Annotated in this window: 53 protein-coding genes and 1 tRNA gene (2 of these 54 only partly in view); 28 read left to right on the forward strand and 26 right to left on the reverse strand. The window is 53.8% G+C overall.

Annotated features, from left to right (window positions below; translation table 11 throughout):
* Together HY913_03330 and HY913_03335 are read right to left on the reverse strand one after the other, a co-directional pair.
* Nucleotides 1–277 carry the 5' portion of an AAA family ATPase gene (locus tag HY913_03330; GenBank protein ID MBI4962285.1) on the reverse strand. It extends 257 nt beyond the left edge of the window, so only the first 277 of its 534 coding nucleotides appear in the window; it begins with the start codon at nucleotides 275–277; its stop codon lies off the left edge, out of view.
* Nucleotides 278–321: 44 nt separating this feature from the next.
* Nucleotides 322–1,317 carry a 4Fe-4S binding protein gene (locus HY913_03335; protein MBI4962286.1) on the reverse strand — a complete coding sequence of 332 codons (996 nt, stop codon included), beginning with the start codon at nucleotides 1,315–1,317 and terminating at the stop codon, nucleotides 322–324.
* 827 nt (nucleotides 1,318–2,144) lie between these two features.
* Between HY913_03335 and HY913_03340 the strand changes: the two genes are divergently transcribed.
* The 5 genes from HY913_03340 to HY913_03360 all read left to right on the forward strand — a co-directional run bounded on the left by HY913_03340 (nucleotide 2,145) and on the right by HY913_03360 (nucleotide 6,690).
* Nucleotides 2,145–3,260, forward strand: coding sequence for a DUF4236 domain-containing protein (locus HY913_03340; protein ID MBI4962287.1), 1,116 nt, complete (start codon nucleotides 2,145–2,147; stop codon nucleotides 3,258–3,260).
* Nucleotides 3,261–3,600: 340 nt separating this feature from the next.
* Complete coding sequence (locus HY913_03345; GenBank protein ID MBI4962288.1) at nucleotides 3,601–3,783, forward strand: hypothetical protein; 183 nt, start codon at nucleotides 3,601–3,603, stop codon at nucleotides 3,781–3,783.
* Between the two features lie 156 nt (nucleotides 3,784–3,939).
* Entirely contained in the window at nucleotides 3,940–4,506 is a 567-nt protein-coding gene (locus tag HY913_03350; protein MBI4962289.1) for a hemerythrin domain-containing protein, read from the forward strand.
* A gap of 655 nt (nucleotides 4,507–5,161) precedes the next feature.
* Entirely contained in the window at nucleotides 5,162–5,995 is an 834-nt protein-coding gene (locus HY913_03355; GenBank protein MBI4962290.1) for a DUF169 domain-containing protein, read from the forward strand.
* Nucleotides 5,980–6,690 (forward strand): HAD hydrolase-like protein, encoded by a 711-nt coding sequence (locus HY913_03360; GenBank protein MBI4962291.1) that lies wholly within the window; start codon nucleotides 5,980–5,982, stop codon nucleotides 6,688–6,690. The genes HY913_03355 and HY913_03360 overlap by 16 nt, the downstream gene beginning before the upstream one ends.
* Nucleotides 6,691–6,749: 59 nt before the next feature.
* Here the strand turns inward: HY913_03360 and HY913_03365 are convergent, their stop codons facing one another.
* Both HY913_03365 and HY913_03370 read right to left on the reverse strand, forming a co-directional pair.
* The gene (locus HY913_03365; protein MBI4962292.1) at nucleotides 6,750–7,616 is read right to left on the reverse strand and encodes a hypothetical protein; all 867 of its coding nucleotides are present in this window, start codon (nucleotides 7,614–7,616) and stop codon (nucleotides 6,750–6,752) included.
* Between the two features lie 474 nt (nucleotides 7,617–8,090).
* Entirely contained in the window at nucleotides 8,091–8,477 is a 387-nt protein-coding gene (locus HY913_03370) for a phosphomannose isomerase type II C-terminal cupin domain (protein ID MBI4962293.1), read from the reverse strand.
* Between the two features lie 478 nt (nucleotides 8,478–8,955).
* Here HY913_03370 and HY913_03375 point away from each other — a divergent pair, with 478 nt between their 5' ends.
* The 6 genes from HY913_03375 (at nucleotide 8,956) to HY913_03400 (ending at nucleotide 13,541) form a co-directional block, all read left to right on the forward strand.
* Nucleotides 8,956–10,029, forward strand: a complete 1,074-nt coding sequence (locus tag HY913_03375; protein MBI4962294.1) for a mannose-1-phosphate guanylyltransferase — start codon at nucleotides 8,956–8,958, stop codon at nucleotides 10,027–10,029.
* Nucleotides 10,030–10,072: 43 nt separating this feature from the next.
* Complete coding sequence (locus tag HY913_03380; protein MBI4962295.1) at nucleotides 10,073–10,672, forward strand: DNA integrity scanning protein DisA nucleotide-binding domain protein; 600 nt, start codon at nucleotides 10,073–10,075, stop codon at nucleotides 10,670–10,672.
* A gap of 43 nt (nucleotides 10,673–10,715) precedes the next feature.
* Nucleotides 10,716–11,015: a nucleotidyltransferase family protein gene (locus HY913_03385; GenBank protein MBI4962296.1), complete on the forward strand. Its 300-nt coding sequence runs from the start codon at nucleotides 10,716–10,718 to the stop codon at nucleotides 11,013–11,015.
* Nucleotides 10,999–11,346, forward strand: coding sequence for a DUF86 domain-containing protein (locus HY913_03390; protein MBI4962297.1), 348 nt, complete (start codon nucleotides 10,999–11,001; stop codon nucleotides 11,344–11,346). Before HY913_03385 ends, HY913_03390 begins: the two co-directional genes overlap by 17 nt.
* Before the next feature lie 98 nt (nucleotides 11,347–11,444).
* On the forward strand, nucleotides 11,445–12,623 hold the full coding sequence (locus HY913_03395) for an MFS transporter (GenBank protein ID MBI4962298.1): 1,179 nt from the start codon (nucleotides 11,445–11,447) through the stop codon (nucleotides 12,621–12,623).
* Between the two features lie 444 nt (nucleotides 12,624–13,067).
* The gene (locus HY913_03400) at nucleotides 13,068–13,541 is read left to right on the forward strand and encodes a hypothetical protein (protein MBI4962299.1); all 474 of its coding nucleotides are present in this window, start codon (nucleotides 13,068–13,070) and stop codon (nucleotides 13,539–13,541) included.
* 133 nt (nucleotides 13,542–13,674) lie between these two features.
* On the opposite strand, the gene HY913_03405 is transcribed toward HY913_03400, so the two are convergent.
* Nucleotides 13,675–13,761, reverse strand: a tRNA-Leu gene (locus tag HY913_03405).
* A gap of 123 nt (nucleotides 13,762–13,884) precedes the next feature.
* On the opposite strand from HY913_03405, the gene HY913_03410 reads away from it, so the two are divergent.
* Together HY913_03410 and HY913_03415 are read left to right on the forward strand one after the other, a co-directional pair.
* Complete coding sequence (locus HY913_03410; GenBank protein ID MBI4962300.1) at nucleotides 13,885–14,130, forward strand: hypothetical protein; 246 nt, start codon at nucleotides 13,885–13,887, stop codon at nucleotides 14,128–14,130.
* A 324-nt stretch (nucleotides 14,131–14,454) separates the two neighbouring features.
* Nucleotides 14,455–15,108 carry a TIGR00730 family Rossman fold protein gene (locus HY913_03415; GenBank protein ID MBI4962301.1) on the forward strand — a complete coding sequence of 218 codons (654 nt, stop codon included), beginning with the start codon at nucleotides 14,455–14,457 and terminating at the stop codon, nucleotides 15,106–15,108.
* Nucleotides 15,109–15,213: 105 nt separating this feature from the next.
* Here the strand turns inward: HY913_03415 and HY913_03420 are convergent, their stop codons facing one another.
* The 5 genes from HY913_03420 to rpsA form a co-directional block, all read right to left on the reverse strand.
* Complete coding sequence (locus tag HY913_03420) at nucleotides 15,214–15,777, reverse strand: hypothetical protein (protein ID MBI4962302.1); 564 nt, start codon at nucleotides 15,775–15,777, stop codon at nucleotides 15,214–15,216.
* A gap of 177 nt (nucleotides 15,778–15,954) precedes the next feature.
* A complete protein-coding gene (locus HY913_03425; protein ID MBI4962303.1) occupies nucleotides 15,955–16,728 on the reverse strand; it encodes a hypothetical protein in 774 nt (257 codons plus the stop codon).
* Between the two features lie 25 nt (nucleotides 16,729–16,753).
* Nucleotides 16,754–17,509, reverse strand: coding sequence for an ABC transporter permease (locus tag HY913_03430; protein ID MBI4962304.1), 756 nt, complete (start codon nucleotides 17,507–17,509; stop codon nucleotides 16,754–16,756).
* Nucleotides 17,506–18,561, reverse strand: coding sequence for an ATP-binding cassette domain-containing protein (locus HY913_03435; protein MBI4962305.1), 1,056 nt, complete (start codon nucleotides 18,559–18,561; stop codon nucleotides 17,506–17,508). Before HY913_03435 ends, HY913_03430 begins: the two co-directional genes overlap by 4 nt.
* 1 nt (nucleotide 18,562) lies before the next feature.
* On the reverse strand, nucleotides 18,563–20,017 hold the full coding sequence (rpsA, locus tag HY913_03440; GenBank protein ID MBI4962306.1) for a 30S ribosomal protein S1: 1,455 nt from the start codon (nucleotides 20,015–20,017) through the stop codon (nucleotides 18,563–18,565).
* Nucleotides 20,018–20,354: 337 nt separating this feature from the next.
* Between rpsA and HY913_03445 the strand changes: the two genes are divergently transcribed.
* On the forward strand, nucleotides 20,355–21,413 hold the full coding sequence (locus HY913_03445) for a hypothetical protein (protein MBI4962307.1): 1,059 nt from the start codon (nucleotides 20,355–20,357) through the stop codon (nucleotides 21,411–21,413).
* Nucleotides 21,414–21,513: 100 nt separating this feature from the next.
* Here HY913_03445 and HY913_03450 read toward each other — a convergent pair whose 3' ends face one another.
* The 5 genes from HY913_03450 to HY913_03470 all read right to left on the reverse strand — a co-directional run bounded on the left by HY913_03450 (nucleotide 21,514) and on the right by HY913_03470 (nucleotide 26,997).
* Nucleotides 21,514–21,822: a DUF2442 domain-containing protein gene (locus tag HY913_03450; protein ID MBI4962308.1), complete on the reverse strand. Its 309-nt coding sequence runs from the start codon at nucleotides 21,820–21,822 to the stop codon at nucleotides 21,514–21,516.
* Nucleotides 21,823–21,863: 41 nt separating this feature from the next.
* Nucleotides 21,864–22,283, reverse strand: coding sequence for a nickel-responsive transcriptional regulator NikR (gene nikR / locus HY913_03455; protein ID MBI4962309.1), 420 nt, complete (start codon nucleotides 22,281–22,283; stop codon nucleotides 21,864–21,866).
* A gap of 200 nt (nucleotides 22,284–22,483) precedes the next feature.
* Nucleotides 22,484–22,846: a helix-turn-helix transcriptional regulator gene (locus HY913_03460; GenBank protein MBI4962310.1), complete on the reverse strand. Its 363-nt coding sequence runs from the start codon at nucleotides 22,844–22,846 to the stop codon at nucleotides 22,484–22,486.
* 247 nt (nucleotides 22,847–23,093) lie between these two features.
* Nucleotides 23,094–23,813: a TlpA family protein disulfide reductase gene (locus HY913_03465; GenBank protein ID MBI4962311.1), complete on the reverse strand. Its 720-nt coding sequence runs from the start codon at nucleotides 23,811–23,813 to the stop codon at nucleotides 23,094–23,096.
* Nucleotides 23,814–24,006: 193 nt separating this feature from the next.
* Complete coding sequence (locus HY913_03470) at nucleotides 24,007–26,997, reverse strand: UvrD-helicase domain-containing protein (GenBank protein MBI4962312.1); 2,991 nt, start codon at nucleotides 26,995–26,997, stop codon at nucleotides 24,007–24,009.
* Between the two features lie 688 nt (nucleotides 26,998–27,685).
* Here HY913_03470 and HY913_03475 point away from each other — a divergent pair.
* The 4 genes from HY913_03475 to HY913_03490 all read left to right on the forward strand — a co-directional run bounded on the left by HY913_03475 (nucleotide 27,686) and on the right by HY913_03490 (nucleotide 31,554).
* Nucleotides 27,686–29,038, forward strand: coding sequence for a hypothetical protein (locus HY913_03475; GenBank protein MBI4962313.1), 1,353 nt, complete (start codon nucleotides 27,686–27,688; stop codon nucleotides 29,036–29,038).
* A complete protein-coding gene (locus HY913_03480; protein ID MBI4962314.1) occupies nucleotides 29,035–29,667 on the forward strand; it encodes a hypothetical protein in 633 nt (210 codons plus the stop codon). The genes HY913_03475 and HY913_03480 overlap by 4 nt, the downstream gene beginning before the upstream one ends.
* A gap of 428 nt (nucleotides 29,668–30,095) precedes the next feature.
* Complete coding sequence (locus HY913_03485) at nucleotides 30,096–30,377, forward strand: integration host factor subunit beta (protein ID MBI4962315.1); 282 nt, start codon at nucleotides 30,096–30,098, stop codon at nucleotides 30,375–30,377.
* A 67-nt stretch (nucleotides 30,378–30,444) separates the two neighbouring features.
* A complete protein-coding gene (locus HY913_03490) occupies nucleotides 30,445–31,554 on the forward strand; it encodes a hypothetical protein (GenBank protein MBI4962316.1) in 1,110 nt (369 codons plus the stop codon).
* Nucleotides 31,555–31,675: 121 nt separating this feature from the next.
* Here HY913_03490 and HY913_03495 read toward each other — a convergent pair whose 3' ends face one another.
* Nucleotides 31,676–31,945: a hypothetical protein gene (locus HY913_03495; protein ID MBI4962317.1), complete on the reverse strand. Its 270-nt coding sequence runs from the start codon at nucleotides 31,943–31,945 to the stop codon at nucleotides 31,676–31,678.
* On the opposite strand from HY913_03495, the gene HY913_03500 reads away from it, so the two are divergent.
* Nucleotides 31,932–32,942, forward strand: coding sequence for an SGNH/GDSL hydrolase family protein (locus tag HY913_03500; protein MBI4962318.1), 1,011 nt, complete (start codon nucleotides 31,932–31,934; stop codon nucleotides 32,940–32,942). The genes HY913_03495 and HY913_03500 overlap by 14 nt on opposite strands.
* Before the next feature lie 2 nt (nucleotides 32,943–32,944).
* On the opposite strand, the gene HY913_03505 is transcribed toward HY913_03500, so the two are convergent.
* From HY913_03505 to ligA, 3 genes are all read right to left on the reverse strand, one after another.
* Nucleotides 32,945–33,856: a ChaN family lipoprotein gene (locus HY913_03505; GenBank protein MBI4962319.1), complete on the reverse strand. Its 912-nt coding sequence runs from the start codon at nucleotides 33,854–33,856 to the stop codon at nucleotides 32,945–32,947.
* Nucleotides 33,857–33,944: 88 nt separating this feature from the next.
* Nucleotides 33,945–34,238 (reverse strand): acylphosphatase, encoded by a 294-nt coding sequence (locus tag HY913_03510; GenBank protein MBI4962320.1) that lies wholly within the window; start codon nucleotides 34,236–34,238, stop codon nucleotides 33,945–33,947.
* A 107-nt stretch (nucleotides 34,239–34,345) separates the two neighbouring features.
* The gene (gene ligA / locus HY913_03515) at nucleotides 34,346–36,382 is read right to left on the reverse strand and encodes an NAD-dependent DNA ligase LigA (GenBank protein ID MBI4962321.1); all 2,037 of its coding nucleotides are present in this window, start codon (nucleotides 36,380–36,382) and stop codon (nucleotides 34,346–34,348) included.
* Nucleotides 36,383–36,821: 439 nt separating this feature from the next.
* Here ligA and HY913_03520 point away from each other — a divergent pair, with 439 nt between their 5' ends.
* From HY913_03520 to HY913_03535, 4 genes are read left to right on the forward strand one after another with little or no spacing between them, the layout of a single operon-like run.
* Nucleotides 36,822–37,859: a glycosyltransferase family 2 protein gene (locus HY913_03520; GenBank protein ID MBI4962322.1), complete on the forward strand. Its 1,038-nt coding sequence runs from the start codon at nucleotides 36,822–36,824 to the stop codon at nucleotides 37,857–37,859.
* Nucleotides 37,837–38,607, forward strand: a complete 771-nt coding sequence (locus HY913_03525; GenBank protein ID MBI4962323.1) for a nucleotidyltransferase family protein — start codon at nucleotides 37,837–37,839, stop codon at nucleotides 38,605–38,607. Before HY913_03520 ends, HY913_03525 begins: the two co-directional genes overlap by 23 nt.
* A complete protein-coding gene (locus HY913_03530) occupies nucleotides 38,604–39,602 on the forward strand; it encodes a GDP-mannose 4,6-dehydratase (GenBank protein ID MBI4962324.1) in 999 nt (332 codons plus the stop codon). The genes HY913_03525 and HY913_03530 overlap by 4 nt, the downstream gene beginning before the upstream one ends.
* Complete coding sequence (locus HY913_03535) at nucleotides 39,592–40,482, forward strand: NAD(P)-dependent oxidoreductase (GenBank protein ID MBI4962325.1); 891 nt, start codon at nucleotides 39,592–39,594, stop codon at nucleotides 40,480–40,482. The genes HY913_03530 and HY913_03535 overlap by 11 nt, the downstream gene beginning before the upstream one ends.
* Before the next feature lie 494 nt (nucleotides 40,483–40,976).
* Here HY913_03535 and HY913_03540 read toward each other — a convergent pair whose 3' ends face one another.
* The 7 genes from HY913_03540 to HY913_03570 form a co-directional block, all read right to left on the reverse strand.
* Nucleotides 40,977–41,597, reverse strand: a complete 621-nt coding sequence (locus HY913_03540; protein ID MBI4962326.1) for a hypothetical protein — start codon at nucleotides 41,595–41,597, stop codon at nucleotides 40,977–40,979.
* A 34-nt stretch (nucleotides 41,598–41,631) separates the two neighbouring features.
* Nucleotides 41,632–42,420: an ABC transporter ATP-binding protein gene (locus HY913_03545; protein ID MBI4962327.1), complete on the reverse strand. Its 789-nt coding sequence runs from the start codon at nucleotides 42,418–42,420 to the stop codon at nucleotides 41,632–41,634.
* A gap of 100 nt (nucleotides 42,421–42,520) precedes the next feature.
* Complete coding sequence (locus HY913_03550; protein ID MBI4962328.1) at nucleotides 42,521–43,774, reverse strand: ABC transporter substrate-binding protein; 1,254 nt, start codon at nucleotides 43,772–43,774, stop codon at nucleotides 42,521–42,523.
* A 110-nt stretch (nucleotides 43,775–43,884) separates the two neighbouring features.
* Nucleotides 43,885–45,006, reverse strand: coding sequence for a branched-chain amino acid ABC transporter permease (locus tag HY913_03555; protein MBI4962329.1), 1,122 nt, complete (start codon nucleotides 45,004–45,006; stop codon nucleotides 43,885–43,887).
* A 3-nt stretch (nucleotides 45,007–45,009) separates the two neighbouring features.
* Nucleotides 45,010–45,915, reverse strand: a complete 906-nt coding sequence (locus HY913_03560; protein ID MBI4962330.1) for a branched-chain amino acid ABC transporter permease — start codon at nucleotides 45,913–45,915, stop codon at nucleotides 45,010–45,012.
* The gene (locus HY913_03565) at nucleotides 45,915–47,867 is read right to left on the reverse strand and encodes an AMP-binding protein (protein ID MBI4962331.1); all 1,953 of its coding nucleotides are present in this window, start codon (nucleotides 47,865–47,867) and stop codon (nucleotides 45,915–45,917) included. The genes HY913_03560 and HY913_03565 overlap by 1 nt, the downstream gene beginning before the upstream one ends.
* Nucleotides 47,851–48,651 carry an ABC transporter ATP-binding protein gene (locus HY913_03570; GenBank protein ID MBI4962332.1) on the reverse strand — a complete coding sequence of 267 codons (801 nt, stop codon included), beginning with the start codon at nucleotides 48,649–48,651 and terminating at the stop codon, nucleotides 47,851–47,853. Before HY913_03570 ends, HY913_03565 begins: the two co-directional genes overlap by 17 nt.
* Nucleotides 48,652–49,371: 720 nt before the next feature.
* Here HY913_03570 and HY913_03575 point away from each other — a divergent pair.
* The 5 genes from HY913_03575 to HY913_03595 all read left to right on the forward strand — a co-directional run.
* Nucleotides 49,372–50,163, forward strand: a complete 792-nt coding sequence (locus tag HY913_03575) for an enoyl-CoA hydratase/isomerase family protein (GenBank protein MBI4962333.1) — start codon at nucleotides 49,372–49,374, stop codon at nucleotides 50,161–50,163.
* Between the two features lie 19 nt (nucleotides 50,164–50,182).
* Complete coding sequence (locus tag HY913_03580; GenBank protein MBI4962334.1) at nucleotides 50,183–51,316, forward strand: pyruvate carboxyltransferase; 1,134 nt, start codon at nucleotides 50,183–50,185, stop codon at nucleotides 51,314–51,316.
* A gap of 39 nt (nucleotides 51,317–51,355) precedes the next feature.
* Nucleotides 51,356–53,308, forward strand: a complete 1,953-nt coding sequence (locus HY913_03585) for an acetoacetate--CoA ligase (protein MBI4962335.1) — start codon at nucleotides 51,356–51,358, stop codon at nucleotides 53,306–53,308.
* A 1,124-nt stretch (nucleotides 53,309–54,432) separates the two neighbouring features.
* Nucleotides 54,433–56,292, forward strand: coding sequence for a tRNA uridine-5-carboxymethylaminomethyl(34) synthesis enzyme MnmG (gene mnmG / locus HY913_03590; protein MBI4962336.1), 1,860 nt, complete (start codon nucleotides 54,433–54,435; stop codon nucleotides 56,290–56,292).
* Nucleotides 56,293–56,462: 170 nt separating this feature from the next.
* Nucleotides 56,463–57,671, forward strand: partial view of a serine hydrolase gene (locus HY913_03595; protein ID MBI4962337.1) — the 5' portion only. The gene runs 330 nt beyond the window's last position; 1,209 of the gene's 1,539 nt are visible here — the first part of the coding sequence; the start codon lies at nucleotides 56,463–56,465; its stop codon lies beyond the right edge, outside the window.

A 57,671-nucleotide genomic window follows, 5' to 3' on the forward strand; every position in this document is an offset into this window, starting at 1 on the left:
TTGATGGAATCATCGACGGGACCGCGACGGCATCCAGGTCGTGGAGGTTCAATCCATACCGCCCAACCCGAAGACGGCCCTTGATCTTGTCGTGGGCCAGAATCCCTTCTCTCCCGTCCAGGGTGACTATCTTGAAACCGGTCCGCCGTCCCTTCTCCAAAATCTCTCGCGTAAAGAACCCCGTCAACGGCCTGCGGATTTTGCTGACAACCGCTTCGATCAGCGTTGACTTTCCACATCGAGGAGGGCCGGTGACAAGGAGGTTGTTGGCGCCCATTGGATACGGCTGATTTTACAAAATCATGAGGACCTTTTGACGGGTCAAAAGACCTTCTCAGGGACAAAGTCAGTCTCACGCACTTCAATCATGCTGATAGCTTCGGTAGGGCAGGTGACCTGGCAGAGGCCACAGCCCATACATTTTTCCCGGTTGATCTTTGCAGGCTCGTCTTCCGAGACGGAGATTGCACTAAAATAGCATCTATCCAGGCATGTCCCGCAAGATGTGCACAGATCCGGATCTACGTCCGCAGCGAACCGGCTCGGCTCTATCACGCTGACATTGTGTTCGATCAGAACCGGCATGGTCTGGCAGCAGCACGGGCAGCAGTTGCAGATGAAATGGTCCACGTTCTGCTTGTTCACAACCACGTGGATCAAGCCGTCCAATTCGGCGTCGCGGACTATTTCAAGAGCTTCTTCCTTTGTCAGCTTCCGCCCGGTGCCGCGAGCGATGTTGTAATCCGCTCCCTTGTTGACCTGGAGGCAGGCTTCGAGTTTCTTGTCGCATTTGTGAGCGGTAAGGCGGCACGTGCACTTGGTCACGGACAGGGTTTTAGCATTGTCTATTATCTCTTTGATATCCTCGAACGCGAGCACATGGGTCTTAGCCTCAATTGATACACCAACCGGAATGACCCGAGTGAACGGCCTGGGCAGGATCTGGCTCATTTTCTTGGCAATGTCCAGCCATTCCACTTCCATGAAATCTTGCCACACATCCAAGAATTCTTGCGGCGCGTCGGGCCAGAGGACAGCCGCGTCGTGGAATTGGACCATTTCTCGGCACATTCGGTACGTGGGCGGCTCTGTTTTGGCGGACGGGAAAACCACGCCTTTGACAAAAAGGGTGCGCAGCATGGACTCCACTTCATCCTGGGAACGGCCAAGCTTTTCCGCGAGGGCAGGGGCGTTTGCAGGCAGAGCGAGGAGCAGTTCGGCTTCATTTTGGTCAGCGATTATCTCGAACAGTCTAGCTATTCTTTGGGATTGGCCGAGGCCGATCCGGTTGGCTAATTCTACATACTTGGCGTCCATGAAAATCCCTTTCTGGTTGCGATGCGCTATTTTGGGCCTTATAAGGGCCTCCATTCATTGGACCATATGGTCACTGATCAGTCAAGTTATGCGAAAAATTCTCGACCGAAGCGGTGTACGGAGGTATATTTCAACATGGTGAAAATTGGGATCTTGTGCGGCCGCAATGGTGTGAGAACTGAGCATCATAAAGGAGAACACGACAGTGAAATCCAAATGCGAAAGTTGTTGGTTCAAGAGCCATGCAGAGCGAAAGCCGAATTCACTAATCGCCCGGATTTGGCGATGGCACACCGGCTGGTGTCCGGGCTGGAAGGCGTACCAAAAAGAATTGGCTGAGAAAGCCAACGCCAAGACACCCTAACTAATCAATGCAGCGGATGCTACCGGCTCAGCCCCTGAGCAAGAACGGAAGACGCTCCTTGACCTGGTCTATGCGGTCTGTAAGAGCCGGAAAGATTGATCGGGAGGAATCTGTCGTTGGACCATATGCTGGCAAATCAGACAAGTTGAGCGAAAAACAGGCAATGACCGCGGCCATTTCTGCGTTCTTCCCCTCTGAGCGCCTTCAATTCTGCTTGACCAGGGGTTCGACAGCGAGGTATATTTCAACCTACTGAAAATCAGGATCTTTTGCGACCCGGGGATTCAGCCCATTTGTGTCTGTAGGGGAGGGGGTTCATGGAGCAACCGGGTCTGATCGTATGCAATCCTGCACGAGAGGAAAACGGTCTGACCGACTTGCTGTAGGCAACGCCAAAAAGCAGCACGACTCATCTATGGGCACCATACCGCGTACATCCACGCCATCTCAAAGGGGGTAGCTCATGGGCTTCTATCTTCGCAAGAGCATTAGCGTCGGCTCTCTCCGCTTCAATCTCTCGAAGTCTGGCATCGGACTTTCCGCAGGTGTTAAGGGTCTGCGTTTTGGCAGTGGACCGCGGGGCAACTATGTTCATATGGGGCGAGGTGGGGTGTATTACAGAGCAACTATCCCGCCATCATCCTCCGCGCCTTCCGTGCAGCAACCGCATCCCGCCCACTCTCATGAGCCTCAGATTCCAACGGGAACCCACGCACCGCTCGAGGAAATCGAATCGGCAGATGTCGCCCAAATCGTTGACTCATCCTCGCGTGCGCTTCTGAACGAACTGAACGAGAAACATAAGACCACTCGCCTTTGGCCTATCGTGGCGTTGGCTTCAACGGCTGTCCTCATCGTCGGGCTGTCCACGGGCTGGCCGATTTGGTTGCTAATCCCGCTTGTTCTGGCAGCTATCGCCGGCACGTACGTCGCCCACAGCCGAGATGTCCTTGCCAAAACCGTTGTACTTTTCTACGACTTCGACGCCGAGATGGAAAGTGCCTACGGACAGCTTCACAGTTGCGCTGAGCGATTGGCCAGCTGCGAAGCGGTTTGGCATATCGAGGCAACGGGAAAGGTTCATGATCGGAAGTATCACGCCGGCGCGAGCGATCTCGTTCAGAGAAAACCAACATTCGTGCGAAAATCAGAGCCACCCTATGTCAAAACTAACATCGAAACCATAGCAATTGGGGTGGGCCGCCAAACGTTACACTTCTTTCCCGATCGCATCCTCGTCTACGACCAAAAAGAAGTTGGTGCGGTCGGCTATCACGAACTCCGTGTGAATGTTGCAACGACGAGGTTCATTGAGAACGAGTCTGTTCCGAGAGATGCAGAGGTCGTCGACAGAACATGGAAGTACGTCAACAAGTCCGGTGGGCCTGACCGGCGATTCAAGGACAACAAACAGCTTCCTGTCTGTCTTTACGAGCAGATTTCGTTGTCGAGTCGGACAGGGTTAAACGAACTGTTGCAGCTCTCGAAGTGCGGCTTTGGTGGGGACTTAGCGGAAGCTATTGCCTTCCTTGGGAAGAAAACTCCGAAGGAAAGACGTGGTGCTATCCCCGCGGTGTAACCTCTCCGTCAAACGTACCCCCTACACGATGCGCCACCCCGGGCACGACTGGGTTCCCCCGCCACTCCATTGTCCAGTGGCTGCGGGTACCTCTACATCTTGTAATAATTCAGGCAGCACGCGGGGCTCGCTGGTCGCGGATCTCCGGTGAGTCTCTATCCTCGAAACCGCAAAGGCGTTGCGGTGCGCATTTCCGCCTGAACTTTCGGAACAAGTCCCTTTCTTCGCTGATGTGAGCGGCACGCAAGCGGATCTCCCCACCTTCGTCCAGCAATACATGCGAATCTCCAGGCCGGGTTTTGCATCTAAATATACGGAATCTAGCAAGGAGGTTCGTCCTATGACTGAAATGGAAGAAAGACACGGCGAGAAAGAGGAATTCAAGGCAAAACCGGGCGAGCCGATGGGCGAAGCCTGCGATGACATCGCCGATCCCATAAGAAGAACATTGTGCAAGGTTTGCCACACTCCCGTAATAGGCGAAGCGCCCTTTTGTAAGGACCACGAGCCGCCTGTTCCGTAAACCTTTGAAAGGGGCTCGGGGGCCGCTCGAGGAGAATCGTCTCCTTGAGGCGGCAAAGGTTGAAGAAGGTCCATTCGATCAAGAAGCAGTCCTACGATATGGATGCCTTGCCCGGCGCAATTCCGCGCAAGGCATACTTCGCCCAGGGAGTGAGCAATGAAGGCTACCGAACAATTACGAGCCGAGCATCATGGCATCCAAGTGATGCTGCAAGTACTGAAAGCCATTTGCCTGAAGCTTCAGGCCGGAGAAAAGGTGAATCCCGACCATGTGGAAAAGATAATAGAATTCTTCAGGCTGTTCGCTGACCGCTGCCATCACGGAAAAGAGGAAGACCTGCTGTTCCCGGCCATGGAAGCGGCAGGCGTTCCGAAGCATGGCGGCCCGCTCGGGGTCATGCTCGCGGAACACGATGTCGGCCGGGGGTACCTGCGGGCCATGGCCGAAGCCTTGGAAAAATACAGGTCGGAGGACGTGGAGTCCGCGGCCGACCTCGCAGCCCATGCGCGGAAATACATAGCTTTCCTGAATCTGCACATTGAAAAAGAGAACACCGTGCTCTTCCCCATGGCCGACTCACGTCTCCCGGCAGAAAAACAAGACCAATTGTACGAAGAATTCGAGAAGTTCGAAGAAGAGAAGATCGGCTCAGGTGTGCATGAGCAATTCCATAAACTCCTCGATGACCTGGCTCACACGTATCTCGGTAGAGCGGCAGCATAAGGTGGGTTCAAAACCAGCGGGGTTGTGTGAAGGATCTGCGGGGAGGGCGTTTTAGCGGAGAAGTCCTGTGCGCAGAGCCGTATCCGGCCTTGACAGCCATTATAAAAAGCAATGTCCGTTAGCTCCCAACGGCCCCGCCTGCCATTTCTTCATTGCTCGCCCCGTCGTTCCCGCGAAAGCGGGAACCCAGGGAGATCGCTGGATTCCTGCTTTGGCACATAGGCGTTAACTTAAAGGTCGCGCTCCCTAGTGTTCCGGAGGAACATTTGAGAGTAGGCCGGCGATTTATCGCCGGCTCAGGCACAAATTAAAAAAAGTTCTTAGTCCCGGTAGGGACGACCGATCGGCAAGCTTCCTCAATAACTTCTTCGGCCGTCCCTCTGGGACTACGGGTCTCTTCGACCGCCTCCCCGGCGATGAATCGCCGGGCTACTTTCGTCTCGTCCCTCTGGGACGAAAAACGTTAGGCACTAAAGTTAACGCCTATGCGCTCTGGCAGGAATGACGGAACGCCCTCCTCTCGAATCGGACAGTACTATTGGCAACGCGTATAGGGCGGTAATCGCTTACGTGCATGAAGCCCAACATTGCTTTCTTTCGCAGAAATCGTTACAAAAACCACAAGAGTCACCGTGTGTGCTGCCGGAGGTTGAATATGCGTGAGATCAGCAAAGATCAGGTACGGGCGTTCCTCGATATCTTGGGTCTGGCCGAGGAACCGATGGGTATGTATTACACCGATGACCGACCTGACGACGCTATCTCACCGAAGAGCGGGACCCTTCCCAGCGTCGAAACGGAGGCTGCCGGACAGGTGGACTGGGACGCTCTCAATTCCGGTTGGTCTTGCGTAATCGGCAATCTCTGGCGCGCTCGAAAGAAGAGTGGAGCCGCCTACTTCGACAAAGAGCATTTCGGCTGTTTGGGAGGAGCGTTTTATCTTGGCTTCTTGAAGCCGCAGTTGGAGGCCATTGTCCACTATGTGTCCACCGGAATACCCGATCAAATGGAGGGAGAGCGCTATCTGGAGTCGCCCGAAGTGATGCGGAGTTTCCTCAACACCATAGATCCCAGGCCTGCGCCTGCCAGGTTCTGCGTCTTCGAGCCGGTGACCCAATTTGCGGCGAGCCAAAATCCCGAACTCGTGGTATTCTTTGCCCGACCTGAAAGCATCGCGGGTCTCAATCAACTGGCCACCTTTGTAACAAACGATTTCGAGGCCGTGTACTCCCCGTTTGGCGCGGGTTGCTCCAACATCGTGACCTGGCCGCTTAAATATCTCGCTCAAGGCAAACTCAAAGCGGTCCTTGGTGGATGGGACCCGTCTGACCGAAAATTCCTCAAAACCGACGAGATCACTTTCACAGTTCCGTTCGAGATGTTCAGGCGCATGGTTACTCGATGGCCCGAGTCTTTTCTCACGACCAAGACGTGGGACCGTATCAAGAACAAGGTCCTTAAGAGCCGCAAGGCATGGGGCGAAGATTGAGCACGCGAGACACGGCGAAGTTCATACTATTCGACATTGACCACACCCTCATCGACTCCGGAGGCGTGGGCGTCATAGCCCTCAACAAGGCCCTCGAAGACGTTACCGGCATCAGCGAGGGATTCAAGGGAATAAGCTTCGCCGGAAAAACCGACTTGCAGATACTGCGAGAAGCAATGGAGAGGCTCCAACTACCGTGCGCCGACGGTCTGCCCGCGAGATTTCTCGGCCGGTATCTTACGCAGCTCCGCGCTGCCATGACCACCAGGAACGGCCATGTGAAGCCTGGGGTTTGCGGTCTGCTTCAACGCCTCGAAGAGGATGATGACTTCTTTCTGGGGCTTCTCACCGGGAACATCGAGCAAGGTGCAAGGATCAAATTGGAACCCCATTCACTTAACCGGTTCTTTCCGGTAGGGGCATTCGGCGACGATGGCGAAGACCGGAACGGCCTCCTCCCTGTTGCGGTTCAGAGGCTGTCCCTAGAGCAAGGCGTCATTGTGGACCATTCTAACTGCGTCGTCATCGGCGACACACCGCGAGACGTGGAATGCGCCAAAGCCAACGGAGCGCACTCCATCGCCGTTGCCACCGGCCCCTTCGCTGTTGAGGACCTCAGGCAAACTGGGGCGGAACTGGTCCTGCCCGACCTCTCAGGTACCGACGACATTGTAAATTGGTTGAGAAATCGCTGAGGAATGATATTGCTTTGCGCAGCAGCAAAGTCTGCAAGCAGCGCCAGATTTCCGTTTCCTTAGAAGAAGAACGTGTAGTCTATATAGAGACCCGAAGCTTTCAGATCAATTTCACGGCCGAGATTGTCCCCGAAACTGATCTCCGTGTACCGCCATCCACCCCTCACAGCCGACGTGCCGATTATCGTTGTGGGTGCTTTAACTCCCCCGGTGATCTCCACTTCGGTGACTCTGGCTCCATTGCCTATGGGCCAGCGGGCTCTCACTTCAAAGCTGGTGGATAAACCGCAATAGCCGGTGGGATTGTACGCCGCGTGAACTCCCATGGTGACGGGGAGAGTAGACTTGAGAAAGCCGCTTGTCCCGTTGGGGAGCGCAAAGCTGAAATTGGGATCGGGTCTGTTCAAGTCGAAATTAAGCCCCAGCCGGAATCCTTTGTTGCACAGGACGTCCACATCCGCACCGTATCTAACGTCCGGCCAATTGAAGAACCCGTAGGTCCCCCTCACCGCGCTGATGTTGGCTTCATAGTGGATCCTGCCTGAAAAACGGCTGAACTGGAAGCGCGCCATACTCTCAAGAATTAGACCGCGCTCGTTGAAATTCAGGTCCCGTTTCAGGTCTAAGGAAATTCCCTGGACAGGGTCTTTGTACTCCGCGCTGGTCAAAGTCTGCCAAATCGGACGAATCCTGGCCTCTCCGCTGAAACAGAAAGGACTTACCATCGGCGCGGCCGGATTGGCTATGCCCGGCTGATCCTGATCGACGGGCTTGCTCAGGAAAGGACTGCGGGCGAAGAGGTTGGCTATTGGGTCTGGGAGCAGGCCACAGCCTTGAGCGTGGACAGGGGTGTTGAAACATGCCAGGAGCGTGGCGGCAAGCAGGGCCGGCATCCATATCTTGTGTTTGTTTTTCGGTGGTAGCATAGGGGAGCGGTCTTAATTGCTGTAGTTATACTTTAATACTTGGGGGTATACTACTATAAATAAGAATTAATTACAACTCATTTCCTAAGGCGAGGACATGGTTCTGCGCTGGGTGGTCCGGAAGCCACCGCCTCCCAGTTCCGGAGATACAGAAGGTGATAGCCTATGGATCGGGGATTTTATTCAACGCCGTTGCTGAAGCGTGTCACAGACAACACACCTCTTGTCACTTCGCGACCCGCTGGTGGGACCGTCCCGCGCAGAACGCGGGATTGCCGGTCATCCCAATAGACAGACTGGAAGGCTGTCCCACCACACCTCCAGGCCACCCGGAGAGCGATGATCGCCATCCCGGTAACACGATTTGACCTCTAGATGGAGTTTTGAAACGGATTCATGGAGTCCGGCTCTTCGAGCAATCGGCCTGCTATGCCGGAGTCTCTCGTGCTTCTTGATGGGCCTTGAAGGAGTGGTTCAAATTCTTCCGAAGTCGTCCTCGATGCGGACTATGTCATTCTCGCCGAAGTATTCTCCCATTTGAACTTCAATAAATACCAGCAATTCGTCGCCAGGATTGAACACGCGATGGACCGCGCCAAGCGGGATGTCAATTGACTCGCCCGGACTCATGGCGATTTCTTCCGAGTCGCGGGTGACGAGCGCCGACCCGCTTATGACCGTCCAATGCTCCCATCGCCGCTGATGACGCTGAAGGCTGAGCCTTTTCCCCGGATACACCACGATGCGCTTAACCTTGTGGTCCGGAAGCTCCGACAGCACTTCATAGTAGCCCCACGGGCGATGATCCTCTCTCTCTGTCTCCTGTAACACCTGATCGCCAGTCTTCATGTAATCGTCCACCATGTGTTGCTGAGAAAAACGCTCTTCACCGGGACCACAATGTCCTGCGTATCGGCTCGCCGCCCCCTCACCAGGACACGCCTTCCAGGGTCTCGGCCGGCTTCACAACCTCGACCAACGCGCCGGCTTCGAAGGCGCTTGGCCCATACAAACGATCACTCCCCGTAGTATAGACGAACTCGGCCTCGTTGCACAATCCATCGTTGGAACTCGGCTAAACGACGGCTGACTCCGAGAGTTAAGGAAAGAAATGTGGTACAATGCTGGGCGAACGAACGGGGCACTGGAATTAGGCGGCAACTTGGGGCAAGATGTCCTGAAAGCTGTAATCCGGCGCTAAAGAGGACGAGTATGCGACAAAGGCCCACTTGACGGCTTGTTTGGCAAGAGGGCTCTCGCTCCGGGGAATCAGCGGTACCGGAACCGGGCAAGTGATGCCTGACGCAGGCCCACAACACTTGTTGGAGAGGATGATTCTATGCTTTACGCGGTAATCATGGCTGGGGGGAGCGGTACCCGCTTCTGGCCACAAAGTCGGCAAAGCAGGCCCAAGCAACTTCTCAAGATTGCCGGCGACAAAACCATGATCAGAGCAACCGTAGAAAGAGTGTTGGATGAAATTTCGTTTGAAAGGATCATGGTGGTCACATCCGAATCTTATGCTCAGGAGATCAGTGGTGAACTTCCGGAACTGAGCAGCGACATGCTGGTATGTGAACCTCAGGGGAGGAATACCGCGCCGTGCATTGCTCTGGCCGCATACAAGCTCTTGAAGAAAGATCCGGAGGCTGTAATGGCCGTCTTGCCTGCCGACCACGTGATCGCGGACGAGCAAGCGTTCCGGAAAGCGCTCAAAGCCGCCGCTGAAGTGGCAAGCTCTGGGGATTATCTCATAACTTTCGGTATCGTTCCCAATAAGCCGGAGACAGGCTACGGATACATAGAGCTTGGTGAAAGAGCCACGGAGCAGGCTCAAGCTCCCGCGTTCAAAGTCAAACGATTCGTGGAAAAGCCCGACCAACAGCGCGCCGAAGAGTATATCAAGGCCGGCACCTTCCTGTGGAACAGTGGCATGTTTGTCTGGAAGGCATCAGTAATAATTGAGAATTTCGAGAAACATCTTCCTGGTGTGAGCGAGGCCATCGCCCGTATTTCATCCGCTTTTGGCACAGAAGAGGAAGGCAAAGCCATTGCCGAAGTCTACAACTCTATCGAAGGGGTCTCCATTGACTACGGAATAATGGAGAAGGCGGCCAATGTTTTGGTCATTCCTATTGACGTGGGATGGAACGATGTGGGGAGTTGGGCGTCGTTGCACGAGGTTTGGGCGAACGACCACGACGGGAACATCATTTTCGGCGAACTGATAGCGCTTGCGGCCTCCGGCTGCGTGGTTTCATCCCCGCATAAGCTCACGGCGCTGATCGGTGTCGAGGACCTGGTGGTAGTGGATACGCCCGACGCGTTGCTGGTTTGTCGAAAGGACAAGGCCCAAGACGTGAGGAAGCTCCAGGAGTTGCTGAAGGAAAAAGGTTACACGAATCTTCTTTAGAAGTGGTTGCCGATTAGATCTCATTCAGAGGTAGATAACACCGATGCCCCACACCGCAGATACCAGAGCGCTCCTGAGCAACGTATGCTCACAAAAGCGCGGGGTCAACCTCAAGACCCTGGAAGAAGTAATAGTTCTGGCGGTTGAGATCGCCAGAGAGGGTAGGGAGGGCAGACGAATCGGCACCATGTTTGTGGTGTCGGACTCGGCCCAAGTATTGAAGCGTTCCAAGAATTTGATTTTGGACCCTGTTTTAGGCCATCCGGACGAACTCAAAAAGCTGGACAACCACAACATGCGCGAGACCTTAAAGGAGCTGGCCCAACTGGACGGAGCGTTCGTGGTTTCCGACAATGGGATAGTAGTTTCGGCTTGCCGTCATTTGGACGCTTCTTCTCAAGGGGTTGATCTGCCCCTGGGGCTGGGCAGTCGCCACTTGGCTGCGGCCTCGATTACCAGGGCTACTAAGGCGGTGGCGGTGGTTGTCTCGGAGAGTTCTGTGGTGAGAATCTTTGATGACGGCGAGATCGTTTCAGAGATCATCCCTGAACTCTGGCTGTTGAGCCGGCACGGGGTCCATCTGGAGGGGCCTTATTCCGCGCAGTCGGGAGAGAACCTTACCGTAGTCTGCAAAGCGGACTGAAATGGCCACCGTGTGGCGCGCGCAATAGAGACAGGAAAAGCTCATGCCGGGAAATCGCGAAGAAATTCTTAAAAAGCTTGAGGAAAATGCGGAGACCATACGTGGTTTCGGAGTCCGCCGTTTGGGGATCTTTGGGTCTCATGCGCGAGGCGACCAAAAGCCGAGCAGCGACATTGACTTCCTCGTGGAATTCAGTGAAGCGACCTTCGACAATTACTTTGATTTGAAATTCTTCCTGGAAGACCTATTCGGTTGCCCGGCGGATCTGGTTATAGCGGATGTGATCAAGCCCAGGATACGTCCGTACATTCTGCAGGAGGCCGTATATGTCACGGGATTCTAAGTTGTATCTCGCGGATATTCTGGAATCGTGCGAAAAAATCAAAACCTATACCTCAGGATTGTCACTTGATCAGTTTAGCGCTGACACAAAGACCTTGGACGCAGTAATCCGCAATCTCGAGATCATCGGCGAGGCTTCAAGGCATGTACCCGAAGAGCTGCGTGCCCGTTGCGCGGGGGTGGAGTGGAGAAAAATTACTGCCATGCGTAACATGCTTATTCACGAATATTTCGGCGTCAAGATAGAGATCATTTGGGACGCGATCCAAAACAAGCTGCCGGTTCTTGAAACCCAGATACAGGAAATCTTGAGACAAGAAGGACAGAAGTAGCAAGACCAAAGATGGTTCCACGATCTCGCGTGTGCCCTTTTTGGCGGCACGGTGAGTTTCAGAGCTGGAGATCATCGGAAGCGCGTGGATTTTTGTCAATGACTTCGTTGCAAGAAAATAAATTCAATCTCAAAATCCTACTGATCCTATCTTTGGGTCATCTGGTAACTGACATCTATCAAGGCTCGCTGCCCGCCCTGCTTCCGCTCCTGAAAGAAAAACTGTTGCTGTCTTACACGATGACCGGCGTCATAATGATGGCAGCGAACCTCACCTCTTCGGTAGTGCAGCCGGTGTTCGGCTACCTGTCTGACAAGAAAGAGAAGATCTTCCTGCTGCCTCTGGGATGTCTGTGTGCAGGCATAGGTTTTTCTTTGGTTGGCCTTCCTGACGAGTACGCCATTGTCCTGGCTTTGGTAATGGTGAGCGGGCTGGGCGTGGCTGCGTTCCATCCGGAAGGGTACAAAACCGCGCGTTTCTTCACCGGCGACAAGATGGCAACCGGGATGTCGGTGTTCTCGGTGGGAGGCAATTTGGGCTTCGCGGTGGGACCGATAATCTCACTGGCCATTGTCACGCGTCTGGGGTTCGATTACTTACCCGCGATGATTGTCCTCTCGCTGGTATTTGTGGCTCTCGTGTCCTACGCATGGGGTTCCGTGGCGTCGCCGAAGCAAGGCACCCTGGAAAAAGCAATGAGCAGCGAGGGGGCCACAAGAGGAGTGTACCTGTCGTTGTTCCTGATTATCGCCACCGTGATCATGAGATCCTGGACCCAAATTGGGTTGATGACCTATATTCCTTTCTATTATATCGACGTACTGAAAGGGGACCCGCTGTACGCCGCTCAACTCGTTTCAGTGTTTCTCATCGGAGGCGTGGTAGGAACCATCGGAGGCTCCATCATAGCCGACAGAGTAGGCCACAAACGTTACCTGATCGCGTCTCTGCTCTTGGCCACGGTGCTGTTTCCTCTGATCTTCATCACGGAAGGATTGATGTTGTTTGTAGCCCTCGGCGTAGTGGGCATGGTGCTGATTTCCAGCTTCACCGTTACCATCGTTATGGCGCAAGAACTGCTTCCGAGGAACCTCGGCATTGCTTCAGGGCTCATGGTCGGCTTTGCCATTGGCACCGGCGGGATTGGTGTAACCATTCTCGGTGTAATTGCGGACCATTACGGTGTGCCAGTGGCGTTGAAGTCAATTTGGCTCTTGCCCCTGGCTGGCCTGCTCCTGAGCCTGCCGATCAGGTACCGGACGCCGCGGCGCAGCTAGGTTCGTCGTGAGAGAAACCAAACCGCTCCGTGTTCAAAAACAGGCCAGACCGGATAAAAAATTGGCTCGATTCGCGCAACCATTGTCATGCTCAAGTGTCTTATTCACTGAAGGCGTAGGACCGGGAGAAAGGTTAACCCCATTATGGGGTGGTCGGTGTGACGGACTTTGGTTTTCATGAATTCGGCGTCACGCCGACACAAGGCGTTGAGAAGTCTTCCATAACCCTACGCCTTTCTTACTTCCCGCTGAAACATTGAAACCTATAGCCCAAAAATATTCGGCCATGTGAGGAATACTTCACATAGTGGCCGAATAATAAATCTCCTTACAGCTGGCTCAGAATCACGATTTTCCGATTGCCGCCGACAACTCCATTGTGATACCGTTCAAGGAAAGTACCCCCTCAGTTCGAAGCAGTGTTTCATTTTTTCGGAGGTGGCCATGAAGAGTCTTGTCCTGGGTATTATCGTGGCGGGAATAATGGTGGCGCCGGTGTGGGCTGAAACCGTAACGGGTATTATAGATGTGAAAGACTTCGGAAAAGTTCAAAGCAAGTGGAAATTTCGCTTGGCAGATACCAGCGAGAAGTTTGACAAGGAGTACAGAAAGAGCAAGAGAGTTAGATCTCATGAGAAAACATCGAAACTTGACCGTAGTGAAGGAACCTTGAAAGTAAAAGGTAGTAGCGCAGAAGTTGGTGAATCGCGGACCGAGAGGGAAAAGCATGTCACGTGGGGAGCGTTCTTTTGGTGTGTGAATTCAGAAAAACTACCAAAAGTTAGATTCGCCTACACATATGGAGAGCGAACTGAAGACCTGGCATGGCAGAAAGCTGAGTTTGCATTTCATGCTATGGAAGGAAGGTGCAACGAAAAGGGAGTTAAAAAACAGGTTCTGTGTAGCGACGATCTCTAGGCGTGTGGTTCACATCTCGAAGGCAGCCAAGTCAGTTGCCCCCACTAACGGTTTTGAGACGACAAGTCCCGCACTCGTGGTTCTGAAGAAAAAAGCTCACCTTGTATTGGCGAGCTAACTGCCTTGAATCATTTGGTGCTCGGAGCGAGAGTCGAACTCGCATGCCCTTGCGGGCGGCGGATTTTGAGTCCGCTGCGTCTGCCTATTCCGCCATCCGAGCGCGTGTCGGTGTTGGAAGATCCAATGTGTCGGCCGCGAGCGGGCCGACTCATTTCCGCACCACTATAGACCGAACCGCACCAATAATCAATCCTGAATTTGATCTGCTTGTGAGCATTGAGTCATGCCGAGGCTTCGACTTCAACGACGAGAGATCTCTCACGTCGAGACCGAGGACAAGGCTGAGTGGGGGCACGGCATTTGGCAGGCCGACACTACCACATTGCGGAAGGGGTCAGCGTCCCGAGACTGTCTCAAAACCGAATTCAAACAAGCAACGTGTGATGAATTGGACGGCAGCCGCAGAAGCTGGGTAGCCCGGTGGCTACTGCCTCCGGGTGCCGCAGGCATGAGAAGTCTGGACCTGTGACTTATAAGCCGACATATCGGCCACCAGACCTCCTGTCGCTGTGCGACCCGGACGTAGTAACGTCCGGGCTACCCGGTACGTAACACGATTGCGCGTCGTAGTTTCACTTTAAAACAGTGTCTCCCTGCCGGCCCACGTTATTATTACCTGTTTGATCGCGCATCGGTATCACAGATTGCCTCCGCACGTGCCGGAAACAGGGCTGTTCCCGGCGACCTTTTTGTTGACAAGTCGAGGGCCGGGACCTAAGATCTGCGCAGTCAGTAAGGTCAAGTTGAGTCTAGTAAATTATGATAAGCGGTTATAAAAGATGAGGCAATATACATGAACGATAGGCAGTACGTAATCGACGACTTCAATGTGAAAGAGAGCTGGAGAATATTCCGAATCATCTCGGAATTTGTGGATGGATTCGAGACCTTGTCCGAGATCTATCCGGCGGTGTCCGTGTTCGGGTCTTCCTCTGTTTCGTCAGAGGATCCGATCTACCAATTGGGGCGTGAAGTGGGACGGTTGCTGGCTCAGTCGGGGTTTTCGGTCGTAACCGGTGGCGGGCCCGGAGCAATGGAAGCGGCCAATCGTGGAGCAATCGAAGCGAAGGGCAAATCGGTGGGGCTGTGCATACAACTGCCCAAGGAACAGGCAGCGAATCCGTACACGAACGTAAAGCTTGATTTCCGTTACTTTTTTATTCGGAAGGTGATGTTCGTCAAATATGCTGTTGCCTACATCATCCTCCCCGGTGGCTTTGGAACCATGGACGAGCTTTTCGAGGCGTTGACCTTGATTCAAACCCACCGCATCAAACAGTTTCCCGTGATTCTGCTCGGGAAGGACTATTGGAAGGACCTGATTTCCTGGATTAAGAAGACCATGGTTGTTAACCACATGATATCTCCAGACGATCTGGACCTGTTTCAAGTCCTCGATGATCCTGCCGCCGCGGTGAGTGCCATCAAAAGGATTGTGATCCTGTAAGCGCGTGTCGATACTCACCGAAACTTGTTGGATTGCGACGAAACCTCTTGTCCCACCGCATATATGAAACGGTGAGCCGAGGTGTCTTGACCAACCGAGAACAAGCTATCGAACGCTGTTGAGCAGTTTGGCCTTGCGTTGCAGGGCCTGCTCGGAATCCAGCGGCGCTTTTTCCACCTTGCCATCCTTGGAACCGGTCATCAGACTCTGACCCCAAACGTGAATCGCATAAACTTGAAAGGTTTCAACGCCTCGTTCTTTGTCCCACACCGGCACCACCTCCAGAATCACGTCCTTTTCCACCACGAGACCGTGATCGTCCCGGTAAGGACCTCGAATTGGTCCCACCGGATAATATCGGCCGTGGCTCTCATGAAACCTTCCTTGTGAAACAACGGCGTTTTTCACCGCCTCGCCAGCGATCGCGTCCTTTTCGCTGATTCGTGAAGGGAGGAAATAGTCAAAACCCACATGTACCAGCAGGTACGCAAGGAGGAGATTGACACAGAAAGTCATAAGCGCGGTTCTCAAGAGTCCCTTGCTTTTGAGCTTCATTTTGCGGCCGACCACATAGAACCACGCGGCATAAATCGTCGGGGAAAAGACAATAATGACGAAACAGGCGTAAACCAGGACTATGATGGCTACGCCGACTATGTCCCGGACCATATTGGACTCCAGCCAAGATCTGGCGCAAACTCGCGGGTGAATTGCCCGAAGCACTTGGATATCACGACCGAAATCGCGATCAAAGGTCGGCGAAACCGGGAGCTTTTGTGGCAGCTCTTGCCAGGCCCGTCGCCACGGTCCAAAGGAAACACCCCTAAATTCTTTCCCATCGCAGCATCATGACTTCCCATGACCAGCCTTTTTTTCAATAATTAGCTCGGCCTGCCCTTGCATTACCGGATTCAGATGAGGGCTGTTTACGATTTCTTCCAGATCCTGCAACGTCATAAAGGCAAGTAGCCTCAGGGATAGAGAGAGAGGCGAATGCGGATTGAAAACAACCACTTTCTTGACCGCGTATCGCGTGCGCCAACGCGGATGCTTGGATATTTCCTCAAGGACCTGAGGAGAAGTGGGCCTCGTGGCTGCGATTTGCACGACGTCTCGTTCGGTTAACCTCGGATTGTCAAGGAGGATTTTGATAACTCGATGGTCCTGGTCCCGAGCGATCCTTCTTATGAGCTTGAAATCCAGCTTGCGAGCCAAGGCCTTGCGCATTCCAAGAGGAGTTTCCTTCAACGTCCCGTCGAGAAAAGGTTGGAAAGGGCGTACGTGGGGATTTTCGTCCGGCATGTCCAAAAAAAAGGCCACCAGATCGTAAAGGCCCTTGGTTTGCGCGGCATCTACAAGTTCTGAGACCTTGGCTTTGCCCAGGACTTCCGCAAACACGTCGGGCACTACGAGGCTGTTGTACAGACCCATGAAATCCTCGTGACCCACCAGCGCCCTCTCACGGATCAGCCGTAGGATATCCACAATAGTCGAACTGTCCTCGCCCTTCAGTCGGAACGCGAGTGCATAAGCCCTTTGCCGCACATCGGTCACGCGCGAAAGGGTCCCGACCAATCGCTTAACCTCTGCCAACAGCTCAGGGGCTTTGTCGGGGGACATGACGACATCCTGAGGAGTCCCGTACTTACGCGGACATTTTGCGGAACATGAACGCGCCGATCAAGGTCATAGCCAGCCAGAAACAGGCCAGTACAGCCAGGTCCAACACCGGAGAAAACCGATAGGGGCCGCCAAGGGCGAAACGCATGCCGTCCACCCCGTAAGTAAGAGGGTTGAGCCGGGTCAGAATTGCCAGCCAGCGCGGCAGGTCGTCCAAAGGGAAAAGCGCGCCCGAAAGGAAAAACACAGGCATGATGACGAAGTTCATTATGAGCTGAAACCCGTGTGGGTCCGTCATCCACGAAGCCAGGGCTATTCCGAGGCTCACAAAGGACGCGGAAACAAGAAACATGAAAACCAGAGCCATCAGGAATCCGCCGACATCGAACCTCACCAGCCCCGCTGCTATCAACGCAGCCAATAGTACCAGAGCACGGAGCATTGAGGTGGTGACCGTTCCGATGGTCTTTCCCGTCATAATGGCCGTCCTGCTGACCGGCGCGACCAGAATCTCCTTGAGGAAGCCGAACTGCTTGTCCCAGAGCACGTTCATGCCACCGAACATCGCGGAGAACAGCAACGTCATGCCGATAATCCCCGGACCTATGAACTGGATGTAAGTCACATCGTCGCGATAGCGGAAAAACCCTCCAAAGCCGCTACCCAGCACGACTAAAAACAACACTGGAAGCGCCATAGATCCGATCAGTCTGCTCTTATTTCTACCGAATCTCTTGACCTCCCTCAGCCAGAGCGTGTAGATGGCGGGGCTAGGCCTCATCGTCTGCGCCCCCACATGTATATGCGGAACCGTTCCTTGGGCTCGCTGATCGTCTCTTCCCGGATTTCTCTGCCGGTGAGTTTTATGAACACGTCTTCCAGGTTCGGTTTACGCATGGACACGGAAGAGATCTCCATCCCAAGACTTTGAGCTGTTTCAAAGACTCGAGGGATAAATGATTCCCCCTTGTTAACCGTCAGAATCACCCGCCCGTCCTTCGCCGATACTCGTCCCACTTCCTGTGAATTCCTGAGCCTTTCCACAAAATCAGGGTGCACAGCAGGGGTCTCCAATTCCAGCAAATCGCCGCCCAAACCGGCCTTGAGATTTACCGGGCTATCCAAAGCTACTATCACGCCGTGATCTATTATGGCCACCCGCGAACAGAGTTGATCAGCCTCATCCATGTAGTGGGTGGTCAGGATGATGGTCATGCCGTAGGATTCTTTTAGGCCGCGGATGTAATTCCAAATCTTTCTCCTGGTTTGTGGATCGAGGCCGAGAGTCGGTTCGTCGAGAAAAAGAACTTGAGGCCGGTGCATCAGGCCTCTCGCAATCTCTAAACGCCGCCGCATCCCGCCTGAATAGGTCTTGACCAGATCATGCCGCCTGTCTTCCAGGTCCACGAGGTGCAAAACCTCATCAACCCTGGAGTACCGAGTTTCCGAGTCCAGGCCGTACAATCGCCCATGAAAATCCAGGTTTTCTTGGCCGGTCAGTTCGTCGTCGAGGCTTGGATCTTGAAAGACAACGCCGATGCTTCGCCTGACAGCGTCTTCATCCTTCCGAACATCGTGGCCGCAAACAACTGCGGCGCCGGACGTGGGCGACAGCAGAGTGGAGAGGATCGAGATCAAAGTGGTTTTTCCGGCTCCATTGGGGCCAAGCAATCCGAAAAGCTCACCTCTCTCGATGTCGAGGCTGACATTGTTGAGAGCCGTCAAGTCGCCAAACCGTCGGGTTAATTCCGTAATTTTGATTATTGCCGTCGCGGCTCCACCTCCAGTAGGTCTTAGCAAGCCCACAAAGCCATGATCCAGGCCATGCGACATTTCACTTCTTCATCTTGTCCTTCAGAAGGTCCCCGAGGGTGCCAAAAGAGGAACGACCCGCTTTCGTAGCGAAGTCCTTGAACTCGGCCTGCTCTTTGGTAATGTCGATGGCCTTGGTGCTCAGGGAGATTTTGTTGGTGGCCGGATCAATCGCCAGAATTTGAACCTGAATGGCAGCCCCAACGGAAAATCTGCCACGCAGATCACCGGTTTTGCCGCCGCCGATCTCTGAAACATGAAGTAGGCCGGACTTGTTACCGGGCAGGCTCACAAACACACCGTAGTCTTTAACGGAATCGACCACGCCTGCAACCACGTCCCCCTCCTTGAGTTCCGGCGGGGCAGGTTGGGAGCTATCAGGCAGCAATTCAAGGCCGATCCGGCGCGCAGAGCGGTCCACAGACAGCACGCGGACATCTACCTGATCTCCTTCTGAAAGTACTTCCTTCGGGTGATTAATCCTGCGGCCCATTCCCAGGTTGGAAATATGAATCAGCCCCTCAATGCCCGGTTCCAGCTCCACAAAGGCTCCGAAGTTCATCAGTTTGCTCACTCTTCCCGTGGCTATCCTTTCTCCGGAATATTTTTGATCCACCAGGTTCCACGGATCTTCCAGTGTCTGCTTTAGGCTCAGAGAAATCCTCTTGTTATCCCAGTCCACGTCCGTGACGAGCACACTTATTTGTTCTCCGCGTGTAAGCACGTCCGCAGCTTCACCAACCCGGTACCAGGCAAGTTCGGACATGGGTATGAGTCCTTCGACTCCGCCAATGTCCACGAATGCACCGAACTGGGTCAGGTTCTGGACCGTCCCTGTAATCACATCCCCAGGGCGCAAGGTCCCCTTCAACTGCTCGACCTGGGCGAGCCGCTCTTCTTCAAGGATTTCCCGTCGTGACAGGACAATGTTTCGGCCTCGCTCCGAGTATTCCGTGATCCTGAAAGTCAACCGTTTTCCCACATAGTCTTCGGCCTTGCCCCCTGATTGGAGATCAATTTGAGAATATGGGCAAAACGCCTGCTTGCCGAAAAGGGTCACACTGTAGCCACCTTTGCGCTCTCCGCCGACAAGTCCCTCAACGGGTACCCCGCTGCGATAAGCGTCTCTTAAGGCTTCTTCGGAGGCAACAGCCGTCATCTTGACGCTCAGGAGTATTTCACCCTCCCTCGTACTGACCACGTAGGCGGTCAACGGATCGCCGACGCCCACAGTGAGTTGGCCGTTCTTGTCCAGCAATTCATCTCTGGCGATGCTTCCTTCACTTTTTCCACCGATATCCACAAAGATCCATTCCTCGCCGATGGACACTACGGTCCCTTCTATTTTGCTGTCTCTTTGAACAGGACTCCCCTTGCGCGATGTCTCCGCCTCAAACAGAGCGGCGAAATCCTCCTGTGCCTCGTCATTCTCGCTCACGTCGTCCTTTTGTAAGGTATCCTCTCGTTCCTCTGCCATAGACCGTCCCTCTCTACATTATAGTCAGACTTCTTGTTACCTTGTTTCATCATGCGTTGCAAGGGGACCTCCTCTCTGGTATTAGTAAGTATGAGTGAGAACTCATCCTAAAAAAAAATCCGCGAGCGAGTTGGGCGTCCACGGGGGTCGCGGTTTGACACCGTAAGACCTCCAAGACTCTTCGTGTCATGAGGTTAGCGATCCTCTTTCTCTCCGTCTACTGCGAGGAATCGCTCTAGATTGCCTTGGCCGTGCTGACATGCAATTCAGGCGCGGGCATTGCCTTTCGACACAAATCCCAACTCTAACCAGCCGGAAATGACAAGGATACGGGCGCATGCCATTCCTGCGACGGAACGAAATTGGGTGGAACGCGAGATTCCGTCGTTGTCTCTACTTCTTCCTTAGAGACGAACTCGACAGCATCATTATAGCGGAATCGCTCATAGGGTCTTATAAAGCGTTCAGGACCGCGAAACGGGAATATCCGTTCGTGGAGATGCGTGAACTCAAACCGAGGGCCAGGATTGTGGCCCCGGAGTATGCCGAACAAAAGCATTTCATCGTCATATTTAATGAGGATTTTCTGCCGCCTGCAGCCAAGAACCATATAAGATTCTTTGATTCCAATAAAGTCACAAAGGAGAATCTGGCCAACCTGGCCATGTTCGATCTCAAAGAGGTATTTCATCAGCGGATGCGTTACTTTAACGACTCCGCGTTCGCTATATTGCTCAAGAGTCTTCTCAAATCGGACTTCGCAGTTCTGATCCAGAGAGATCCCACCGTAAAAACGCGATACAGATTCGGGGTGTCCCATTTTCATGTGAGGATAGACTGGCCGGTCGCGAATGCTGCAGAGGATTTGGGCAGGTATCTAAGGTACATCTCTAAGGACTTGTACGAAAAAAGCGAGAAAACCGGGGAAATCCTTCAGCAAAAGCTGTATGAATATTACGGATTTCATTACACCGTTGGAGGGAGAAGGACCGCGGCCCTGGTGGCCGCCCGATACCTGGCTCGGTTCGACTTCATTTCCACCGTGTACATTTCGTCTTCCGAGGCGCGCACTCTTATCAGGCTTTCCGAACAGGGTATTTCAAAATACACCCTCATAAAGCTCAGTAACGCCGAAATCTCGGAACTCGCTCGTACAGTCAAAATGAAAGAAACCGATTTCGTTGGTACCTATCTCATTGACAAGACTCCGGATTATGGAGTGGGGATCTTCCTGGTTACCTACAAACACAATGAGCATTCGGAGCCACCGGAGGACGGCAAGTTGCGGGACCTCAACCCGGACTATCATTGGCTCAATGTGGATTTACAGCTATTGGTGCCACCGCCGACAAGCGGCGATGCCCAGCCCATCCATTTGTCCCGAGTTTACGCTTGAGTAGGGGTGCCCCCGAAATTCTCCTATCTCTCCTGACAGATCAACATAAGGGTTTTTCAACGATTGGGGTCGCCCCTTGGGCAAGCACTGATGCTTCTTCTCAGAGGCTACTTTTCTGTGGCGAATCTGCTTCAGCGAATTTGACGTTGACCTTGGACATAAGCGGATATTTCTGCGGGTGCCGGATCGAGTCCAGCGTCAGATCTACATCGAGATCGGGCCAGTGAAGATGTTCAGGGCCCTGCCGTTGCACGGTCAGTATGGCTTGTAGGGGGGCATCCTTGAACCAAGGGAACTCCTCAAGCGGGAGGAACAGTTCTTCCTCACCGACAAGTAGCCAAAGACCATGCCGGGAGATGTTAGTTACCTCAACTTCCGAAATGGCTGTGCCAGGCAATTCTGATTTCATGCTCGCGGCCGCGGCGAAATCACCGGGTGGCCTCCTCCAATTTAGTCGAGTTCGCTGCCGGTGGTCGTCATGGTAATTTTGCCGTGTTTGACCCCTCGTGTGGAAATCAGCAACTGGCCGGTTTTTTTCACTTCGTCCGAGGCGCCTCTCATAATTAGGACTTCCAGGCAATTGTGGTGGTCCAAGTGAACGTGGACCGCGGAGATTATCAGGTCATGTTTCCGGTGCTGAATCTCCGTGAGCTTTTGTGCCAGGTCGCTTTGTTCGTGGTTGTACACTACGGTTACAGTGCCGACAACCTCGTGTTCCGACTCGCTCCACTGATCCTCCACGAGTCGATCCCGAATGAGGTCTCTTATGGCTTCGGAGCGATTGGTGTAACCCCTCTGGGAAATCAGCACATCAAACTTCTCGAGCAGGTCATCGGGTATGGATACCCCGAATCTAACAAGGTCGGCCATCGTTCCCTTCCCTCCGGCGGCTCAAGAGCTTTTTTGTTTGTTCGTTGGGGCTGCCCCAATGTGGAGAGTATACACAAACCGCGCAGGAATTCCATTTAAGACTTACTGGAAGAAATTGATGACCGACAAAGAGCTTGCAGATGGTTGGCTGTCAGAATCTTAGAGCCGGAAGCTGAGAATAAGCGGGACGGGTGCTCTACCTAATCATCGTCTTCAGAAGCGTCCTGCCTCTTTTCTATGTTATCTATGACACATTTGGCCCAAGGCTCTGCGACGGAGTAGACCATTTCCAAGCCCTGGCGGGTGGATTTTATGATCCCGCGGCTCTTGAGGTGAATCAGATGCTGGGACACTGTGGCTTGATGGAGTCCTAGGCACTCTTGCATATTCTTCACGTTGCATCCGCCTACCTTGATCAATCCATACACGATCTTCAGCCGGATTGGATGCCCGAGGGCCTTAAAGATCTCGGCCTCTCTGGAGAACTCCTTTTTCTTGATCTCCTGAAAGATCTGATCAAGGTCCTGCTCATCTTTAGTCTTAGCGTTCAAGGACGATCTCATCTGCTTCACCCTCACGAGGCCTCGTTTGTCATGGAGTCCCTTGTTTTGAAGAATCCTTTTCGCCAGCGCTACTCCCTTCCCGGGGAGAGCATGCCGGGGACATTCAAGTGCTCACACCGTAACGGGGCAGCAACCATTTGTTGATTACCACCCAAACCACCACTACCGCTATGATGACCCATATTTCCATCGCGTTATTCTCCTCCTCAGGCCGCCGATTCCGCATCAGCCGCGGGGCGGTACCCACTCAGTTTGCAGGGCCGGCTTGAGCCCGACGCTCGCTTTTCGAGCCTAGCGTCGGGATTCCATTTGGCAATCCGCTTAGAAGCCTTTCAATCCATGACGGCAGTTCGTATTGGTCCGGTGCGGCGTGATCCGACGGCCCAATCTGCCCCACAAGGCCGGTGATCCAGTTGCGCACGGTGGGAGCGGACCACTCGGCCATGCCCACATGAGTGGCTACGACGCGGCCTTCTTTGTCTATCACATAACTTGAGGGAAAACCTTTCACCTCATAAATCGCTTCGCCGGCCTCATTGAGAACGTAATACCCCATGAGCCGGCCTCGGATCATGTTTTCCATCACACTGGGTTTTCGGTCTGACCGAGCGGCAACCAGGAGTTCGCCACCGTTCTTCCGGCCGTAGCTCCGAACCTCATCAGGATTATCCCAGAAATTGACACAGACAACTTTCACGTCCGGTCTGTTCAATTTTTGGACCATGTCTTTCAAATGCTTCTTTTCCATAACGCAGTAATGGCAATCCCGTCGCCAAAAATTGAGAACGACCACGCTCCCCTTGAGATCCGACAACTTAATGGGGCTTCCGTCGGGAGTCACCATGGTAAAGTCGTTGGCTCCCGGGGGAGTTTTGAAAACCCGAAAGTCACTTCTGTTTGGGATTTCCGCCGCCAGTCCCAGGTCGTTCGGACATGCCGCAAGCGTGGCGAGGAAAATCAGTGCCATTCGTAACAACCACCCAGTATACGATCGCCAAATCAACAAGATACACTCCCGCGACCACCGATTAATTAATATGTGAATATCCTAATATATCGTTTCTGTCAAGACCATTTTGTGGCAGGAGATAGGTAGTCGACTCTCGGAAGACCACTATATGGTGCTTGAGCCGGAAAGAAAAGAAAACTTGAGACAAACGCTAGAACAATTCACACTGTGAGGGTCCGCGGCGACCACGACCTTTGCCTTTCAAAGGCTCCATGAATTCGTACAGGGATGGATCAGCATTCTCGACAAACCTGCAGAGAGGATTTTCCATCTGCCGGCCATAAAGAATTCTCCGCGAGGCGCGTGTCAGGAAAAGCTCTTTGCGAGCCCTTGTCATGGCGACATAAAGGAGCCTCCGTTCTTCATCCATATCAAAATAGTGGCCTTCGGATTCCGCCATGACCGTGCATGGAATTATCCCGTCTTCGCAACCGGCGATAAACACCACAGGAAACTCCAGACCTTTAGACGCGTGGATCGTCATAAGAGTGACCGCTTCCGCTCGCGGGTCGATGGCTTCCGCTTCCTCCTCGGGATTAACCGTTCGGACTCTCTGGTAAGGAATGCCCGAAGTCGAGAAAGCCTCTTCCAGCACGTCACCGATCGCATTCAAACGAAAGAGCACTGCAAAATCCCGGAAGCCGAGTTCCCGCGCCTGCCCTGTTGCACGGCCGGCATCAAGGGAAAAAAAGGAAGAACCTCCTATTAGCCTCTCTATGGTCCTGGCTATGAACTCCCCCTCGCTGGAAGGTTCCGGCAGTCGGACCATTTTTACGGGTGTCTCGCCTTCCTGCTCCGCAAGCAGAGGCAGCTCTCCAGCGTGGTCATCGAGAACATCCAGAGCGGCGTTCAGAACAGTCTTCTGAGAGCGATAATTCTTGGCAAGCCGAACAAGGCACGCTTCAGGATAATCGTCAATAAAGCTCAAGAAAAACTTCCTGTCCGACCCCCGAAAACCGTAGATGGCCTGGCACGGATCACCGATTGCAAAAAGGCCGCGGCCACCCGGGCGGGCCAATAAGGTGACCATGTGGTACTGGGCCCTATTGACGTCCTGGAACTCGTCCACCAAGAGGTTCCGCCCTATAATTTCGCTTATCTTCCGGGCTTCCTCCGGATTTTCTCGCAGCGCGGTTACAGGTTTCACCACCAGATCGTCCAAGTCGAATGCGCGCTTTTCATGCAAGAGCTTCTCGTAGGCCAGGTAGGGGGCACGCGTTTCCGGCGGGACGGAGGAATCCGAAGGAAGCATCAGGTTTTGTTTTAGAAGGCTCACTTCATCGAAAAGGCGCGCGATCCTTGCCGTGGGCAATTTTGAATCGGTCTCCTTCACGGCATGTCTGAATAGAGCCAGGGCCTCGTCGCGGTCGAGGATTGTGTCTCTGAGCCCCAACTCTCCGAGATTTTCGCACAAATTTAATATTCGCGTCCCCAACTGATGAAAGGTGCCTACCCAACAATCGTCAACTTGCGCCTCCGATAGCAGCCCGGCGAGTCGTTCCCGAACCTCCTGAGCGGCTTTGCGGGTAAAGGTCACCGCGGTGATTTCGCTGGGTTGAGCAGTGCCGCTTTGTATCAAACCGGCTATTCTGTGGCACAGAGTCCGAGTCTTTCCGGTTCCTGGACCGGCCTGAACCACCACCGGCCGATCCAGAATATCCACAGCGGCTTGCTGCTCCTCATTTAGCCCGAAATCCTTTTCTTTTTGACCGACGGTGTCGGGACCCTTGAGCTTGCCGGCTTTGGGCCCGGCAGGTCCGCGCTTTTTCGGCGCGGCTTTCCTTTTAGGTTGCTCAACGGAGAGAAAGGTATTCTGGCCGGCAAAATGGTCGCGTTCACCCGGTCCGAACAATTGCACCGTGCCGTATTCGCCGTCATAGCCTGCCTGTATGGAAACGCCTCCTTTTCTGACTCTTTTGATGGCCTCTACTACTATCTCGGGCACGTGAGGAGATATTTCCTCCACAGGCAGGGACCACAAAATCCGCAACTCCGGACCCAGACGGCCAATGATGTCAGTGTACAGGGCCTTCACTTTTTTCGACTGCGGCCCAACATCCAGGGCCTGAGCTAGGATTTCCTCAAGCGGCAGCATCTTCCAGAAGGGAGCGGCTCGCTCGGCCTTTGTGCCCGGATCTCGACCCGCGAGTTCATTGACTCGGTTCATTACGCCGACGGTCACAGGATGGCCGCAAACAGGGCATTTGCCCGAAATCTTCTCGGTTTCTTCCGGGTCCAGCCGCGTGGAGCATTTCCGGTGCCCGTCCAGGTGGTATTTCCCCTCTTCGGGGAAGAACTCAATCGTGCCGATAAAGCCTGGGGGGCCAGTGTAAGCAGCAAGGTCCGGAACGCCTTGGGCTGTTCCAAGTTTGCGGCCAATTCCGCCTGCTTTGATGGCTTCGCGCAAGGCCGCATAGCCCGGATCTCCGGCGATTATGTTGACCTCTCGGCCCAAACGGGAAGGCGAATGGCTGTCCGAATTTGAAACCAGCGTGTAAGGGTCAAGGCGGCCCACACGATGGTTCATCTCCGGATCTGACGACAGGCCTGTTTCAAGCGCAAAGATCTGGGACGCGAGGTCTTCAAAGCACTCCTCCACCGAATCAAAACCCGACTTGGAGCCGAGTATGGAGAACCACGGCGTCCACACGTGAGCGGGAATGAGAAAAGAATCAGCGCTTGTCTCCAAAGCGATCTCGAGAAGATCTCTACTATCAAGCCCCAAGATGGGCCGTCCGTCGGACCTGATGTTGCCGATCCGTTCAAGCCTTGCGCTGAAACGTTCCATGGCGTCCATGTCCGGCATAAACACCAGATTGTGGACCTTTCTGGTCGCTCCTTGCTTCTTGTAGATGGAGCTTATTTCCACATTGAGAATGAAACTGACATCACGGGGACTAAATCCGCCGGGAAGGGCGGAATCCTTTGGGGCATGCTCCTTCTTGAGGCGAAACAGGCCGTCCTCAGCCTCTTCGAGCATTTCATGGATGTCTCGTCTCCATTCGGGATGAGTGAAGTCTCCGGTGGCCAAAACCCGAATGCCCTTTAGAGCGGACCACCTGGCCAACTCAACCAGATTGCAGTCCCGGGATGTCGCCCTGGAGTATTTAGAATGAATATGCAAATCGGCAAAATAGATCACCGAGACATCTCCTCTGTCTGCCGCGAGGCGTCTTTCCGAGTTATAAAAGGGGTCAACCCCAGGCTTTTTGATTCGTTGAGCATTTAGCTTATATCTTCGTTTCTTTCAGTGTGTTACACGTTGCAAGGCGTCTGCCGGAAGCTCCGGTAGCGGCAAGGGCCGGTGAGTAAGAAACGATCAAGACCAGAGTTACCGGAATAGCAAGGTATAATTCAAGTGCGCTCTCGTCGAGAAACCGTCATCAGCCGCTTTCTACCAGAGTGTCTCTGATTCCCTTTTCCGTTAGTTTGCGAAATCACTCGATTCTGCGCTCAGGTGGCCCTGCCTTGACGACCACGGGGCTAGCTGATAAGATCTTTGCCAGGTTTTGGCTCCGGGAACACAGGGACTCAGCGCTGCCCCGGACGCGGCCGGACACGGGGGCAGCGATGATGGCTGCGGAATGCCTCGGGGCATGACCGTCTTAATTGAATTTGGGTATGAATATCTGATGGGTAAAGCATTGTCAACGATCAAGGATACTTGGGGAACGAAGAGGGACGACTGTCCTCGGGGTACTGGTTCCGGCCGCGATCGGTCAAGGACGATCAAGCCGGTGGAACCCGTGCCGAGGAATTCAAGGGACCGGACTCCTCACGATCGGCAAATGACCTCAACAGCCGATTTTACAGGCCGCATCGTATCATTTCTGCTATGCCTTTTCATTCTTGGCGCTTCAACAATAGCGTCGGCGGACAGCTTCTACGACGATCCGCCACTGTGGGAGCCCTTGCTTTGGGGCGGCAAGGTTGGGCAGTCCCCGCCGAAGGAACAGGCCTCGTCGGATCAGTCACGATTGAATAACGAAGGACAAACAAGCCACCCATACGGCGGCTACCTGAATAGAGGGCCGCAGAGCGGCGATACATCGGCGACGAGCCTTTCAGAACGGTCTTACACGAGTACGGGCTCTTCCGATGTTGGTTCGCCTGCGGATTTCTCGGCAACCGGCTTGCATTCCACTACAGTTCCTCCGAAGCGGGTTATTGACCAAACACGGGAAGATGACAGGGCATCTTTTGAGCCATTGGAGCTGAAGAACATCCCTCGGCTTTATGTCACCCCACATCTGCCTGGAGAAGGGGTCTGGGAGTGCCGAGGCCTCCCTGCCTTGCCTGACGGATCTCCCGCGATGTACAAGACCAGTTATCGGCCGAGTGCCAAGTATGCCAACGCGATAGTGCACATGCTCCTGTTCGATATGAAGCGGCTGTCTATGAAACTCTATCTGGGTTCCACAGAGCCCGGTGCATCCAAAGGAACATCTGCGATCGAATCTGATAAGAAATCCGGCCTTTTGGCTATCACCAACGCCCTATGGAAGCAGCGCCACTCCGGAGAGGCCGGTACGATTTTCCGCGGTTCGGTGGTGAAGAAGTTGTTCCCGGGAATGGCCACGCTGGCCGTTTACAAAGACGGATCTGCGGACATCCTGGAATGGAACGACGGCATCCCCGTTTCGCTCATAAGTGACGCCAAACAGCTCAAACACCTCATCGTCAAGGACGGAAAAGTGGTGGAATCCGTCATAAAAGGCGGTCAGCGAGCCGATTCGGAAATAGGCATGGGCTTCCTCCTTGTCGAGGACGAATCCGCGTCATCACCATCGTCGTCATATTATCCGTATTATTGGGGTTATTACGGCGGAGGAGGAGGGTCACCCACCCACACCTCGGGCGAGGATTGGTTCATTGCCACACGAAGCGCTTTCGGGGTCCGCAAGGACGGAAATCTCGTCTTTGCCATCGGGCACCATATCAGTACTAAGGACCTGGCCAAAGCTCTGGTGCTGGCAGGATGCGAGCGAGCGATGCACGGGGATGCCAATCCTCACAACGTGCTTGCCAATCTTTATTTCAATTCAGGAAACGGGGACGTTTCCAAGAAGGTCAAGCTTTCACCGGATCAGAGGAGCGATACTCTTAACCGATACGTTGAAAGAAGTTACACGAGCGATTTTTTTGCTTTTTTCACCATTGATGAGGAAAGGGATTCCTCATGAAGTTCAGGTTTATTCTTTTTCTGGTAATTGCCTTAGGCATGGCCTGGTGCATAGCACCTCCAAAAGCCGAGGCCCTTGAAGAGCCTTGCGAAACAGAGCATGAAAGATGGTCCGTTTCGTCGGCTAATTTGCGAGCTGCCCTCGAGCAGTATGGGCAAATCAAGGAACAGTCGATGGCTTCTGAGATTACGGAGTCCCTGGGGAGACAGAACACGGGATCAATGGCCCGGATCGTTCAATCCGCGCTGAAGCAACGTAGTGAAATATTGGCTGCCGCCGAGGCAAAGTGTCTAAAACTGGCGAACGATGAAAAATACGCTTTCGAGGCCCTTCGACGGTGTGTATCGACACCACAGCAGAGACGCAACAGTAGTCTCGCGGCTACTCTGGCCACCATTTCCCGCGATCGCGAAAGACTGCTGAAACATCTGCAGGATCTCTTGTTGGATGAGGCCTACGTCCAATACAAAGGCGAAAGAGAGAATTCCGCTAGGGCCAATTCCGACTACGGACAGGATCAGGCTCCGCGGATGACGTATCAGCAATGGGGACCGAATTCGGGGACGGATCGACGATGGTCCGGGGGCTACCCGAACGCGCAAAACCCGTACGGCTATTATTCGAGATGATGGGGGGACCGAAGCGGTCAGAGATTTGAGACGGAAGGCTTTCCAGGTTGCCTGTGCTGAAATGCCAATAATGTCAGGCCGGAAAACCTGCCGGAGAAAACAGTCTCCCCCCAAAGACCGGATGGTTACCTGCGGATTCCATTTTGTCTTGACAATCACCGGGTTGAACGTTTAAGAGTATAAATTCTCGTGTCGGCGGCCGGATATTCCTCTGGAGGGCGGCCTGGAACCGTTGCATTTTCAGGTTGTTGAGTCTGCAACCGCTGCGATTGCGTCCTACAGCAGATCGTTCCTTGGGCCACGGGTGACGGTCGGCCGTGCCCTGGCCTCAAAACTACCGAGCTGAGCCCTGCCATTCGATTAGTCGGCGTTCATTTCGGCCCCAGTGTTATAGGAAAGAAAAAGACCCATCACAGACAGGAGATACCATGAACAAGTCGGACCTGGTAAAGTCTTTAGCCAAAGAAACAAATCTGCCCATGCGTAAGGCTGAAGAAATAGTTGATACGGTGTTCAACACCATGGCTGACGCGCTGGTGGCCGGAGACCGTATCGAGGTCCGAGGATTCGGATCTTTCGTCGTGAAAGAGTATGAAGGCTACACTGGAAGGAATCCCAAGACGGGGGAACTTATTGAAGTGAACACCAAACGCTTGCCTTTTTTTAAGACAGGCAAGGAGCTTAAAGAGAAGCTCAACGGGGAACTCTGAACCCTCCGGTTCCTTTGCGGCACCTTATTCAATTTCTCTTATAGCCTGCACGCAAGATTTATGAATAATGGCACCTACGTATGGTCCGGAAAAGGCCTCGCTCTCTGAATTTCCAGCAAGATTGACGCGCCCGGTTTCCTCCATTATCTGTCTTTATGAGCCGTGCAAAAGGGCTGTCCGGCTCTATTCTTATCACATGGTATCTTTCCTCATCCTGGCAGCGGGCTTCGCGATCCCTTTCTCCGCGTCGCCCGTGGCCGCGGTCGAGCCCGGAGGGCCCGGTGCCTACACCCGCGCCGCCTATGTCCTTGCCCCTGAAACCCTGAAGAATGGTTTCTCTCTTGCCGGGGTGGAAATTCCCTTGGACAAGCACGACGTATCAACGCGCGTTGCGGAGCAGGTGAACTTTCTCTTGATGGATAGGCGAGCGAGCATGATGCAGTGGTTCGACAGGATGGGCATGTACGGACCGATGATGCGGAAAGTGCTGGAAGACGAGGGGGCCCCCGCAGACCTGGTATATTTGGCAGCACTGATCAGCGACATGCTTCCCAACGCCAAGACCAAGACCGGCGGGGTAGGGTGGTGGGCCCTGGGGTCTCTCAAAGACAAGAAGAATTCATCTTCCGCACCGTGGATAGTGACAAACGACTGGGACGATCGGCGAGATCCCGTGCTCTCAACAAGAATCGCTGCCACGGTCCTTCAGGGACTACTACGCAAGGACCGAAAAACCAACTGGTTGCTGGCTATTTGCGCCTTTGTCGACGGAGCCGACAAAATCGATGCCATTTCGGACAAAGCTGCGGGCTTCTCCTATTGGGACATGACTCTTCCAAGTTATTCCGAGGTTGTCATTCCGCGACTCGCCGCGCTTAAGATGATCGATACTCACAGAGCATTCTACGGGGTCCATGTTCCTTTGTTGCCGCCTGTGGAGTTCGACTATCTGGACAGATTGAAACTGTTGAAGGACCTGCCGCTGCATGTGGTTGCCAAGTGGTGTGGTACAAATGCGCGGAGCATCTGGGAGTTGAACCCCGGCGTAGACCCTTCCACCGGTATTCTTCCCAAACCGGACAGGAGGTCTCCGTCCGGGTTCCCCTTGAGAGTGCCCAAGGGAATGGGCACAAAAGTCCGTAAATTGCTCATCCAGGAAGGCTACTTGCAGAGTTGACTCGAAGTAGCTGAACTGCGCCCACGGATAGCTCCTTCCGGTTCTGGCGGCCAGTTGAGTTAATTTGGCCGAACAGATCACGATTACGAGAGTCCAAGAAACTGAGTCAAACCCGCGGCCGTTAGCTGCGACCGCGGTTAAAGCTGCGCACGGACTCGACGTTCTCCCCCGCTCCGAACAGGTCTACAGTGACTGGACCCTTGCTCATGCCCTCTGTTTCGCGAAAAGCGTTTCTCGCTAATGTTGCCTTGGCATTGGTTTCCACTGCATTTGCAGTGATCGCTGCCGCGGCAACGCTTGAGATAGTTTTGCGGATAGTCTCGCCGCCAACCGTGTTTTCCACCAGGATCCCGCTAACGCCGAATCTAAGGTTGGACTTGAAAGTCAACATCAGAGGGGTCGCTCCGGCCGGGGTCCATACGACAAACGCGTGGGGGCTCAGAGGTCCGGAGCCCCCCGAGGAATGGGACAAAAACTATACGATCGTCACAATCGGCGGGAGCACCACGCATTGCTTCTATTTGGATGATCGCAAGACCTGGCCCTATCTGCTGCAGGAAGACCTCAGAAAAGAATGCCCCCCGGACTTCAAGGGGAAGTGCCCCAACGTCTGGATCGGAAATGGGGGGACCGACGGACAGACCACCAGAGCCCACATCATTTTTATGAAGGACATCATTTCTAAAATAAGACCCGACGCGGTGATCTTTCTTGCGGGAATCAACGACCTGGCGCTTTCAATCGAGGAAGGCTTCTTCGAGAAAGGCAATCCGCAGGACACCAATCGGGTGTCATGGACAAGGTGGCTGTACGACCGAAGCCGCCTGCTGCAGGTAATTCACGCTTGGAAGAAAGTGCTTATTGATCGAGCCTATGTAGTGGAATCCACCGGCCATCAGACTCGTGAGCCCCAACCCTTGGCCGCGCCTGCAATGACGCTTCCTCCGGATCCGAAGTCCCTTCTGGTGGGATTGGATGAGTACCGTCAAAACCTCAAAGAGCTTGCGCGGCTGGGCCGTGCAATGAACGTCCGAACCATCTTCTTGACGCAGCCGATCCTATACGAGGAATCCGAATTCTGGAAAGGCATGGAGGCCGGCTATTACTGGGTCGGCAAGCCAAAACACCTTTTGTCCGCGGCAAGCATACGCGTCTTACTTGATATCTATAACGACGAGTTGCTGAAAGTCTGTAGGGAAGAAAACCTGGACTGCTTCGATCTGGCTTCGCAAATACCGCGCACCGAAGAGTATTTCTACGATCTGTGCCATTTCACGGAAAAGGGAGCCGACCTGGTCGCGCGAAAAGTGACCGAATATCTCAACTCGGCTTCCGCTGGCCCCCAGACTGATCCTGAGTCGCTCTCCAAATCGAGGCAATCGCAGTGACCCTAATGAGCATCAACCGGTGCGGAGGCAAGCTCCGCTGGTTCTGATGCGGGGGAATCGTCTTTCAATGGAATCACGTGAAGATAATCGGCGATGGGTACTCGAATGAACCGCAGGTCCTCGTGCGTGATGTGAACAGGCATCGCCTGGCGTTTTTCTTCTTCTGAGAGGACTAATTCGCCGCTTTCGGTAGGGAGGATTATTCTGTAAGGCAATCCGTTGAGCTTTTGCACCCTTTCCGGAATTCCGAAGCCGTAGTTGATGTGGCCGCTGCCCGCGATCACCACCATCAAGCGATCCTTCCCCTCAGGACTACCAAGGTACGCCGCGACGGCCCCTGCCATAGTAGCGTCCCGAAGCGCTTGAGCCAGAACGACTCGATCCAGGCTCTTTGCCTCGAAGGCCTTGTGTACTCTCAGTCTTAAACGCAGCAGACGGTCGTTCAGAGGGCTAATTTCCGAAAGATCGGGCGGAAGTTCCTTCAGTTCGTTTTCGGTCAGCCCTTCGATTCCCTCGCGAGCGACCTTACGAACAACACTGTCTCGGGCGTTCAGACCGATGACAGGGATCTTGCGCTCGCGCGCCAAGGTTAACACCTGGGCATAGTCCTTCAAATTGGTCCAGCGTTCTTTCCCCAACTCCTCTATCAAATTGTCAACGCTGTGGCTTCCTTGCTGCCATTTATCCAATACGGGTTGCTGTTCGCGCGAAAACATCTCCATTCCGAGCGCGATTTGCATGCCCCGGTCGGCCAGGGCCTCTAGTACCTGAGTCTGGAGTCGGTGGTGCCTCGCAATGGTATGGAGTTCTCCCAGATAAACAACTCTGGCTGTGGAGATGTCGTCCAGAAACATCTGGAACGGCACAGGCTCCCCCATCAGCAAGTCTATGAGCAGAGGCTGAGATGAGGCCATGACGTTACCGCCTTGCAGGATTATCGGCATCACGATAATACATACCAATTTCGCACATTTAGAAAGCGTTGATCTCACAGGCTCCACTTCAGTAATAGCCTCCGGTGTATTTGATGTCGAAATCCGCGAATTCCCCTGTGGGCGGCTCCTCATAAACTTTTAGATCGTCCACCCTGCCGGCCGGAGGTCCCGTACGACACCACGAGATAACCGCTTCCACAACATCCGGCCCGCCTTCTATCACCGCCTCCACAGACCCGTCCGAGAGGTTTCGTACCCAACCTCCGGCTCCCACTTGCCTTGCCATAGATCTGGTGTAGTACCGGAAATTAACACCCTGAACCCTCCCGGAGATCACCACTCTTCGCCGTATGGTAGCCATGTGCGCCTCCCTTTCCCTTCATTCGCTGGCTCACAATTGCCGGGCGATCTTCCATTACCCCCAGTCTGGCTGCACTTAATATAATGTTTCACACAGAACGGTCGAACCTAAATCCCAGCGAGTCCGCGGAATTCCCCCTCATCGAGTATCTTGACCCCCAACTCCTTGGCCTTGTCAAATTTGGACCCCGGATCTGTGCCTGCCACCACGAAATCGGTCTTCTTGCTGACCGAGCCTGAAACCTGCCCCCCAGCGTCTTCTACCACCTTTTTGGCATCGGATCGAGCCATGGAGATCGTGCCGGTGAACACAACCGTCTTTCCGGTAAAGGGTGTCTCGACTTCGCTGTCCGGCCTCTGGAGAGGAATCGGTTGGACCCCCGCCCTGAGAATCCGTTGTATCATTTCCATATTCTTTGGCTCTGCGAAGAACTCCGCGACGCTCTGAGCCACTTCGGGCCCAATACCGTGCACCTTCTGTAAGCCTTCCACAGACTGGTGCGAGAGGGTCTCTGTATCTCCAAAGGCCTCGAGCAACACGCGAGCAACATGTTCCCCGACGAGCGGAATCCCGAGACTGAAAAGGAACCGGTCTGCTGGAACGGTCTTGGACCGTTCGATGGCATCCAGCAAATTGGAGGCCGATTTGTCGGCCATTCTCTCCAGGGACGCGAGAGTGACTTTGTCGAGCGAGTACACATCAGCCGGGTTCGCAACTAATTCTCGATCCACCAATTGATCTACCAGTTTTGTCCCGAGACCTTCTATGTCCATGGCGTTGCGGGACGCGAAATGCCGAATGGTTTCTTTGAGCCGGGCAGGGCATGAGACGTTCACGCAGCGCTTCGCGGCCTGTCCCTCCAGGCGCACGGCATGAGAACCGCAGACCGGACACTTGTCAGGCAGCTTGTATGGCCGGCTGTCTGCCGGCCTCAGTTCCTGGACAACCGAGACGACCTCGGGAATAACGTCGCCGGCCCTTTGGATTATCACAGTGTCGCCTTCTCGGATATCCTTCCGATCAATCTCGTCCTGGTTGTGGAGCGTAGCCCTACTCACGGTCACTCCACCAACGCCGACCGGTTCCATGATGGCCACTGGCGTCAGCGCCCCTGTGCGACCGACGCCTGCTTCGATTCTAAGAATCTTCGTTCTCGCTTGAATAGGTTCGAATTTGAATGCCACGGCCCAACGAGGAGAACGTGTCCTCAATCCCAGTGCTACCTGGTCTGACAGTGAGTTAACTTTTACCACCGCGCCGTCGATCTCGTAGGGGAGAGTCTCTCGCAATTCTTGCAGCGCGTGGTAATGCCGGACAGCTTCCTCAATGCTGTTGCACAATTGGGTGCTTTCGAGGTTAGCTGGCAATCCCAGGCCTTTGAGACCGATCAGGAGGTCCATTTGTGTCCCGGGGAATGACCCTTCCACGCGACCAACGCCGTGCGCCGTAAACTTTAGCGGCCTCTGGGCCGTAATCCTGGGGTCCAATTGGCGCACCGCACCCGCGGCCGCGTTCCGGGGGTTCGCGAATGAGGGCAGACCAGCCTCGTCCCGGCCCCTGTTGAGTTTGTCAAAGTCCGAGCGATTCATAAAGATCTCGCCCCTGACATCTATCAGAGCGGCCCGGGAAAAGACCCCGTTTTGCGCGAGCTTCAACGGAATCGCCTTTATGGTCCTAACGTTGGAAGTAATATCCTCTCCCGTGTAACCGTCCCCGCGGGTGGAGCCGGCCGTCAGGAGCCCGTTTTCATACACCAACTCCACGGCCACTCCATCGAGCTTTGGTTCAACTACGTATGGAATCTCTCGTGAAACTCCGAGAATTCGCTTCACTCGGCTGTCAAAATCAAGAAGTTCCCCTTCGTCGAAAACATTGGAAAGTGAAAGCATGGGAAGTGCATGTTGCACTTGCCCGAACTTCTCCAGCGGTTGTCCGCCCACGCGCTGCGTTGGGGAATCCGGTGCTATCAGCCCCGGATATTCGGCCTCCAGTTCTTCTAACCGTCTGAAAAGGCGATCATATTCTCGGTCCGTGATCTCCGGGCTGTCCAAAACATAGTACAATTGGTCATGGCGCCTGATCTCTTCCCGCAGGCTCTCGACTTCCCGGAGAGCCTCGGATGGTACCTCGGTTTGTGACACCATATATATTGCCCCCGCGGACGCTCAACCAGGTCCTGGATTACAAAGCTGAACCATCATTCCGGTAGATCGACCGATGTCACGATTCGATTCGGTGAACACATTACCATAATTAAATCTTCACAACGAGGACAGCAAGTGGTGCCATCCCTGCAACTGGGGCGAAGCATCCGAGAAACGATAACCTCTTGGCCATCTAATATGCTTCGCCGCAATTCAATTCGTGGCTGGAACCGGAACTCGCTCGGAACTCTGTTACGTTTTCGGAATGACTGCCCCACACGGTCAATGTCCTCCGCACGGGCGAAAAGCGTTGACAGGATGCGGGGATTTGCGGTACACAAGGCTGACGGATCAGCGGCAAGCAAGATACCCGCCAACGTTCTAGCGCTGGCCTCGCGGATCGCATACCCGGAAAAACCTGAATATATAGAAGCTCAGCATGAACCAGCGTTTCCAGGACTCAGTGCCTCAGCATGAAGGGGCTAACCCATGTCGGCAACACAGACTGGTCTCAGTGGTCACCACGGCGTACAATGAAGCCGTTAATTTGCTCCAACTGTACGACCGAGTCAAGGAAGCATTGGCCGAGACTGCCCCGGAATTTGAATTAATAGTTGTTGACAATGGGTCGACCGATGATTCCCTGCCCATCCTTCGCAGTCTGAACCACCGGGACCATCGGGTTCAATTCGTGAGCCTTACACGAAACTTTGGGCACCAAGGTGGCCTGACTGCCGGACTCAACTACGCGGGTGGAGACGTGGTAATTATGATGGATGCGGATTTGCAGCATCCCCCTGAAATGCTCCCGGAGATGCTTAAATTGTGGCGCCAGGGCTATGATGTGGTCAATATGAACAAGAATTTCAGAACCGGCCATAAAACGGTGCGGCGAGTAATAGACACTTCGTACTACCGCTTAATCAGCAAGTTGTCCGGTCTGGACTTGTCGAGCAGCCAATCAGACTTCCGGCTCGTGGACCGCAAGGTGTTGACCACGCTGTTGAATCTGCCCGAAAGAAAGGCTTTCCTTCGAGGTCTGACCCAGTGGCTCGGATTCAGGCAAGCTACCCTGGAATACGTTGTTGCGCCCAGGCTTAGGGGGAAATCGCGGTTCAGGCTTGGCGAACTCACCCTTTTTGCGTTGGACGGAATTTTGGCATTTTCCGTCCTGCCGTTGAGGCTTTTCAGCATCGCGGGAGTTCTTATCTCCCTGGTCTCTCTCGCATATTTTGCTTATTTGGTATTCATGGCCTTGGTGCATGGGTCCGAGTTCCCTACCGGGTGGCCGACCCTGGCGACTGCCATTTTTTGCTTCGGCGGGATTCAGCTTCTTGGGATTGGTGTGCTGGGCGAGTATTTGGCGCGTGTTTACCAAGAGGTCAAGCGACGGCCTGAATTTCTGGTCACAGAGGACTCGTTTCCTAAAACAGGCCGCCCGGCTGGAGAGGTTTATGAAAAAAGGCAAGACATGTGAAGCCTCCTCGGCATCTGACCTTCCTATGGCGGATCGAAGTCTACCGGTAGCCATACTGTGCGGAGGACGAGGAACGCGGCTTCGGCCGAGGACCGACATCTTGCCTAAGGCGATGATCCCGGTCAATGGGCGACCCATGCTTGACTACATCCTGGATTTTTTCAGGACGAAAGGTTTCTGTCAGTTTGTATTCTGCGTAGGATACATGGGGCAGCTGATTGAAGAGCACTACCGGGACGCGCCTCCCGGCTGCAGACACGTTTTCTCTTGTGCAGGTCCGGAGGCGAGCATGCTAAGACGCTTGTGGGCAATCCGAGATTTGGGCGTCGATCGCTTCCTGGTGACGTACGGGGACACGTTCATAGACCTGGACGTCGACCAGTTCAGCCGTGCGCACGAAGCGTCCGGAGCGGTGGCTACCATCGTAACCGCTCCCATACGGAACCCCTTTGGAATCGTGGAGACGGATGCCGACGACAGAGTGACCAAATTTGTCGAAAAGCCGGTGTTCGATCACTATATCGGGGCTTTTATATTCGAGACTGCCGGGCTGGACTTGATCTCTCAGGAACTGTTGGCTATGGCGGACGGCGACGGACTTGTCGAACTCTTTAACCAACTCGCGAATAAGGGACTTCTGAGAGCGTTCCGGCACCATGGCCCCAAGATTACCTTCAATACGGAAACGGAACATCAGTCGGCCGAGGATTTTTTGGGCCGCTATTTTACCTTTAAGGAGCAGTTGTGAACGGTTTGAAAGGGCGCCGGGTCCTGGTCACCGGAGGCGCAGGCTTTATTGCCTCCCATTTGACCAGCCGCTTGCACAAGATGGGGGCACGTGTTGGAATAGTGACAAAGTACAACAGTGTCATAGATAATGTAAGAATTGCCCACCTTTGGAATGATATCGAGACCATTGAGGCGGACCTGCGCAACCTGGATTCCCTGAAAGCGATCGCCAGATTTCGCCCCGAGGTCATCTTTCACTTTGCCGCATATAACCACGTAGGAGATAGCTTTTCGCATGTTTCAGAAGCGCTTGACTGTAACCTCAAAGGAACAGCCAACCTGCTGGAAAGTTACAGCGACTATGACAGGCTGATATACATTTCGACGTCAGAGGTCTATGGCCTGCAGGCCGAGGTCCCCTTTCGTGAGGACATGTGTCCGAATCCGATCAGTCCCTATGCAATTGGAAAGTACGCGGGCGAACTCTATTGTCGGATGAAGACGCTGAGTGAGAAGAAGAGGATAGTCGTCCTCCGGCCCTTCAACGCTTTCGGACCCTATCAGAGTCCCAGGGCCATCATCGCGGAAATGATTATCAATTGCCTCAGGGGAACGCCTATTGAATCGACCGAGGGAAAACAAACCCGAGAATTCAATTTTGTCGGCAATCTCGTAGATGGCTTCATTCTGGCTGCCCAGAGGGACGAAGCATTGGGTCAGATCATCAACCTGGCATCCAATCGGGAGGTGTCGATTCGGGACCTGATTTCACGGATTTGGAGCCTCACCGATTCCAAGTCGGAACTTCGAATTGGCGCGCTGAAATATAGGCCGACTGAAATATGGCGAATGGCCGGGGCCAATGATCGAGCCCAGGAACTGTTGGGCTGGAGCCCCAGGGTTAGCCTCGAGGAGGGATTGACCCTCACCGCCGAGTGGTACCGGCGTTTTCTTGCCGTCTACGCCGCGGCAGACTCTCCACTTGCCTCACTGGGAAGTCTCAATGGCGATTGACCGCGATTCTCAGCGGGTGACGTTTGCCACAGACATGGGCATCCGAGACAAGAGAGTCCTGATTACCGGCCATCGGGGCTTCATCGGTCGGCACTTGATCGCGGAACTCGCGCGTCGTGGCGCTAAGATCCTCCTTTGTCAAGGGGATGTCCGCGATCGCGGCGCCTGGCAACCGGAATTTGAGATTGCCTACCACCTTGCCGCTGCATCTCCCTCCCAATTTGAGAGTTCGCCCACCGAAGCGTTTGACGTGAACATCAACGGAGTATTGAGAGGTATAGAGGCGTGCGCTGGAAGGAACGCGCATCTGATATTCGCTTCGAGTTGCTCGGTGTACGCCTGTTGTGACTCCCGACCGGTCGCCGAAGACCATGAATTGGCGCCAACAGGATCTTACGCGACGAGTAAGCTGATCGGCGAAATGTTATGCCGGGACTACGCGAGGAATGGACGACTGGGTTGCACATTTTTCAGGCCCTTCAACGTATACGGGCCAGGACAATCCTCAGACTTCCTGATCCCCTACCTTATAGATTGTGCTCGTAAAGGGATACCGGCCTCGATTCGGCATCCGGATTCCATAAGGGATTTCGTTCACGTGAGAGATGTTGTGGCCGCACTAATTGCGGGGGCTACCCGGTCTGTCACCTGCGATGTTTTCAACCTTGGTTCAGGACAGGGGCGATCTGTACGACAAGTAATTGATTCTTTGAGCAAGATCTTCGGGCGTACAGTCCGCTTCGAGGTCGTGCCGGCCCCACCCGACCCGATCCCGTCACTCTACGCGGACATATCCAAGTCGCGCCTCGAATTAGGCTGGGCGCCCCAGGTCTCTTTGGACACCGGGTTGAGGGAATTGGTCGCGGAACAAACGCCCTGAGACCCATAGCAGTTGCCAAAAGTTTTGTCTCATTCGAGGTGACGAGATTCCGTCATTCCTGCGGAAGCAGGAATCCAGTAATCTTTCCTGGGTTCCCGCTTTCGCGGGAACGACGGGCCCGCGCAAGCCAAGCATTGCAGGGAGACGTCGGAGACCAAACGGACATAATTTTGGACAATCGCTACAACATCTGTTTGTGGCTTTGCCGTGGTGTTAGGTACTCACCTGGATAAGGGGTTGCCTTCGGGGGCAGGGTTGCGCCCTGAGGGCATGTACACGGAGGAGGAAGCCCCAGCCTAGGATCGTATTCAGCCTTGGTCTGTCCACCCATTTCCGCCACTCGTGGTTTCTTACTTGGCCGCCGATTTGTATTGAGGCGGAGAGAAAACAAAAGGCGGCCTCTAAAGGCCGCCTAAACCCAACCGAATTGCAAAAAAAATGGAGCAGAGCCCTGAACCAAGCCGAGGCTCGTTAGGTTCGTTCCAATAGGCTGATTATTTTTTCTCCGCCTTACCACCCCACTTGCCGGAGAAACTCACTCGTATGTCCTTGCCCTTCGCGTCTTTGAACACCGCTGTGCCATGGGCGACCTCTACGGGGAAAGCGAAGTCGTCGATCTGGTCCCACCATTTCTTCACCAGCGCCGGTGCGGTGATTTTCATTTCTTGCATTTTCTGCGCGCTTTCGGAACCAACGCTCAGGCTGAGCACCGTAGGATGAGCCTCATAGACGGCGAGCACTCTCAGCTGATTCGTCTTCCCACCCGGGATCCACGAATCCTCGTACGATGTAACCGTATTAGTCTCGAAGCCTTCAAAGGTCGTGGTAAACGTGAGTTCGTCCAGCATCACCGGCTCCTTGCCCGGATTCTTTATGTTAAGGACGTAACCCAAGCTTATGGTCGAGCTGTATCCGACCGACATGGCCTTATCTTCGGTCTTTTTGGGGTCCTCTTTGGTCGGAACCGCGATCTTCGGGGCCATGTAGAATGGTTGAAGGCTGGCCACCTCAACCCTTTCCAGGGTGATGACCGGTACATCCGCGGCCAAGGCCGGCAGAACGGTGAATCCAATGGCTGCCAACAGAGCAACACAGATGATCCCTGCTTTATTCATGTTCCCTCCAAAACCCCCGCTTTCGGGGGTTCCGCTATGTTAGCCATCGTTTACGTCTTTTGTAGTGCTTGACCTCACGGAAACTCTTTCTGCCGCCTACGTCAGTCAGCCCTAGATAGAAGTCGCGGATGTCCGGATTTTCCTTCAGCTTTTCGGACGTGTCATCCATCACGATGCGACCGTTTTCCATGACGTACGCATGCGGAGCTACTGTAAGAGCGAGTTTCACGTTCTGCTCTACCAGAAGGATAGGTATTTTCTCTTCTCGATTGAGGCGTTGAATAATCTCGAAGATCTCCTTGATAAGCAATGGCGCTAGTCCCATGGAAGGCTCGTCCAGCAGCATCAACTTCGGCTGAGCCATCATTGCACGCCCTATGACGCACATCTGCTGCTCGCCGCCACTGACAAAGCCGGCCATTATGTTTCGTCGTTCCCTCAACCGCGGGAAATAGTGATAGACCATGTCGAGCCGTTCTTTCAGCCCGGAGGGCCTCAAATGGCCCCCTACAGTGAGGTTTTCCTCAACCGTGAGATGCTCAAAGACGCGTCTGCCCTCAATGATCTGAAATATTCCCCTCTTGGAGATCTGTTCCGCTGGCAATTTGTGGATTCGCTCCCCCATGAACTCAATACTGCCGTCAGTTACTTCTCCGTCTTCGTGATTGAGCAGTCCGGAGATCGCCTTCAGGGTGGTACTTTTCCCTGCTCCGTTTGCACCCAGGAGAGCCACAATGCCGCCTTCGGGAACTTCGATGGAGACACCCTTCAGGACAAGGATGACCTCGTGGTACCTGACCTCGATGTTATTGATCTTCAAGATTTTGCTATTTTCGGCCACAATCCTCTCCCTTTGCAGGTAAATGCCGCTCCTATTGGGGTGAAATAAGTATCGGAGGGCGAGCGAACCGTCCTCCCGTTACTTACCAACCCAGCCAGCTTTCCCACTTGTCCGGGAACTGCTTCTTCAGGTCGATCTTCTTGAACAACTGGATCTTCCCGTCCTTAATGCTGTAAAGAGATGCCACGGCTGTCGGCCTGTGATCTTTATCCGTAATGGTGTACGGTCCGACTCCCAAAGCGTCCTTGGTGTTGAAGGGATACCAGTCCTTCAATGACTCCAGCGAGGCCTTGATCGTGGGCCCATCCAGCTTACCTTTCTTGTCCGCGTCACCCAGACCGGCCACAGCCATGCCCACCTTCACCCAAGCCTGCACGGTTCGGATGTCTCGTTTCTCAATAGGCACGCTCGGGTTGACCTTCTTGCAGTATTCCAAAACCTTGTCCATAAAAGGGACCTGCATGCCGAGGAACGCGCAAGCAGCTGCTCCGATGACGCCTTCTCCCGCCTTGCCTGTCATTCTCACCAGGTTCTGATCAAAGCCCCAGTTATTTACGATGTGATCCGCTTCCAGCTTCAACTGGTAACCGTCTTTGATAGTCGTGGCGACGGACATGGTCGTGTTGCCGTGCCAGCAGATAGTGGCGTTCTCGCCTTTGGCCGCCAGCACCTGGCTCTTGGCATCCAGTGCCGTGAGCGACACATCCTGGTCTTTGGTGACCTCTATGCCCAGCAGTTGAGCTTGATCCTTGATGGCCTTTATGGGAGCGCTGGCATACGGTGAAGCGAACATATAGAAGCAAACCAGTTTGGGCTTCTGGCCGGCTTCACGAGCCTTTTTCCACTTGTCGCTCTTCTTCCAGACCTCTTCGTACCACGCTGTCAGTGCGGCCCTGGCGTTCGAGGAATAGTCGGTGCTGTAAATGAAGTTGTACGGGGTTTTCTTGGGATCACAGAGGTGTCCGGAAAACGAGTCCGAAATGGTCACCATCTTGTCCTTGTTGACCGTGGGAGAAAGGGCTTCCGTGTCGCCTGTGCCCCATTGCAGTAACAGCTTGATTTTGTCGGTATCCCTGAATCTCTTGTAAATGGTGATAGCCTCGGGAACCCTGTATCCATAGTCGTAAAGCAGCAGTTTGATCTGTTTGCCGTTAACGCCGCCGTTGTCATTAACGTACGTGACGCATTCTCTGATACCAAGGGCGGCGTCTTTGCCAACGTCGGAGGTCGCGCCGGTGAGATCGTTGATAGAGCCGACTTTGATTTCCTCGGCTCCGAAAGCCATTGAACTGCAAAGAATGAAAGCCAATCCTAACAAAAGGATCCTCTTCGTCATCTTATACCTCCCTCGTTTGTGTGAAATGGGCCTAACTTCGCAAGTTTTCGGCGCTCCCGTTCGACCGACCACCTCCTTTCGGTTATATTTTCTTAAGTGTTTACGCCGAACTATTTTCCCGTGTAAGAGAATGGCCAAAGGTTAAAGTAGTTCTTCAACTGCCAGTATCTGTAAGCCAGACCGTTGGGTTCGTATATGAGGAAGAAAATGATCGCGAGGCCGAAAGCGGACTCCTTGAAAAAAATGAGCTTGGTGGTTATCCACCCCAGTTCCGGATAAGACGTCATAAGAATGTCACTTGCACCAAGTACTGACAGCTCCAAAACCTTAAATATCAGCACCACGAATGCTGAACCGAATACGATACCCTGTATGCTTCCCACGCCGCCTATCAGGATTATGCCGACCCACAACAATGAATAGAACCATTCGTAGTGTTCAGGGCTTACGAAGAACAGAGCGCTAATGTAGAAAGCCCCCGCGATTCCGGCGAAGAACCCGGCCGTAAAGAAGGCCAGCAGCTTATATCCTACTATGTTGACTCCCATGGTCTCGGCAGCTATGTCATTGTCCCTGATAGCGATCCATGCCCGTCCCAGCTTGGACCTCAACAAGTTACCCATGACAACAAGGCATATCCCCACCAGAATGACCGAGAAATAGTATATTTTCACATCAGAGTCGATTTCCCACGGTCCTATCTTAATGGTGCCCGGCGGTAGTGAGAAGGATTGACCGCGGCCACCGATTTGGCTCACGTACTGCGTTATTACCAGAGGCACGGTGATCCACTGCGCAGCCATAGTGGTCATAATCAGGTAAAACCCTTTGACCCGCGCGGACGGGAGACCGAAGAGCACTGACCAGAGCCCGGCCGCAAAACCCGCGCAAATGATACTTATGGGATAAGCCAGGCCCGCATCCACAATGAATTGGGGCCACGGCACAAAAAGCACCATCATAGCGCTGCAATAGCCTCCCACCGCAACGAAGGCCGCATGCCCAAGGGTTATCTGGCCGCAATATCCAATAAGCAACTGTACGCCCAAGGCCGCGAGAATATAGTAATTTATGGTATATGCGACGCTGAGCCACTGCTGATCCACCATGTAGGGGAAAAGGATCAACAATATCACCATCAGGATCATCTTCCCTTTGATAAAACCCGTGCGCCACCATTTCTGGTCCGCCTGGTAAGCTTCAAAGTACGTGCCGCAAGGGAGGTAACTCATGGACTACACCCTTTCTATCCTTTCCCAGCCCCACAGGCCATAGGGTTTGAACAATAGGAAAACGACCATAAACACGAATGGAGCGATCTCCTTGATCCCGCCTGGGAAGTAATAATCCAAATAGCCGCCCGTGAGATTCTGCAGGACGCCTATTGTAATACCGCCGACTATGGCGCCTGGAACGGAGTTCAGGCCGCCGAAAACCACGACCGGCAGGACCAGCAATCCAAGCATGCTAACCGAGTAGTTGAGCCCGTTGATATTACCCAGTAGTGTGCCTCCAACACCCGCGGCCATGAATGCGATTGCCCAGGCCAGGGCGTAAACGAATTTAGCGCTGACGCCCAGTGAGAGAGCGGCCATTTCGTCATCCGCACAAGCCTGCATGGAAAGACCCCATCGAGTGTATTTGAAGAAGCAGACAAAGATGACCATCAGGATCAATGCTGCAATGAAGCTCCAAAGGTACACCTGTCCGATTGCAATGCCTGCTATTTCAATAGGGTCTATGGAAAAAACGCGAGGTAGAAAGACCTGAGTGTCCGTATCCCACACGATGAAGACCATCCCCTTGAAGAAGAAGGACAAGCCGACCGTAACCATGATAACCGCTAAAATAGGTTCGCCGATCATTTTCCTCAGGAAGATCCGCTCAGTCAGGAGGCCGAGCATCAGTCCCACAATCATAGTGCCGAAGAGCGCTACAAGGAAGGCCGAAGTTTCCGGCATAAAGGTAACGAACCTCTGATACAACCCCAGACAAACATATCCGCCTATCAGGGTCAGCTCACCCATGGCGAGATTTAGGACTCCGGAACACTTGTAGATCAGGACCCAACCCAGCGCCACCAGGGCGAAAATAGACCCGAGCATGACACCGGTTATGATCAGTTGCAGAAAGAGTTCCATTACTTCTTTCCTCCGTCCTGTACGTCCTGAAGCCTGATATCGGTCTTGATTTCCACGACCCTGCCGTCTTCGTAAGTAATGTTGGTTTCCATGTGGAGGATATCTTTCCCTGCATAAAGGGAATCAATGATGTCCTTGTACCTGTTCTCCACAAAGGCCCTACGAATCTTTCTTGTCCGTGTCAGCTCATCGTCGTCGGCATCAAATTCCTTGTATAAATTCGCGAACCTACGGATCTTGGCGGGATCGGGAAGAGTTCGGTTCACCTCCCGAATAGGGCCTTCCACCAGATCGTAAACTTGGGGCAATTGAGCGAGTTCCGGGTAACTCGTGTAGTTGATCCCGTTGTCTTCTGCCCACTTGCCCACGGTGTTGTAGTCGATACAAAGAATGGCCGTGACATAAGGCCTTTGGTGGCCCACTATCAAGGCGTCTCTCAGGTACGGGCTGAATTTGAGACGCGCCTCCAGGAACTGCGGGGAAAATTTCCGTCCGTCGCTGAGTATCATGATGTCCTTGGAGCGGTCGAAGACCACCAGATGTCCATCTTCATCAATGAATCCCGTATCCCCTGAGTAAAGCCAGCCGTCCTTTAGTGTTTTTTCGGTTTCTTCCGGCATTTTGTAATAGCCGATAAAGACCGATGGGCTCTTGGAGAGGATCTCATCATTTTCCCCTATGCTGATTTCCGTCTCAGGTATAGGCCTGCCCACCGTGTCGAACTTGATGTCATCGTCGCGGTGCACCACGGAAATGCCTGCGATCTCGGTCTGCCCGTAGATCTGCTTCAAATTTACCCCGATTGCGTGGAAGAAACGGAAATGGTCGGGACCCATAGCAGCGCCACCGGTATAGGCATGCCGCACGTGACTCAGACCAAGGTGGTCTCTGATCTTGGAATAACACGTCCAGTCGGCCAAGCGGCGAAGCAGCTTCCAGTGCATCGGAATCGGTTTTTTCTCGAATTTCATTTCCGCGGTGCGGTAGCCGATGCTCATCGCTGTGTTGAAAATCCACCGCTTGAGCCAGGTCGCATCCAGGTGCTTGACTTGAACGGTCCTGGTGAACTGCTCGTAAAGACGTGGAGGGGCAAACATCACATGCGGGCCGATCTCTCTGACATTTTGCTGAGCAATTTCGGGCTCCTCAGGAAAGTTGATCGTATAACCGACCTGAAGGCCGCACGATATGGACATCATCTGCTCGCCTATCCAGGCAAAGGGCAGATAAGAAACAAAATCATCATCAGGCGTGCAAGGATCGACTCGCATGAGATTGCGACCCATTGTTAGCATGTTCCAGTGAGTCAGCAGCGCGCCTTTTGGCAGAGCGGTTGTCCCGGACGTGTAGAACAGCAGGCAGACATCGTCCCCTTTTCCCCGGCTTATCATTTCATCAAAGAGTTGGGGCTGTTGTTTCATCTTCTCACGGCCGAGTCTCATCACCTCCCTAAGGCTTATGAGCATCGGATCATCGTAATGTCGCAGGCCTTTGGGGTCATCCCATATTATCTTCTGTAATTTCGGACAACTGTCCCGGATTGCCAAGGCCTTGTCGACCTCTTCCTGACCCTCGGCAAGGTAGAATTTCGCATCAGAGTGATCGACGATGTATCGCACCTCCTCCATCAAGCAATCCTGGAAGAGCCAGACGCCGATTCCACCTCCGCACATAGCTGCCATCTCGCTCCAGAGGGCTTCAGGGCGGTTGTCGCCGATCATGATCACTTTGTCTTCAGGAGCCAGTCCTAGACTGATAAGCCCGAGCGTGATGAGCTTGACGTTTTCCAGATACTCTTTCCAGGTCACAGGTCGCCAGATACCGTACTCCTTTTCCCTCATGGCGACTTTGTCCCCGAATTTCTGGCACTGTTGCACGAGCAGCTTGGGCAAAGTCAGGTCTTTGGTGATTTCTATTTCGCCCTTACGGCTTCTTTCATCTACGGCTGACATATAGATCCTCCACCTCGCCAAGGTAGGCCTTCATGACTTCGGGGTTTTCCTGGACCTCCTGCGGCGTTCCTTCGGCAATCTTGACTCCGAAGTTCAGGACCATAACGCGGTCGGAGAGGTCCATCACCACGCCCATGTCATGTTCCACCAACACGCATGTGATCTTCCATCGCTCGTCCTCGTTTACATCAATTACAAAGCGGGCCATGTCTTCAACCTCTTCGAGGTTAAGTCCTGCCAGAGGTTCGTCCAGAAGAATCACATCGGGTTGCAAAGCCAGCGCCCGGGCCAGTTCTATCCGCTTCTGCATTCCATAAGGCAGCATCCCGGTGACTTCGTTTCGTACGGCCTCGATTTCCAGGAGGTCTATAATTTCCTCTTCAATAAATTTCCTGGTCTTGACCTCTTCCTTCGAGGTTTTTCCCCAGTAGACGCATGAACCTAGAAGGCCGGATTTAAGATGCATATGTCTCCCCAGACGGATATTGTCCAGGACGGTCATGCCCCCAAAAAGCTCTATCTTCTGAAATGTGCGCGATAGTCCCAGTGAGGCACGTTTATGCGGAGAGAAATGCGTGATGTCCTGTCCTTTCAAAAGCAACTGGCCCTGCTTAGGCCGATAAAGACCGTTTAAGCAGTTCATCATGCAAGTCTTGCCGGCTCCGTTGGGGCCGATAATCGAGAAGATCTCCCCCTTGTTGACGTGGAAGCTCACATTGGTCAGAGCGGCCACCCCGTAAAAGGAGAGGAACACGTTCTTGGCCTCAAGTATGACATCCGACATTCAGCGTCCCCTTTGCGTAATGCACCACTGGATTTTGGCCGTCAGGCGTTCGTAATCAGTTGTCGTAATGAATGTTTGGGGGCGACCCCGAATCGCCCCGAATTGACGAGGTAAGGGACCCAAAGATAGCAAAACCTACCAGTCCGGTCAAGCTCTACTGTCCAGAAAAGTGAACAACGCGATCGCGGCTCAGCGCTGTTCATTTTTTCAACCTGTGTTTTGTCCAGTTATGAACCGCCTGCAAGATTTTCGTACAGGTCCGATGCCACAAGAGGAGTTCTTCATGCTGAACACACAAAAACGCCCGAGCGCCCTGGAACTTACTAATGGATGGACGTTCTGAATACTACTGGTGGAAGCGATGGTCGAAAGTCTTACAATCATGGCGAAACTCATGTTGAAAAGTCAAGACCAAAAATGCTATGAAGACCCTGTCTTCGAATTACATCCATAATTCCACCTTTGAGATGTCCTTGGGTTCCAGTTCCGGTCTGCGCCTGGGACCGTCATGAGCGATCCGCCGAGGTCGCGCGGCGCATCGTGTCCCGCCAGAGTGTTGAGCAGCAGGCCTTTGGCGGGGCGATAGGTTCGTGGAGTCGATAGTCGAACGGGCGCGACCGTCATGGCTCCATGGGGGGATTGTGGTTTGAGGCAGCGCATGTGCGGAAGTTCCGCACCCCGGAGATGAAGCCTGCCTGAAGAATACTTGAGGGAGGTCACATGGGAGACCAGCAAAACCTTTTGAAAGAGATGCGAGATGGGGTCATGGTATTGACCATTAACCGTCCGGAGGCATTAAACGCCTTTGACATGGGGCTTCTGGAAGCTATTGGACAAGCCGTGGCCAAGATTTCGTTCGACCCAAACGTGAAAGTGGTGGTTATAACCGGGGCTTCCGCAGGAAAGAACTCGTTTAGCACCGGGGCGGACCTCAAGGAGAGAGCCGGAATGTCTCCCGACCAGGTTCGCTTGTTCATCCAAACCATCAGGAACCTATTCACCGCAGTGGAAGATCTCCCCAAACCCGTGATCGCTGCGGTCAACGGGTACGCCTTTGGAGGCGGCTTGGAACTCGCCCTTGCCTGCGACATCAGACTGGCATCTACGAATGCAATGGTCGGCCTTACCGAAACCAGTCTTGCGATAATTCCGGGCGCGGGAGGAACTCAAAGACTCCCCAGAATAGTGGGGCTGGCGCGCGCAAAAGAAATGATCTTGCGTGCCAGACGGATCACTGCTGCGGAAGGGCTTAACATAGGGCTCTTTCTGGAAGTGCTGGAACCGGATCAGCTCCTGAGCCGAGCATTGGAAATCGCGGGCGAGATGGCCGCCAACGGGCCCGTGGCGCTTGCTCAGGCCAAGTATGCAATCAACAAAGGGAGCGAGGTGAGCCTGCCGGTCGGGCTGGCTATCGAGTCCAACGCCTACGCTGTTACTATTCCGACCAAGGACAGGACGGAAGGCCTTACAGCTTTTAGGGAAAAAAGAAAACCGGTGTACACCGGAGAGTAGAATCAGGAGGAGTGATCGTATGCCCCACCATGAATTGGTGATCCCCAAAAGGGTTCAGGTCGGCGACATAACGGTTCGAGACGGGTTTCAACATGAAGAAATCTGGATCCCCACGGAGGCCAAACTATTCTACCTGGAGGAACTTATCCTTTGCGGAATTAAACACCTGGAGGTGACGAATCTGGGGAACCCGGCTTCTATGCCCCAGTTCAAGGACGCCGACGAACTGCTCAAGAAGATAAGGAATTCCAAGAAACTCTCGAGGGCCGGTGTCAACTGGAACGACATTAGCCTGACCGCAGTGACCATCCGAGAAAGGGCGGTGGATCGAGCGATTGCCGCGAGAAAAGAAGGTTGGGGACCGGACCGCATACTCATGATGGTATCTACCGATGAGGAGCACCATTTCGCCAACTCAGGAACGACTCTTCCGGTTTACTGGGAGGAAGCCAAGCGGTGCATAGAAAAGGCTAAAGACGTTGGCATCAAGATGAACGGCACTGTTTCAACCATCTGGGGATCGCCCATTTCGGGGCCTACCAAACTGGAAGAGGCCGTGGAATTCACGAAACGATGGTTGGAAATCGGGGCCGCGGATATCGAACATGCGGACCATGACGGCAGCGCCCCTCCCGATCAGGTTTACAAATATTACTCAATGGTCCTGGATGAGATTCCCGACAAGAAGCTCCATGTTGCACACTTTCACGTCACCCGCGGCTGGGGAAACGCCAACGCACTCGCGGCCATGCTTGCCGGCATCGAGATATTCGAGGCCACACTGGGCGGCTTGGGTGGCCAACCGGCCAATTTCATGGACCGCGTTCCTGTCAGCGGCACGGGTGCATACTATTACCGTGACCCCAATGTCGTCGGCCTGCAGTCCATCGAAGACATGGTGGTCATGATGGACGAGATGGGAATCGAGACCGGCATAGACGTGGACAGGCTCCTGGATTTGGGGACTATGATGGAAAAGACCATCGGCCGCAGGCTCAGGTCTGAATCGATCCTGAATCGCAGGATACCTAAGGCGCTTCGAGAAGAATACAAGCGCAAGGGCCTGGCCGAACTCAAGAAGAAGCAGGGTGAAGAACCGGGTCAAAAAGTTCCAAAGGCTTGGCCTGAGAAATCTACCTACAAGGGAAAATAAAGGCTCGCCACAGCATATCGCCCGCGGCAGGAGGTAAAAATGGAGCCTCTTTGGAGACCTTCGGAAGATAGGATCAAGAACGCCAACGTTACCAGATTCATCCAGCTCGTAAACGAACGGTACGCAAAAAATATCGATGGCTACCATCCTCTCTATCAGTGGTCAATCGATAACAGGGCGGATTTCTGGGCAACCATGTGGGAGTTCGGAAAGGTTGTAGCGTCCAAGCCCTATGAAAAGGTTCTGGAGGATTCGCCCAGGATGATGGGGGCCAAATGGTTTGTCGGCTCTCGTCTCAATTTCGCCGAAAACCTCCTGAGATACCGAGACGACCATGTAGCAATGGTGTTCCAAGGAGAGGGCCAGGAAACAGTCCGAATCACTTATGCCCAGCTTTATGATGAAGTCGCCCGTCTGGCCAAGTCCCTTCGAGACGCGGGGGTGGTCACGGGGGATCGCGTGGCCGGGTACGTCCCGAACATGATTCATACGGTGGTGGCCATGTTGGCCGCCACTAGTATCGGTGCGATCTGGTCTTCCTGTTCCCCGGACTTCGGGATCAAGGGGGTCCTGGATCGCTTCGGGCAAATAGAGCCCAAAGTGTTGTTCACAGCGGACGGTTATTTCTATAACGGGAAAACTCACGATTCCTTGAGCCGTATCGGCGGAATCTTGAAGGAGTTGCCTCGAATCGAGAAAGTTGTGGTCATACCTTATACGAGCCAAAGGGCCGACATCAGTTCCATTCCCAATGGGGTGCATTACGACGATTTCATCTCTCAGGAGAAGGGGTTGGACATCAAGTTCGAACAACTCCCCTTTGACCATCCCCTGTACATAATGTACTCGTCCGGAACCACCGGATTGCCCAAGTGCATGGTTCATGGAGCAGGCGGGACGTTGATTCAACACCTCAAGGAACATCTCCTGCACGTGGACCTCAAGAGAGAGGACAACATCTACTATTTCACCACTTGCGGCTGGATGATGTGGAACTGGCTTGTCAGCGGTCTGGCCGTGGGGGCCACGGTCATTCTTTTCGACGGCTCACCATTTTACCCGGACGCTGGGGCCATTTTCCAGTTGGCTCAAGACGAAAAGATGACCATTTTCGGGACCAGCGCCCGCTACATCGCGTCCGTGGAAAAAGCCGGTCTCATACCCAAAGAAAAATATGACCTGTCAAGCCTGAAAACTATGTGCTCCACCGGGTCGCCGCTGTCCGAGGAAAGCTTCAGGTTTGTGTACCGTGACATAAAACAGGACATAGACTTGGCCTCCATCTCGGGGGGAACCGACATTATCTCGTGCTTTGCTCTCGGCTGTGCTGTTCTCCCGGTTTACGAGGGGGAATTACAGTGTAGAGGCTTGGGCATGAAGGTCGAAGCCTTTAGCTCTCAAGGAAAACCCGTAACAGGCGAACAAGGAGAATTGGTGTGTTCGGCCAGTTTTCCGTCAATGCCGATCTACTTCTGGCACGATCCGGATGGCGCTAAGTATAAGTCCGCGTATTTTGATGTTTTTCCCAATGTCTGGCACCACGGCGATTTCATAGAAATTACCGAACACGGTGGCGTCAAAATCTTTGGACGTTCCGACGCAACACTCAATCCGTCGGGAGTACGCATCGGCACAGCGGAAATCTACCGCCAGGTGGAATCCCTCGACGAAATCGCGGACAGTATAGTGGTTGGGCAAGACTGGGACAACGACGTCAGAGTATTGCTCTTTGTCAAGACCGCGGCCGGAGTGGAATTGACCGAAGACCTCAAGTACAAAATAAGAAAGACTATCAGAGAAAACACAACGCCCAGACACGTCCCCGCGCTGATTCTGCCGGTGGCCGACATTCCAGTCACATTAAACGGCAAGAAGGTGGAACTCGCGGTCAGGAAAGTTATAGAAGGCAAACCGGTCACAAACAAGGATGCGCTGGCGAATCCGGAGGCCCTGGATCAATTCGCGGGATTTCCCGAATTGAAAAAAGGGTAGGGATATTTAGTCAGAACCAAAAAAGAAAAGGGCCGAGGGAATTCTTTGTGTACCAGCATTTCCCTCGGCCTTAATTGTGGCATTGCATAGGCGACATCGACCGTCGCCAGGCAGAATCTATCCTCCTATCGATACATAGGTCGGGGCATGTCCGTGTACCCGGCGTGCAGAGGATTGGGTCTGCACTTGACCGCGGGCGGAGCGCAAACAGGCGCGCAGCCCGGCGCCTGCATCGGATAATACCCGCCCGGTGGGCATGCCGGAGGCTGACAGCTCCGAGACTTGGAAATCGCCCCCGCTATAAGCCTAAACGGTAATGTAACTGCCGAAAGCACGGCAGAAAGTGGATTGAAACCTCCTTCACAGGCCGGGGGAGCGCACATGGGCGGGGGGCAAGGCGGCGGACAATTCGGCATGCAAGGCATCGCCTGAGCCCCTGACATCATGGGTGGCCCAAATGGAACAGGCGCCATAGGTCCGGCCGGCCCAGGGCCGAACATGGCAGGCTTACCTACCGGTACTTTTAATGGCGGGCAGCCTGCGGGGCCGCATTGAGCGGCGTTGGCTGTTGTGTAAACGCCTGCAACAAGGGTCAGCAGGCACAGACAAACCAATACGGAAAATATTCTTGCAACCATACCCGTACTCCTTCAGAAAACATCAGATAAATCTGCAAATTTCAAAATTTATTGTACCTACTTTATCACTTTGATGGATGATAGTCAATATAAATTCATCAATAGAATAAGTAAGATGGTCCTATTGGATGATGCCTTAGTTGATATAATGTGATGTAGATTATAGTTTCAATATGTTATGCCATATACCTAAACTAATATCTTAACTATTTTACTTCAAGTAACCACTTGGTCCGCGGCCTGCCCGCTCGGCGATCATCCGGGGTAAGCCTGCCTCCTGGAAAGCTTGATCTTTCCTATGGCTCATTTATACTGTTAAACGGGAGGTCCTTTGAGAATCCCGTACAGCACAAGCAAGGGACTGTAAAAACTTTCCGGCCGTGGCTGTAAACCCGGTCGAAGGATGCTAACTTTATACTTTAAGTTTATCTTATTTGTGCCTGTTATTTAACATGATATATTTATGATGGATTGACTGGACGGAACATGCATGTGCCGGATGTGGACATAATAGTGGTCGGCGCAGGCCACGCGGGATGTGAGGCCGCGTTGGCCGCGGCGAGAATGGGGCTTTCCGTGTGGATGTACACCTTGAATGCGGACACCATTGGCCTCATGCCCTGCAATCCGTCCATAGGAGGACTGGGGAAGGGACATCTGGTGAAGGAAATAGACGCGCTCGGCGGCCAGATGGGGCGAGCTGCGGATGCTTCGTGCATACAGTACAAACTGCTTGGAACCAGCAAAGGGCCTGCGGTGCAAGGGTCCAGAATGCAGTGCGATCGGCTGGATTATTCGCTCGCCATGAAGGCCGCTGTCGAGTTGGAGCCCAATCTTCTGGTTCGGCAGGAGATGGTCGAGGGTCTGATCATTTTCCGAGACGCCTGTATCGGTGTGCAAGAACGCTCCGGTTACGAGGTCCGGTCCAAGGCCGTGATCTTGGGGTCCGGGACTTTCCTTGACGGCGTGATACACATCGGGCCTGTCGCGTATTCAGCGGGAAGGATGGGCGAATTTGCCGCCGGCGGACTGGCAGCCCGGCTCAAGGAAATCGGACTCTCCTGGGGCAGGTTCAAGACCGGGACACCTCCAAGGCTTAAAGGGGCGACGGTCGACCGCGACGCGATGGAAGAGGATGCCGGCGACGAACGAATAAGGCCGTTTTCATTGCGGACTCATTCAATAGAACGTCCGACGGTTTCATGCTTCAAGACTCATACGTCGGATCGGACTCACGATCTGGTTCGTCGCAACCTTACGAAATCGTCGCTGTATTCGGGAGCCATCAAGGGAACGCCGGCGCGCTATTGTCCCTCACTGGAAGATAAGATCGCCAGATTCCCTGAGCGCGGCCGCCATCTGGTGGTTGTGGAACCCGAGGGGCTCCACACAACCGAAGTCTATTTGAAGGGCCTGGGCAATTCCTTGCCACCCGAAATTCAGATCGACCTGGTCAGGTCGGTCCCGGGTTTGGAGCGCGCTGAAATCGTCAGGCCGGCCTACGCCATAGAATACGATTTCCTTGACCCAACAGGCCTGAAGCCCACCTTGGAAACCAAGACTATCAGGGGCTTGTACCTTGCCGGTCAGATCAACGGAACATCCGGGTATGAGGAAGCCGCGGCTCAAGGGCTCTGGGCGGGAATAAACGCTGCGCTTGCCGTACTCGGCAAGGGTCCGTTTATCCTCGACCGCTCTGAAGCTTATATGGGAGTGATGATAGATGACCTCATAACCCGAGGCGTTGTCGAGCCCTATAGAATGTTCACATCCAGGGCCGAGTATCGTTTGCTTCTGAGAGAGGACAATGCAGCGGAAAGGCTACTGAAGAAGGGGGAGTCTTTGGGTCTGATTCCGTCACCCTTGGCCCAGGAGTTCGAAGAGAGGCTCACAGCCATAGACAATTGCTTGCAAGACCTGGAAAGCATCCGGGTCAGGCCCGACGATCGGATAAATGATCTGATAAGGGCCAGAGGAGGCTCCGAGATGAAAGAACCCCTCACTGGCGCCAAGCTTTTGAAAAGACCGGAGATGTCGGTCGATGATTTTGTCAATTTGGGCCTGTTGTCGTCGAACATGGACTCAGAGGTGGCGCAACAGATCGAGATACGAGTCAAGTACGAGGGATATATCGAGCGGCAGAAACGAGAAGCAAATCAATTCGCAAAAATGGAAAAGGCCTTAATTCCTGTTGATCTAGATTACGACGCAGTCCCGGGTCTCTCCAGAGAGCTGAGAGACAAGCTCAAGGCCATCCGACCGCGTTCCTTGGGGCAGGTATCCCGTGTGTCGGGTGTCACACCGGCAGCCTTGACAGCCCTGATGGTCCGAATAAGACCGAGGTGAATCGTCAGCGACGACTCGTGCTCGAGCGGACCCGCGCGATTCCGCGTCGTTACAGAAAACAGGTTTCCAGGACCACTGACCACTCATTGCATATCCGTGAGGCACAACTTTTGTTCGGAGGGTGTATCTTGATCGCGAAACTTGTCTGGCTATGTTTCTTAGGAGTACTCATGCTCACCTCAGTTCAGCCGGTCTCTGCCAAGCGGGGCGACCCAAGTGTGGAATTTGAAGGTCAAGCCATCGACGATATGATGGCTGCGTTCATGAAGGAACACCGCATCCCCGGGATGACCCTGGCCATAGTGCAAGCGCCTTATATCTCGCGCGTGGTTGGGTATGGGGTGTCTGATGTCGAGAAAAGGTTGCTGGCATCGCCGAAGACCCTTTGGAATGTCGGACAGATGACCCAGGCGTACACGGCGGTGGCAATCATGCAATTGGTTGAAGCCGGAAAAATGACCTTGGATGACCCCGTAGGCGGGCATGTGGGCGACTTACCCGTGGAATGGGGGCCCATCACGGTGCGGCAACTTATGGCCCATATTTCCGGGTTGCCGGACTACACGAAACAGGCTGCCTTCAACCCTGCCCAGGAGTACAAACCCGGCGAAGTGCTCGCCCTGGTGAAAAGCCGCCTTCCCCTGGTCTTCCAACCCGGCACACAGGTAGCCAACAGCGCCACCGACTTCTTCCTGCTCGGACTGGTGGTCGAAAAAGTCAGTGGTATGAGCTACGAAGCCTTTATCACCAAGAACCAGATCGAACGACTGGGGCTCAAGAACACGCTGTTCGCTTCGGGGTTGCCCGGCGTCAAACAGGAGCCGGTCGAGAAAAATGATCTTAAACACAAAGAGTTCTTGAGCGACCCGTCCTTCATCAATCCGACGGAAATGGCCACCGGTTACACCGAAAAAGACGGCAAGCTCGTGCCGACCAAACCGAACAGTTCAAGCGCTTGGTATGGCGCCGCGGCGATCCTGGCATCAGCCGAGGATATCAGCCTGTGGGACATCGGGCTGGCGGGCGACCTTCTTGTCAGCAAAAAGGAAAACCGCGACTTTCTGTACAACGCTGTGAAACTGAGCGACGGAACCATGGTGCCGGCGCATTGCGGGTGGCGGTTCCCGGGCCATAAGGGGCTCATGGACATCGAGGGTCGCGTGCCCGGGTTTTCCTGTTACCTGAGCCGCTTTACCGACAAGTCCGAACTTGTGTGCGTGACACTGTGCGCGAACAAGGAAGGGGTGGACCTCACCGCACTGGCCCGTCTCATTGCCGGGGCTTTTAACCGAAAGTTGGGGCCTCCGGTCGGGCCGAAGGTCATGACTTGTCTGGAGAGTTGCTACCCGGTCGCGACTACCGTGGACCGGCTCTGGGGC

It is taken from the genome of Desulfomonile tiedjei, assembly GCA_016212925.1.
Taxonomy (GTDB): Bacteria; Desulfobacterota; Desulfomonilia; order Desulfomonilales; family Desulfomonilaceae; genus JACRDF01.

Coding starts and splice junctions, on each gene's coding strand:
- HY913_03380 (MBI4962295.1), top strand. CDS start 10,073: ATGCCCCACACCGCAGATACCAGAGCGCTCCTGAGCAACGTATGCTCA.
- HY913_03585 (MBI4962335.1), top strand. CDS start 51,356: ATGGAGCCTCTTTGGAGACCTTCGGAAGATAGGATCAAGAACGCCAAC.
- HY913_03575 (MBI4962333.1), top strand. CDS start 49,372: ATGGGAGACCAGCAAAACCTTTTGAAAGAGATGCGAGATGGGGTCATG.
- HY913_03350 (MBI4962289.1), top strand. CDS start 3,940: ATGAAGGCTACCGAACAATTACGAGCCGAGCATCATGGCATCCAAGTG.
- HY913_03535 (MBI4962325.1), top strand. CDS start 39,592: ATGGCGATTGACCGCGATTCTCAGCGGGTGACGTTTGCCACAGACATG.
- HY913_03480 (MBI4962314.1), top strand. CDS start 29,035: ATGAAGTTCAGGTTTATTCTTTTTCTGGTAATTGCCTTAGGCATGGCC.
- nikR (MBI4962309.1), bottom strand. CDS start 22,283: ATGGCCGACCTTGTTAGATTCGGGGTATCCATACCCGATGACCTGCTC.
- HY913_03565 (MBI4962331.1), bottom strand. CDS start 47,867: ATGTCAGCCGTAGATGAAAGAAGCCGTAAGGGCGAAATAGAAATCACC.
- HY913_03345 (MBI4962288.1), top strand. CDS start 3,601: ATGACTGAAATGGAAGAAAGACACGGCGAGAAAGAGGAATTCAAGGCA.
- rpsA (MBI4962306.1), bottom strand. CDS start 20,017: ATGGCAGAGGAACGAGAGGATACCTTACAAAAGGACGACGTGAGCGAG.
- HY913_03430 (MBI4962304.1), bottom strand. CDS start 17,509: ATGAGGCCTAGCCCCGCCATCTACACGCTCTGGCTGAGGGAGGTCAAG.
- HY913_03395 (MBI4962298.1), top strand. CDS start 11,445: ATGACTTCGTTGCAAGAAAATAAATTCAATCTCAAAATCCTACTGATC.
- HY913_03510 (MBI4962320.1), bottom strand. CDS start 34,238: ATGGCTACCATACGGCGAAGAGTGGTGATCTCCGGGAGGGTTCAGGGT.
- HY913_03555 (MBI4962329.1), bottom strand. CDS start 45,006: ATGAGTTACCTCCCTTGCGGCACGTACTTTGAAGCTTACCAGGCGGAC.
- HY913_03485 (MBI4962315.1), top strand. CDS start 30,096: ATGAACAAGTCGGACCTGGTAAAGTCTTTAGCCAAAGAAACAAATCTG.
- HY913_03465 (MBI4962311.1), bottom strand. CDS start 23,813: ATGGCACTGATTTTCCTCGCCACGCTTGCGGCATGTCCGAACGACCTG.
- HY913_03445 (MBI4962307.1), top strand. CDS start 20,355: ATGCCATTCCTGCGACGGAACGAAATTGGGTGGAACGCGAGATTCCGT.
- HY913_03410 (MBI4962300.1), top strand. CDS start 13,885: ATGCCGAGGCTTCGACTTCAACGACGAGAGATCTCTCACGTCGAGACC.
- HY913_03450 (MBI4962308.1), bottom strand. CDS start 21,822: ATGAAATCAGAATTGCCTGGCACAGCCATTTCGGAAGTTGAGGTAACT.
- HY913_03540 (MBI4962326.1), bottom strand. CDS start 41,597: ATGAATAAAGCAGGGATCATCTGTGTTGCTCTGTTGGCAGCCATTGGA.
- HY913_03365 (MBI4962292.1), bottom strand. CDS start 7,616: ATGCTACCACCGAAAAACAAACACAAGATATGGATGCCGGCCCTGCTT.
- HY913_03420 (MBI4962302.1), bottom strand. CDS start 15,777: ATGGTCCGGGACATAGTCGGCGTAGCCATCATAGTCCTGGTTTACGCC.
- HY913_03580 (MBI4962334.1), top strand. CDS start 50,183: ATGCCCCACCATGAATTGGTGATCCCCAAAAGGGTTCAGGTCGGCGAC.
- HY913_03570 (MBI4962332.1), bottom strand. CDS start 48,651: ATGTCGGATGTCATACTTGAGGCCAAGAACGTGTTCCTCTCCTTTTAC.
- mnmG (MBI4962336.1), top strand. CDS start 54,433: ATGCATGTGCCGGATGTGGACATAATAGTGGTCGGCGCAGGCCACGCG.
- HY913_03550 (MBI4962328.1), bottom strand. CDS start 43,774: ATGACGAAGAGGATCCTTTTGTTAGGATTGGCTTTCATTCTTTGCAGT.
- HY913_03435 (MBI4962305.1), bottom strand. CDS start 18,561: ATGTCGCATGGCCTGGATCATGGCTTTGTGGGCTTGCTAAGACCTACT.
- HY913_03400 (MBI4962299.1), top strand. CDS start 13,068: ATGAAGAGTCTTGTCCTGGGTATTATCGTGGCGGGAATAATGGTGGCG.
- HY913_03385 (MBI4962296.1), top strand. CDS start 10,716: ATGCCGGGAAATCGCGAAGAAATTCTTAAAAAGCTTGAGGAAAATGCG.
- HY913_03360 (MBI4962291.1), top strand. CDS start 5,980: ATGGGGCGAAGATTGAGCACGCGAGACACGGCGAAGTTCATACTATTC.
- HY913_03490 (MBI4962316.1), top strand. CDS start 30,445: ATGGCACCTACGTATGGTCCGGAAAAGGCCTCGCTCTCTGAATTTCCA.
- HY913_03415 (MBI4962301.1), top strand. CDS start 14,455: ATGAACGATAGGCAGTACGTAATCGACGACTTCAATGTGAAAGAGAGC.
- HY913_03340 (MBI4962287.1), top strand. CDS start 2,145: ATGGGCTTCTATCTTCGCAAGAGCATTAGCGTCGGCTCTCTCCGCTTC.
- HY913_03460 (MBI4962310.1), bottom strand. CDS start 22,846: ATGAGATCGTCCTTGAACGCTAAGACTAAAGATGAGCAGGACCTTGAT.
- HY913_03560 (MBI4962330.1), bottom strand. CDS start 45,915: ATGGAACTCTTTCTGCAACTGATCATAACCGGTGTCATGCTCGGGTCT.
- HY913_03495 (MBI4962317.1), bottom strand. CDS start 31,945: ATGTTGACTTTCAAGTCCAACCTTAGATTCGGCGTTAGCGGGATCCTG.
- HY913_03355 (MBI4962290.1), top strand. CDS start 5,162: ATGCGTGAGATCAGCAAAGATCAGGTACGGGCGTTCCTCGATATCTTG.
- HY913_03525 (MBI4962323.1), top strand. CDS start 37,837: ATGAAAAAAGGCAAGACATGTGAAGCCTCCTCGGCATCTGACCTTCCT.
- HY913_03335 (MBI4962286.1), bottom strand. CDS start 1,317: ATGGACGCCAAGTATGTAGAATTAGCCAACCGGATCGGCCTCGGCCAA.
- ligA (MBI4962321.1), bottom strand. CDS start 36,382: ATGGTGTCACAAACCGAGGTACCATCCGAGGCTCTCCGGGAAGTCGAG.
- HY913_03375 (MBI4962294.1), top strand. CDS start 8,956: ATGCTTTACGCGGTAATCATGGCTGGGGGGAGCGGTACCCGCTTCTGG.
- HY913_03520 (MBI4962322.1), top strand. CDS start 36,822: ATGAACCAGCGTTTCCAGGACTCAGTGCCTCAGCATGAAGGGGCTAAC.
- HY913_03390 (MBI4962297.1), top strand. CDS start 10,999: ATGTCACGGGATTCTAAGTTGTATCTCGCGGATATTCTGGAATCGTGC.
- HY913_03505 (MBI4962319.1), bottom strand. CDS start 33,856: ATGGCCTCATCTCAGCCTCTGCTCATAGACTTGCTGATGGGGGAGCCT.
- HY913_03425 (MBI4962303.1), bottom strand. CDS start 16,728: ATGTCCCCCGACAAAGCCCCTGAGCTGTTGGCAGAGGTTAAGCGATTG.